The organism is Aeromonas sp. ASNIH5 (genome assembly GCF_002902865.1).
Lineage (GTDB): Bacteria > Pseudomonadota > Gammaproteobacteria > Enterobacterales > Aeromonadaceae > Aeromonas > Aeromonas caviae.
In genome coordinates this window covers 2,057,017-2,112,353 of the sequence record NZ_CP026122.1, presented here as the reverse complement: position 1 = coordinate 2,112,353, position 55,337 = coordinate 2,057,017, and the positions used below count along the sequence as shown (strand labels likewise).

General features: G+C 64.1%; 53 protein-coding genes and 4 tRNA genes (2 of these 57 only partly in view). 21 read left to right on the top strand and 36 right to left on the bottom strand.

The window, feature by feature from the left end; all coding sequences use genetic code 11:
• Nucleotides 1–952, bottom strand: partial view of an ATP-binding cassette domain-containing protein gene (locus tag C2U30_RS09735; RefSeq protein WP_103243653.1) — the beginning only. 2,609 nt of this gene lie to the left of the window's left edge; the window shows 952 of its 3,561 coding nt (coding positions 1–952); it begins with the start codon at nt 950–952; the stop codon falls past the left edge of the window.
• 97 nt (nt 953–1,049) lie between these two features.
• Nucleotides 1,050–2,327 carry an alpha/beta fold hydrolase gene (locus C2U30_RS09730; RefSeq protein ID WP_103243652.1) on the bottom strand — a complete coding sequence of 426 codons (1,278 nt, stop codon included), beginning with the start codon at nt 2,325–2,327 and terminating at the stop codon, nt 1,050–1,052.
• 236 nt (nt 2,328–2,563) lie between these two features.
• Between C2U30_RS09730 and C2U30_RS23035 the strand changes: the two genes are divergently transcribed.
• Nucleotides 2,564–2,698 carry a hypothetical protein gene (locus C2U30_RS23035; protein ID WP_081000980.1) on the top strand — a complete coding sequence of 45 codons (135 nt, stop codon included), beginning with the start codon at nt 2,564–2,566 and terminating at the stop codon, nt 2,696–2,698.
• Between the two features lie 155 nt (nt 2,699–2,853).
• Nucleotides 2,854–3,075 carry a hypothetical protein gene (locus tag C2U30_RS09725; RefSeq protein WP_010675494.1) on the top strand — a complete coding sequence of 74 codons (222 nt, stop codon included), beginning with the start codon at nt 2,854–2,856 and terminating at the stop codon, nt 3,073–3,075.
• Between the two features lie 64 nt (nt 3,076–3,139).
• On the opposite strand, the gene C2U30_RS09720 is transcribed toward C2U30_RS09725, so the two are convergent.
• Nucleotides 3,140–3,215: transfer RNA gene (locus tag C2U30_RS09720), tRNA-Asn, on the bottom strand.
• A gap of 5 nt (nt 3,216–3,220) precedes the next feature.
• Nucleotides 3,221–3,296 (bottom strand) — tRNA-Phe (locus tag C2U30_RS09715).
• 377 nt (nt 3,297–3,673) lie between these two features.
• On the opposite strand from C2U30_RS09715, the gene rraB reads away from it, so the two are divergent.
• Together rraB and C2U30_RS09705 are read left to right on the top strand one after the other, a co-directional pair.
• The gene (rraB, locus tag C2U30_RS09710; RefSeq protein WP_041212444.1) at nt 3,674–4,009 is read left to right on the top strand and encodes a ribonuclease E inhibitor RraB; all 336 of its coding nucleotides are present in this window, start codon (nt 3,674–3,676) and stop codon (nt 4,007–4,009) included.
• A gap of 134 nt (nt 4,010–4,143) precedes the next feature.
• Entirely contained in the window at nt 4,144–5,481 is a 1,338-nt protein-coding gene (locus C2U30_RS09705; protein ID WP_041205253.1) for an IS4-like element ISAeme15 family transposase, read from the top strand.
• A 38-nt stretch (nt 5,482–5,519) separates the two neighbouring features.
• On the opposite strand, the gene C2U30_RS09700 is transcribed toward C2U30_RS09705, so the two are convergent.
• Nucleotides 5,520–7,493 (bottom strand): putative bifunctional diguanylate cyclase/phosphodiesterase, encoded by a 1,974-nt coding sequence (locus C2U30_RS09700; protein WP_043154326.1) that lies wholly within the window; start codon nt 7,491–7,493, stop codon nt 5,520–5,522.
• A gap of 166 nt (nt 7,494–7,659) precedes the next feature.
• On the opposite strand from C2U30_RS09700, the gene C2U30_RS09695 reads away from it, so the two are divergent.
• On the top strand, nt 7,660–8,154 hold the full coding sequence (locus tag C2U30_RS09695) for a hypothetical protein (RefSeq protein ID WP_029314787.1): 495 nt from the start codon (nt 7,660–7,662) through the stop codon (nt 8,152–8,154).
• Nucleotides 8,155–8,249: 95 nt separating this feature from the next.
• Here C2U30_RS09695 and C2U30_RS09690 read toward each other — a convergent pair whose 3' ends face one another.
• The 5 genes from C2U30_RS09690 to rsgA are packed head-to-tail and all read right to left on the bottom strand — an operon-like array spanning nt 8,250 to nt 11,091.
• Nucleotides 8,250–8,651, bottom strand: a complete 402-nt coding sequence (locus C2U30_RS09690; RefSeq protein ID WP_042014295.1) for a hypothetical protein — start codon at nt 8,649–8,651, stop codon at nt 8,250–8,252.
• Nucleotides 8,652–8,653: 2 nt separating this feature from the next.
• A complete protein-coding gene (locus C2U30_RS09685; RefSeq protein ID WP_010675489.1) occupies nt 8,654–8,905 on the bottom strand; it encodes a DUF2960 domain-containing protein in 252 nt (83 codons plus the stop codon).
• A gap of 4 nt (nt 8,906–8,909) precedes the next feature.
• Complete coding sequence (locus C2U30_RS09680) at nt 8,910–9,158, bottom strand: VF530 family DNA-binding protein (RefSeq protein ID WP_010675488.1); 249 nt, start codon at nt 9,156–9,158, stop codon at nt 8,910–8,912.
• Nucleotides 9,155–10,027, bottom strand: coding sequence for an archaetidylserine decarboxylase (asd, locus tag C2U30_RS09675; RefSeq protein WP_103244675.1), 873 nt, complete (start codon nt 10,025–10,027; stop codon nt 9,155–9,157). The genes C2U30_RS09680 and asd overlap by 4 nt, the downstream gene beginning before the upstream one ends.
• Nucleotides 10,028–10,056: 29 nt before the next feature.
• Entirely contained in the window at nt 10,057–11,091 is a 1,035-nt protein-coding gene (gene rsgA, locus C2U30_RS09670) for a small ribosomal subunit biogenesis GTPase RsgA (RefSeq protein WP_199767358.1), read from the bottom strand.
• A 91-nt stretch (nt 11,092–11,182) separates the two neighbouring features.
• Here rsgA and orn point away from each other — a divergent pair, with 91 nt between their 5' ends.
• From orn to C2U30_RS09650, 4 genes are all read left to right on the top strand, one after another.
• Nucleotides 11,183–11,728: an oligoribonuclease gene (gene orn, locus C2U30_RS09665; protein WP_042014296.1), complete on the top strand. Its 546-nt coding sequence runs from the start codon at nt 11,183–11,185 to the stop codon at nt 11,726–11,728.
• A 177-nt stretch (nt 11,729–11,905) separates the two neighbouring features.
• Nucleotides 11,906–11,981: transfer RNA gene (locus C2U30_RS09660), tRNA-Gly, on the top strand.
• A gap of 25 nt (nt 11,982–12,006) precedes the next feature.
• Nucleotides 12,007–12,082, top strand: a tRNA-Gly gene (locus C2U30_RS09655).
• Between the two features lie 225 nt (nt 12,083–12,307).
• Nucleotides 12,308–14,245 carry a tyrosine-type recombinase/integrase gene (locus C2U30_RS09650; RefSeq protein WP_034137587.1) on the top strand — a complete coding sequence of 646 codons (1,938 nt, stop codon included), beginning with the start codon at nt 12,308–12,310 and terminating at the stop codon, nt 14,243–14,245.
• Between the two features lie 62 nt (nt 14,246–14,307).
• Here the strand turns inward: C2U30_RS09650 and C2U30_RS09645 are convergent, their stop codons facing one another.
• Nucleotides 14,308–14,901, bottom strand: coding sequence for a cysteine hydrolase family protein (locus C2U30_RS09645; protein WP_034137588.1), 594 nt, complete (start codon nt 14,899–14,901; stop codon nt 14,308–14,310).
• 146 nt (nt 14,902–15,047) lie between these two features.
• Between C2U30_RS09645 and C2U30_RS09640 the strand changes: the two genes are divergently transcribed.
• Nucleotides 15,048–16,037 carry a GlxA family transcriptional regulator gene (locus C2U30_RS09640; protein WP_034137589.1) on the top strand — a complete coding sequence of 330 codons (990 nt, stop codon included), beginning with the start codon at nt 15,048–15,050 and terminating at the stop codon, nt 16,035–16,037.
• 24 nt (nt 16,038–16,061) lie between these two features.
• On the opposite strand, the gene C2U30_RS09635 is transcribed toward C2U30_RS09640, so the two are convergent.
• The gene (locus tag C2U30_RS09635) at nt 16,062–16,700 is read right to left on the bottom strand and encodes a substrate-binding domain-containing protein (protein WP_103244674.1); all 639 of its coding nucleotides are present in this window, start codon (nt 16,698–16,700) and stop codon (nt 16,062–16,064) included.
• A gap of 119 nt (nt 16,701–16,819) precedes the next feature.
• Between C2U30_RS09635 and C2U30_RS09630 the strand changes: the two genes are divergently transcribed.
• On the top strand, nt 16,820–17,113 hold the full coding sequence (locus C2U30_RS09630) for a helix-turn-helix domain-containing protein (protein WP_034137591.1): 294 nt from the start codon (nt 16,820–16,822) through the stop codon (nt 17,111–17,113).
• Nucleotides 17,114–17,138: 25 nt separating this feature from the next.
• Here the strand turns inward: C2U30_RS09630 and C2U30_RS09625 are convergent, their stop codons facing one another.
• From C2U30_RS09625 to C2U30_RS09590, 8 genes are all read right to left on the bottom strand, one after another.
• Nucleotides 17,139–18,029 (bottom strand): LysR family transcriptional regulator, encoded by an 891-nt coding sequence (locus C2U30_RS09625; RefSeq protein ID WP_034137592.1) that lies wholly within the window; start codon nt 18,027–18,029, stop codon nt 17,139–17,141.
• A 90-nt stretch (nt 18,030–18,119) separates the two neighbouring features.
• Entirely contained in the window at nt 18,120–19,031 is a 912-nt protein-coding gene (gene copD, locus C2U30_RS09620; protein WP_438826939.1) for a copper homeostasis membrane protein CopD, read from the bottom strand.
• Between the two features lie 19 nt (nt 19,032–19,050).
• Complete coding sequence (gene copC / locus C2U30_RS09615) at nt 19,051–19,437, bottom strand: copper homeostasis periplasmic binding protein CopC (protein WP_008063308.1); 387 nt, start codon at nt 19,435–19,437, stop codon at nt 19,051–19,053.
• Between the two features lie 140 nt (nt 19,438–19,577).
• Entirely contained in the window at nt 19,578–21,884 is a 2,307-nt protein-coding gene (locus C2U30_RS09610) for a heavy metal translocating P-type ATPase (protein ID WP_199767357.1), read from the bottom strand.
• A gap of 287 nt (nt 21,885–22,171) precedes the next feature.
• Nucleotides 22,172–22,444: a DUF2933 domain-containing protein gene (locus C2U30_RS09605; protein WP_006226242.1), complete on the bottom strand. Its 273-nt coding sequence runs from the start codon at nt 22,442–22,444 to the stop codon at nt 22,172–22,174.
• Nucleotides 22,445–22,477: 33 nt separating this feature from the next.
• Entirely contained in the window at nt 22,478–22,963 is a 486-nt protein-coding gene (locus C2U30_RS09600; RefSeq protein ID WP_034137595.1) for a DUF411 domain-containing protein, read from the bottom strand.
• A gap of 37 nt (nt 22,964–23,000) precedes the next feature.
• Entirely contained in the window at nt 23,001–23,984 is a 984-nt protein-coding gene (locus C2U30_RS09595) for a copper resistance protein B (RefSeq protein ID WP_173668942.1), read from the bottom strand.
• 25 nt (nt 23,985–24,009) lie between these two features.
• Entirely contained in the window at nt 24,010–25,902 is a 1,893-nt protein-coding gene (locus C2U30_RS09590) for a copper resistance system multicopper oxidase (RefSeq protein ID WP_103243650.1), read from the bottom strand.
• 251 nt (nt 25,903–26,153) lie between these two features.
• On the opposite strand from C2U30_RS09590, the gene C2U30_RS09585 reads away from it, so the two are divergent.
• The 9 genes from C2U30_RS09585 to C2U30_RS09545 all read left to right on the top strand — a co-directional run bounded on the left by C2U30_RS09585 (nt 26,154) and on the right by C2U30_RS09545 (nt 37,214).
• Nucleotides 26,154–26,846 carry a heavy metal response regulator transcription factor gene (locus tag C2U30_RS09585; RefSeq protein WP_034137596.1) on the top strand — a complete coding sequence of 231 codons (693 nt, stop codon included), beginning with the start codon at nt 26,154–26,156 and terminating at the stop codon, nt 26,844–26,846.
• Nucleotides 26,818–28,254, top strand: a complete 1,437-nt coding sequence (locus tag C2U30_RS09580; protein ID WP_052198941.1) for a heavy metal sensor histidine kinase — start codon at nt 26,818–26,820, stop codon at nt 28,252–28,254. The genes C2U30_RS09585 and C2U30_RS09580 overlap by 29 nt, the downstream gene beginning before the upstream one ends.
• Nucleotides 28,255–28,891: 637 nt before the next feature.
• Nucleotides 28,892–29,218 (top strand): DUF2933 domain-containing protein, encoded by a 327-nt coding sequence (locus C2U30_RS09575; RefSeq protein WP_034137597.1) that lies wholly within the window; start codon nt 28,892–28,894, stop codon nt 29,216–29,218.
• Nucleotides 29,219–29,236: 18 nt separating this feature from the next.
• Nucleotides 29,237–29,536, top strand: a complete 300-nt coding sequence (locus tag C2U30_RS09570) for a heavy-metal-associated domain-containing protein (RefSeq protein ID WP_034137598.1) — start codon at nt 29,237–29,239, stop codon at nt 29,534–29,536.
• An 8-nt stretch (nt 29,537–29,544) separates the two neighbouring features.
• Nucleotides 29,545–31,212, top strand: a complete 1,668-nt coding sequence (locus tag C2U30_RS09565; protein ID WP_034137599.1) for a DUF3141 domain-containing protein — start codon at nt 29,545–29,547, stop codon at nt 31,210–31,212.
• 83 nt (nt 31,213–31,295) lie between these two features.
• Nucleotides 31,296–32,525, top strand: coding sequence for an acetate/propionate family kinase (locus C2U30_RS09560; RefSeq protein ID WP_231980862.1), 1,230 nt, complete (start codon nt 31,296–31,298; stop codon nt 32,523–32,525).
• 217 nt (nt 32,526–32,742) lie between these two features.
• Complete coding sequence (locus C2U30_RS09555; protein WP_009516039.1) at nt 32,743–33,195, top strand: MerR family transcriptional regulator; 453 nt, start codon at nt 32,743–32,745, stop codon at nt 33,193–33,195.
• A gap of 154 nt (nt 33,196–33,349) precedes the next feature.
• A complete protein-coding gene (locus C2U30_RS09550; RefSeq protein ID WP_034137600.1) occupies nt 33,350–34,678 on the top strand; it encodes an SAM-dependent methyltransferase in 1,329 nt (442 codons plus the stop codon).
• Between the two features lie 106 nt (nt 34,679–34,784).
• Nucleotides 34,785–37,214 carry a xylulose 5-phosphate 3-epimerase gene (locus C2U30_RS09545; protein ID WP_034137601.1) on the top strand — a complete coding sequence of 810 codons (2,430 nt, stop codon included), beginning with the start codon at nt 34,785–34,787 and terminating at the stop codon, nt 37,212–37,214.
• 175 nt (nt 37,215–37,389) lie between these two features.
• Here C2U30_RS09545 and C2U30_RS09540 read toward each other — a convergent pair whose 3' ends face one another.
• On the bottom strand, nt 37,390–37,992 hold the full coding sequence (locus tag C2U30_RS09540; RefSeq protein ID WP_034137602.1) for a TetR family transcriptional regulator: 603 nt from the start codon (nt 37,990–37,992) through the stop codon (nt 37,390–37,392).
• Between the two features lie 105 nt (nt 37,993–38,097).
• Between C2U30_RS09540 and C2U30_RS09535 the strand changes: the two genes are divergently transcribed.
• On the top strand, nt 38,098–38,928 hold the full coding sequence (locus tag C2U30_RS09535) for an SDR family oxidoreductase (RefSeq protein WP_003090276.1): 831 nt from the start codon (nt 38,098–38,100) through the stop codon (nt 38,926–38,928).
• An 8-nt stretch (nt 38,929–38,936) separates the two neighbouring features.
• Here C2U30_RS09535 and C2U30_RS09530 read toward each other — a convergent pair whose 3' ends face one another.
• The 15 genes in view from C2U30_RS09530 to ppk2 are tightly spaced (at most 53 nt apart) and all read right to left on the bottom strand, a layout consistent with a single transcriptional unit that may run on beyond the window.
• The gene (locus C2U30_RS09530) at nt 38,937–40,199 is read right to left on the bottom strand and encodes an MgtC/SapB family protein (protein ID WP_023098523.1); all 1,263 of its coding nucleotides are present in this window, start codon (nt 40,197–40,199) and stop codon (nt 38,937–38,939) included.
• Entirely contained in the window at nt 40,196–41,251 is a 1,056-nt protein-coding gene (locus C2U30_RS09525) for a type II glyceraldehyde-3-phosphate dehydrogenase (RefSeq protein ID WP_023098524.1), read from the bottom strand. The genes C2U30_RS09530 and C2U30_RS09525 overlap by 4 nt, the downstream gene beginning before the upstream one ends.
• Before the next feature lie 27 nt (nt 41,252–41,278).
• The gene (locus tag C2U30_RS09520) at nt 41,279–42,901 is read right to left on the bottom strand and encodes an ABC1 kinase family protein (RefSeq protein WP_034137603.1); all 1,623 of its coding nucleotides are present in this window, start codon (nt 42,899–42,901) and stop codon (nt 41,279–41,281) included.
• Nucleotides 42,898–43,929 (bottom strand): hydroxyacid dehydrogenase, encoded by a 1,032-nt coding sequence (locus tag C2U30_RS09515; protein ID WP_034137604.1) that lies wholly within the window; start codon nt 43,927–43,929, stop codon nt 42,898–42,900. Before C2U30_RS09515 ends, C2U30_RS09520 begins: the two co-directional genes overlap by 4 nt.
• Nucleotides 43,926–44,180 carry a hypothetical protein gene (locus tag C2U30_RS09510; RefSeq protein WP_009516033.1) on the bottom strand — a complete coding sequence of 85 codons (255 nt, stop codon included), beginning with the start codon at nt 44,178–44,180 and terminating at the stop codon, nt 43,926–43,928. Before C2U30_RS09510 ends, C2U30_RS09515 begins: the two co-directional genes overlap by 4 nt.
• Entirely contained in the window at nt 44,177–44,821 is a 645-nt protein-coding gene (locus C2U30_RS09505; protein ID WP_034137605.1) for a DUF6629 family protein, read from the bottom strand. The genes C2U30_RS09510 and C2U30_RS09505 overlap by 4 nt, the downstream gene beginning before the upstream one ends.
• Nucleotides 44,822–44,874: 53 nt before the next feature.
• A complete protein-coding gene (locus C2U30_RS09500; RefSeq protein ID WP_003090267.1) occupies nt 44,875–45,774 on the bottom strand; it encodes a ribose-phosphate pyrophosphokinase in 900 nt (299 codons plus the stop codon).
• Complete coding sequence (locus C2U30_RS09495; RefSeq protein WP_034137607.1) at nt 45,771–47,312, bottom strand: thymidine phosphorylase family protein; 1,542 nt, start codon at nt 47,310–47,312, stop codon at nt 45,771–45,773. The genes C2U30_RS09500 and C2U30_RS09495 overlap by 4 nt, the downstream gene beginning before the upstream one ends.
• Nucleotides 47,309–48,670: an MBL fold metallo-hydrolase gene (locus C2U30_RS09490; RefSeq protein ID WP_034137608.1), complete on the bottom strand. Its 1,362-nt coding sequence runs from the start codon at nt 48,668–48,670 to the stop codon at nt 47,309–47,311. Before C2U30_RS09490 ends, C2U30_RS09495 begins: the two co-directional genes overlap by 4 nt.
• A 25-nt stretch (nt 48,671–48,695) precedes the next feature.
• The gene (locus tag C2U30_RS09485; RefSeq protein ID WP_034137662.1) at nt 48,696–49,193 is read right to left on the bottom strand and encodes a TPM domain-containing protein; all 498 of its coding nucleotides are present in this window, start codon (nt 49,191–49,193) and stop codon (nt 48,696–48,698) included.
• A gap of 1 nt (nt 49,194) precedes the next feature.
• Nucleotides 49,195–50,100, bottom strand: coding sequence for a TPM domain-containing protein (locus C2U30_RS09480; RefSeq protein WP_034137609.1), 906 nt, complete (start codon nt 50,098–50,100; stop codon nt 49,195–49,197).
• A gap of 1 nt (nt 50,101) precedes the next feature.
• Nucleotides 50,102–50,713 carry a LemA family protein gene (locus C2U30_RS09475; protein ID WP_023087277.1) on the bottom strand — a complete coding sequence of 204 codons (612 nt, stop codon included), beginning with the start codon at nt 50,711–50,713 and terminating at the stop codon, nt 50,102–50,104.
• Nucleotides 50,710–52,017, bottom strand: coding sequence for an MFS transporter (locus C2U30_RS09470; protein ID WP_080761414.1), 1,308 nt, complete (start codon nt 52,015–52,017; stop codon nt 50,710–50,712). Before C2U30_RS09470 ends, C2U30_RS09475 begins: the two co-directional genes overlap by 4 nt.
• A 31-nt stretch (nt 52,018–52,048) precedes the next feature.
• Nucleotides 52,049–54,514, bottom strand: a complete 2,466-nt coding sequence (locus C2U30_RS09465; protein ID WP_023098532.1) for a heavy metal translocating P-type ATPase — start codon at nt 54,512–54,514, stop codon at nt 52,049–52,051.
• Between the two features lie 32 nt (nt 54,515–54,546).
• Nucleotides 54,547–55,337: the 3' portion of a polyphosphate kinase 2 gene (ppk2, locus tag C2U30_RS09460; protein ID WP_003090242.1), read on the bottom strand. It continues 73 nt past the right edge of the window; the window shows 791 of its 864 coding nt (coding positions 74–864); the start codon falls outside the window, past its right edge — the gene reads right to left on this strand; its stop codon occupies nt 54,547–54,549.

The following is a 55,337-nucleotide window of genomic DNA, read 5'->3' as shown; positions in this document are numbered from 1 at the left end:
AGGTGGCCAGGGTCACCAGCAGGGGAGTGCTCAGCATCAGCCCTTCGTTGATGGCATCGAGCCTGAGCACCCGGCCCAGCACCCCCAACTCCTGCTGGCGCCTGGTGTTGGCCGCCCGGGTGAAGAAGGGGCCAAGCCCGTTCTGGCGCACCAGCCGCAGCTTCTTGATGTATTCCGCCAGGATGCCGTTGCGCTCGTCCTGTTGACGCTTGAGCTGCTGCTCCTGCTGGTTCATGCGCCGTACCACCCGGGTGGAGATGAGCAGCAGCAGGGCCAGCACCGCGAAGCCCACCAGACCGGCACTGCCCACCTGCCACACCAGCAGGGCGATGGTGCCGATGAGTTGCAGCGCCATGGTGACCGGCATGGCGGGGTCAGCCAGGATCCAAGTGATATCCCACACGTCCCGGTTGATGAGGTTCTGAACCCGGCCGCCGGCCCTGTCGTCGAAGCTCTTGCCACCCTGCTTCATCACCTTGGCGAGCAGGGATTCGGCCAGCAGACGGCGGATGGGCACGTGCATCTTGAGGGCCAGTTGCAGGGAGTGCTCCGCCAGCATGCCGGCGGCGAGCACGGAGGCGAACAGGGCCAGGGCCAGCAGCAGCTTGTGGCCGGTGGTGGCATCGGTGCCGAGCTGGGTCATGCTGTGGTTGAGCAGCCAGGGGCTGGTTAGGGTGGCGAGCATGCCGAGCAGTTGCAGCAGGGTGAGCAGGCCAATCCGTCCCTTGTAATGGCGCCAGATAAAGGCGGTCAAGGGCCAGGGGCGCACCGGCTGGCGGGCGGTGAGCGCGAGGAAGGCGTCGGCGCGGCCGTCGCGCCTGTCTTCCGGCAGCAGGGGATAGAGATCGTCGAGACTGACCTGGGGCTGGGTCAGCCCCTTGCGCAGCAGCGGGCCGGTCCAGCGATAGAAGAGGCGACTCAGCCAGCCGGCCGAGATTTCCGGATGATCCAATGGGTGTCCTTGTTGTTTTGTGTTGCTTCCATGGGCGGGGCGGCTCATGGGCCGCCCTCGAACTTGTTGTCTTGCTGCGGGCGTGCGCCCGGCGGGATCAGCGATCCCGGTTCATGCGGATGAGCCGATCCAGGATCCGCTCGCCATCGACCCGCAGGCCGTTGTGTTCGTACTCGTTGGTGATCCAGGCGCGGCTGTTGCCAAGCCCCTTCAGGGTGTCGCGGCTGTAGTCAAACTCCACGTACATGTCCTCGGCATAGACGGCGCAGGCCACCGGCACAGTGTTGTGGGCCAGCTGCGCCGGGTCGTAGAGGGGACCCCAGTCCGCTTTCTGGGCAAGCAGGTGGGCGGCCTCCTTCAGGGGAATGAGCTCGCGGAACTGCTCGAACATCCAGGGGAAGATCATCTCGCCGGTAAAGGCGAAATCTTTGCCTGGCGCCCAGGCCAGGGCAGGGAACTCCCTTCTCACCCGCTCGGCCGCCCAATTGCTGGCACTCCCTTCGCAATAGATGAGCTCGTGCAGGATGGCGAACACCGGGCTGGTGTTGAACGGCTGCATGGCCTGCACCTGATAGAGGAAGGCGGGGTTGAGGCGTTCGCCGATGAAGGCGTCTTCCAGCAGGTAGTAAAGTGCCTCGAAGGCGCCGCTGGCCCCCAGATCCAGCCCCTGCTGCTGCAACTGCTCCACCGTCAGGCGCTGGCCGTTGGGCAGGCGCACGTCGTAGTGGTGCAGGTGGTTGGCCAGCCGGTTGGCCAGGGCCTGTGCATGGGGGAAGCGGGTGAAGAAGGCGCGGTTCTTGTCCGCCACCCGCTGGTAGGTGGCGCGGTAGACCTCATCCGCACTGCGCCCGATGGGTGCCACGCCGCCGGTGAGGTAGACCTCGTGCAGGCTCCGCGGGAACAACGAGAGGTAGGTGAGGCTGCAAAAGCCGCCGAAACTCTGGCCGAGCAGGCTCCAGGGGCGCCCCGGGCTCAGCACCTCGCGAATGCATTCGGCGTCGCGCACTATGCTGTCGGCGCGAAAATGGCCGAGGTAGTCCGCCTGCTCACCGGGGGTCATCCCCGCCAGGGCGTCAGCACTGATGGGGGTGGAGTGGCCGGTGCCGCGCTGATCGAGCAGCAGCACCCGAAACTCCTGCAGGGCCCGCTTGATCCAGCCGCCATCGGCGGTCGGGCGAGGAGCGCCAAAGCCCGGGCCCCCCTGCAAATAGAGCAGCCAGGGCAGGTCATCATCCAGCTTGTCCTTGCGGCAGAGGGTGCGGCCAAACAGGGTGAGGGTCGCCTCCTCATCGGGATGCTGGTGGTCGAGGGGCACGGTAAAAAAGTGTGGCTCGCAATGGATGCCATCCAGCACATAGTGCAAGGGGCTGCTCATCTGGGGTCTCCCTGAGGGTAGGAAAATCGTCGGCCTCATCATAGCCCTGGCGCAGGGGCGGGTCACGCCGGTTTTCCAGATTGTTAACAGAGATGGAGCCTGAGGTCGGTGCCGTACAAGGTGTGGTTTCGCCGCTGTTGACGGCGGGCTGCAACTGGACAAAGATGAGCCGCCTGCCGGGACGGGCAGGGATAGGTCAGCACCCCGGGTGCAGGAAACTGGATGGAGTTGGCTCGATGAAGCCGAGATGGATACGTGTTCGCAAGAGACGCACACAGAGGGATCCGGAGGGGGTGCTGCAGGCGGGTTTGCTGGTGTTCAGCGCCACCTGTGGTGCCACTCTGTTGCTGGCGGCCTGCAACGGCGGTTAGCTGAGTGAAACAGACCCGCTTGTCATGAGCGGGTTTTTTCATGCCGGAGCAGAAGGTCGGGACCTGCCTGTAGCCCTTTGCTGGCGCGGGTTTGCGGTATGCAGAGCACGGCTGCTATGGTCAATTTACGACCGGATCCACAGAGGGAGGCGATCATGAACAGTCGTGAAAAAGTCCTGGCTCATTTGGCCACAGATCACCGGGTTGCAGGATTGACCGCTGGCGAGGCACTGGCTGGCATGAGCCACTCGATGAGTTCGCTCCTGCTGCAACAGGATCAGCACTTCTTCCGCCGCCATGCGGACGACCCCTGTCACGAAGTCGCCCGTGCCTGCTCGGCTGGACACGTATGGCATGGGGACGAAAACCACTACTAGCCCCGGCATGTGAGTAAATGACAGATGCAAAAAGGCCCGCTCATCTGAGCGGGCCTTTCGAATTTGGCTCCTCCTACTGGACTTGAACCAGTGACATACGGATTAACAGTCCGCCGTTCTACCGACTGAACTAAGGAGGAATAGTTGGTGCCCAGAGACGGAATCGAACCGCCGACACGGGGATTTTCAATCCCCTGCTCTACCGACTGAGCTATCTGGGCAACGGCGCGCATCAAACCCTTTCTGGATTGAGGTGTCAACCACAGGCCGCAGATTGATGTACCGTTCGCTCGATATCCGAGCAATCTTCCCGTGATTGGACCGGTTTCCCCGTTTTAACCATGAAAAGAGGGGCGCCTGTAGGGCAGGGGGGACGGCCAGCAGAACATCATGAAGGATGGCGGGCTGCCTGACGTGCCGAGGGCTGCCCGTTGGCGCCAAGCCGGGAGAGGCGCCAGTTATCTTGGCCCATCGATTGAGCCTGCCGTGCTCTGCGGGTATGCTTTGCCGCACTCATCCCCTGGCCATGGTCCGGGCCGACGCGGCTGGCAGGGGTGACATCCATCCAACATCGCCTGGGGTTTATATGAATACCAATATGCAAGAGTGGCGCGAAGAGACCGCCGCCATCGTCAACGAGCTGCTGGCCGATGGCAGCAACCCGGATCTGGATTACGAGATTGAGCACCACTTTGCCTGCCAGAAGTTCGATCTGCTGGAGAAGGCGGCGGTCGATCTGTTCAAGGCCGGTTTCGAAGTGACCGACGCCGAGGAGATGGAGCTGGACGACGGCGCCACCATCTTCTGTTTCGACGCCATGGTGGAGTGCAAGCTGGACATCGACACCATCGTCGCCGACATCGAGAAGATGCTGCCCATCCTCAAGAAATACGGGGTGGACTACGACGGCTGGGGCACCTACTTCCAGGAGTAAGTTCGCCAGATCACACACGCTTTGCAAAAACAACAAGGCCACCCTCGGGTGCAATGCTGATCAGTTAAGGATCCATTGACCGATCCTTCTGCTGTAGGACAATCCGGAACCAATCACTGGTTCCGGATTTTTTTATGTCTATTGCAAACGATCTGAACGATGTTGTTGAGGCATCTGGCGACATGCTGGCTCGGCTGGCCATTTTTGCCGACCATATTCCCGACGAATGGATTACTGCCGCTGCCGCCTTGTCTGAAAAGGCCACTATCCGCCGACGCCGCTTACCTTCTGATATGGTCTTGTGGCTCGTCGTGGGGATGGCCTTTTTCCGCAATGAGCCCATCTCCGAGGTCGCTCGGCGCCTCAACATCTGTGCAGAAGGGTTGGCCAATGATGCCTTGCTCGCGGACAGTGCCCTGTCTCAGGCCCGTCAGCGACTCGGCAAACAGCCGCTCGAGTGGCTGTTCAAACAGTGCGCCGATGTGTGGGGGCGGGAACGTTATCCTGAAGACCATTGGCACGGTTTACAGGTCTTTGCCATCGATGGGGCCCTGTTCCGAACCCAGGATATGCCTGAACTCAGAGCACATTTCGGCTCGGGTAACACCTCAACCAACCGGCAGACACCCTACCCGATGCTGCGGTTGGTCACGCTCATGAATGTCCGCTCGCATGTCATTGCCAACGCGGCCATCAGCCCGTACCGCAAAGGGGAAATCCCCCTGGCCAGCGAGTTCATTCACTCATTGCCGGACAAGTCAGTGACCCTGCTGGATAAAGGCTTCTTCGGTGCCGACCTGTTGCTGCGTATTCAGGCCGAAGACACCGACCGTCACTGGCTCATCCCGGAACGCAAGGGGCTGGTATACACGGAACTTGAGCGCTATGGCGACGGTGACCGTCTGTTGCAAATGACGGTCTCGCCTCAGGCTCGCAAGAAAAACCCGGCGTTGCCGACACACTGGCAAGTTCGCGCAGTGACCTATGAGGTGGCAGGCAAGGAGAAAACGGTCTTTACCTCCCTGCCCGTGGCGCGATTCAGTGCAGCTCAGGTGGCGACCCTGTACCACGAGCGCTGGGAAATCGAGCTGGGATACCGGGATATCAAAAGCGCGATGCAGCACAACGCCATCACGCTGAGAAGCAAGAAAGTGGACTTGGTCTATCAGGAGCTGTGGGGATTGCTGCTTGGATACAATCTGGTCAGGCGGGAGGCCAGCCAGGCCGCCGTAGCCCATCAGCGAGCGCCCAATGAGGTGAGCTTTAAGTTTGCCTGTCAGTTCATCGCGAACCAGATGGCAGTGATGGCGGGCGCGTTATCGCCAGCCCATACGCCACGGAGGTTGGCGGAGTTGCGGGGCTGCATAGGCGTCATGTTCATAGAAAAACGCCCCAGGCCATCGAGACCCAGGGCGGTGAAGATATCAAAGACCCGTTTTCCGGTAAATCGCAATGCGGCTCCGCTTAAGTGAACAGCATTGCACCCTCGGGTGGCCTTGTTGTTGCTGGCTTACTGCTCCGGTAGCTGGTAGCTGCGGGCAAAGTCGGCCGGTGGGAGGGGGCGGCTGAACAGATAGCCTTGCAGCCGATCGCAACCGACCTGCACCAGCCAGGCCTGCTGCTCCGGCGTCTCCACCCCTTCGGCGGTGATCTTGATGCCAAGTTCATGGCCCAACCCGATGACGGAACGCACGATGGCGGTGGTGGCCTGGTTGGTGGCCAGCCCCTGGGTGAAGCTCTTGTCGAGCTTGAGGGTCGCCACCTGCAGCCTGGGAAGGTAGGCGAGGGAGCAGTAGCCGGTGCCGAAGTCGTCGATGGCGAGCTGGAAGCCCGCCTCGATGAGGCTGGCCAGGTTGCTCTCAATCTCGTCGGCATTCTCCATCAGCACCCCTTCGGTGATCTCCAGCTCCAGTTGCCAGGGGGCGAGCCCGTGGCGCGCGATGCAGTCGAAGATCTGCGGGCAGAGCTCGGGATCGCGGAACTGCAGGGGCGAGAGGTTGATGGAGAGCACCAGATCCGGGGCCGCCACCTGCCAGCGGGCAAGCTGGGCACAGCCGAGCTCCAGCATCAGCTGGCCGAGCTGGCCGATGAGCCCCAGCTCCTCCGCCAGCGGAATGAACTCGTCGGGGGAGATCATGCCGAATTCGGGATGGGGCCAGCGGCAGAGCAGCTCAGCCCCGTGCAGCCGGTTGCTGTGGGTACAGATGATGGGCTGGTAGACGGCGGTCAGTTCGGCGGACTTGATGGCGAGTGGCAACTGGGCGGCGATGAGCTGGCGGCGTTTGAGCTTGGCATCGAGTGCGGGGTCGAACAGGGTACAGTGCTGCTGCTGGCGCTTGCCCTGGGCCAGGGCTGCCTCGGCGTGGCTCAGCAGACGCTCGGCATCCTTGGCCTTGCCATGGGCGATGCCGAGGAACACCGGGATCTGGATCCTGTGTTCTTCCACCTGATAGGGCGTCATCAGCTCCTGCTGTAGGTTGCGGCTCCACGCATCCAGAGAGAGGGGGAGCTCGGGCAGCAGCAGGGCGAAGTCATCCGCCGCGACCCGACAGAGCAGGGACTGGGGCGGCGCCAGTCGTTGCAGGCGGCGGGCCACTTGGCTCAGCAGGCGGTCGGCGACCCGTATGCCGAAGCGATCGTTGATCTCGCGAAAATGTTGCAGATCCACCAGCAGCAGGCTGGCCTTGCGGGCGCCCAGATGACGGCTGGTCTGGAGGAAGTGGGAGAGCTTGAGCAGACCGGTCAGGCTGTCGTAGTGCTGCTCCTGCTGCAACTGGGCCTGGGTGGTGCGCAGCCCGGTGATGTCGCGGCTAAGGGTGAGAATGCCGAGGGAGTTGCCCTCGTCATCCGGCACCTCGACCCGGGTGACCTCCAGATGGCGCCCTCTGCCCTGGGCATCCACCACGCAATATTCCCCCTGACCCAGGGTTTGTTCGACGGGCAGCCGGGGCGGGACGCGCCGACCCAGAGCCTCGCTTGCCACCAGCCCCATGAAGTCGAGAAAGGCCTGGTTGCAGTCGATGAGCACGCCCTGGTGATCCTCGAGACGGATGAGGTCGGGAATGGCATCCAGCAGGCGGCGTTGCAGCAACTGCTGCTGGCGGAAGGTTTGCTCCAGCTCCTTGCGCTGATCGATGGCGCTGACCATGGCAAACAGGGCGATGGGGTCGCCGTGCTCGTCATACAGGGGAACCTTGTTGATCTCCATCCAGCTGGCGCCTTCGCCGCTGTGGCAATGGAGCTGCTGGTGCAGCAGGGGTTTGCCGTCGGCCAGCAGGCGGTCATCTTCCTCCCGGAATACATCCCCCCAGGGCATCTCGGCATCGCTCTTGCCAATGAGTTCGCTCGGGTCTTGCAGGCCGGCTTCCCTGGCGAATGCCTTGTTGGCAAACAGGTACCGTCCGTGCGTGTCCCGGCAGAAGATATTCATGGGTAACTGGTCGATGATCTGCTGCAGCAGCGCCAGGGAGAGCGAAGAAGTCACGAGAGCACTCACGGGGGAGACTTCGAGCAAATCTATGATAACAGGTGGGTTTTGTAAAGCCTGGGTTAAGAGTACGCCATTTGTGCGGATCCCTGCTGACAGCCTGTGTCGCGATCGCCATAATAGCCGCCGGTTGGCCTATGGCCTTATGGATGAGAGAAGCAGCATGAAGAAGATAATGGGGGGCGCCCTGGCCCTGTTGATGGTGGGTTGTGCGAGCGACAACAACGGCGGCGAGCAGTATCGCTATACCCCGCCGGTTGCCAAGGCAACCAACAACACCCAGGAGATGGCGATCCCGGTGGATCTGGTGTGGGCCCGTGCCGAGAAGTGGTTCGGCGATCACGGCCTGAACATCGAGAACAGCCAGCGTGGTGCCGGTCTGATGACCGCCAACGTGGAAAACTCGGCCGATGGTCTGGAGTGGCTGGATTGCGGTACCATGGGATCCAAGGTGGCGCTGGGCAACCCCAACCTGCAGATCAACCTGATCATCACCCAGAGCGGCAACAACAGCGTCGCCACCGTGAACGTCAAGGGCAATACCCAGCTCTACTTCGTCGAGTCCTCCGGCGAGCGAGTGCTGGCTCCCTCCATCACCCCGGTGTGCGTCTCCCGCGGCAGCCTGGAACAGAGCCTGTTCTCCACCCTCGGCAACTGATCCTGCCGGGTATCATGAAAAACCCCGTTGCGTGCAACGGGTTTTTTTATGCCTGCTCTGCGCCCATCAGGGCGTGAGGGGAGGGATGACGAGGATCAGGGGGTCAGATCGCCGTGATAGAGCACATGGTCGCCGGACTTGAGCACATACCCCTTCCAGGGGAAGAGCTGATAGCCGCCGCCCTGCCAGGACCAGTTGCCCTCTTCGCCCTGGCGGATCAGCCGGATCGGCTCGCCCTCTGGCAGGGTCAGCTCGGCCTGACTCTGATCGGCATTGAACAGCACGAAAGCGCTGACGGTCTGACCGGCATCGGTCGGGTTGAGGCGAATGCCCTGCTCGAACAGACGCACGCACTGGCCTGCCAGCGCCGACCATTGATAGCCCGCGCTGCCGATGCAGCCATGTTCGTCGCGATCCGCGCCGACCAGGGGCTCCTTCGGTGTCGTGTTGCAGGCGGCCAGCAGCAGGGTGGCCGCCATCAGGGTCAGGGTGCGCATGGTTACTCCTTGGCGTCCCGTTCAATGACGATGTTGGAGAAGCCCAGTTCCTTGAAGTAGTTCTCCCGGTAATCCTTCACGCTCTTCTTGTCGCGGCGGCACACCTGGGCCAACTGCTCTTCCATGGCGTGGAAGCGGGTCAGATCGATCCCCTCGGCGGCGGCAACGGCATCATAGATGCTGTTGAACTTGTCGTTGGCATAGCCAATCTCCCTGGCCTGCTTCTTGTAGGTGTAGGTAATCTTGAACGCCATGGCGTCACTCCTTCTCTTTGGCCTGCTTGCGCTGGACGTACAGATAGAGGCTTTCGACCTTCTCTCTGGCCCAGGGGGTCTTGCGCAAGAACTTCAGGCTGGACTTGATGCTGGGATTATCGGTGAAGCAGCGGATATTGATCTGCTGCCCCAGCGCTTCCCAGCCATAGTGCGCGACCAGGGCGGTGACGATGGCCTCTAGGGTCAGCCCGTGCAGCGGGTTGTTCTTCTGGGAAGTGGGTTGATCGCTCATACCTGCGCCGCCAGGGTGGCAAAGGGCTGACCCATGCGGGTGGTGACCCCGTTGGCCAGGTGCGGCTCGAAACCGGCCAGCATGCCCGGGCCAAACAGGCAGACGACTGTGCTGCCCAGCTTGAACAGGCCCATCTCGGCCCCCTTTTGCAGGGTGATGGCTTCATCGCCGGTGTAGTCCCAGCGCACCACCTTCTTCTCTTTGGTCGGCGCTATGTTGCCGGCCCAGATGGTTTCGATGCTGGCCACGATAGTGGCACCGACCAGCACCAGGGCCATGGGGCCGTGGGGGGTTCGGAAGGTGGCCACCACCCGCTCGTTGCGGGCAAACAGGTTGGGCACGTTCTCGGCGGTGAGGGGGTTGACGGAGAAGAGATCCCCCGGCACGAACACCATGCTCTCCAGCACGCCGTCCAGCGGCATGTGGATGCGGTGGTAATCCTTGGGTGCCAGATAGATGGTAGCGAAGTCGCCATCCTTGAACGGGGCCACCAGATCCTCATAGCCCCCCAGCAGCTCGCGGGCGCTGTAGTCGTGGCCCTTGGCCTGGATGATGCGACCTTGGCTGATGGGCCCGAGCTGGCTGACGGTGCCATCCACCGGCAGGGCCAGGGTCATGGCGTCTTCCACCACGGGGCGAATGCCGGGTTTGAGCTCGCGGGTGAAGAATTCGTTGAAGCTCTTGTAGTGGGCCGGGCTCTCGTGCAGCGCCTCGCTCATGTCGACCTGGTACTGCTTGATAAAGGTCTCGATCACTTTGGTGGTGAGGTTACCCGCTTCGGCGGCGGCAAGTTTGCCCACCAGGCGGGAGAGGGCGTGTTTGGGCAGGCAGTATTGACCGGCAATTTTCAGGTTGTCAGTGATGCTCATGATCTTCATCTGGGAATGAGTTGAACGGGTCACAGCCGCGCCTGTTGGCGACCGTGGCGGGCTTCCTGCATGGTTTCCAGGATGCGGTGGTAGTTGTGGAAGCGATCGGCGCTGATGGCGCCCGCTTCGACCGCGGCGCGCAGGGCGCAGCCGGGATCATCCTTGTGGGTGCAGTCGCGGAACTTGCAGCCACCCAGGTAGTCGCGAAACTCGACGAAGCACCAGGTGATGCGGTCGGCTTCCAGGTGCCAGAGGGCGAACTCGCGGATCCCGGGGGAGTCGATGAGATCGCCGCCGCTCGGGAAGTGGTAGAGCCGCGCCGTGGTGGTGGTGTGCTGGCCGAGCCCCGAGTTCTCGGAGATCTCGCCGGTGAGCACGTCCAGCCCCGGCATCAGGGCGTTGGTGAGGGACGACTTGCCCACCCCGGACTGGCCCACGAAGATGCTGATCTTGTCGGTGAGCGCCGCCTTTAAGGCGCCGATGCCCTCACCGCTCTCGCAGCTCACCAGCAGCACCTCGTAACCGAGCTTGCGGTAGGTCTCGAGCTGGTGCTCGATACGGGCGCGGGCCGCGTCATCGAGCATGTCGACCTTGTTCAGCACGATGAGGGGCGCTATCTCCACATCTTCTGCCGCCACCAGGTAGCGGTCGACGATGTTGGTGGAGAACTCGGGCATCACCGCCGAGACGATGATGATCTGGTCGATGTTGGCGGCGATGGGTTTGACCCCGTCGTAGAAGTCCGGCCGGGTCAGCACCGAGTGGCGCGGGTGCACCGCCTCGATGACGCCGGCAGTCGCGGCATTGAGGCCGGGGCGCCACACCACCTTGTCGCCGCACACCAGGCTGCTGATGCTGCTGCGCCGCAGGTTGCTGCGGTGGATGGCACCATCGCTTGCCTCGACATCCGCGTGCTGGCCGAAACGGCTGATCACCACCCCTTCGATGGCGGGGCCGAACAGGGTGTCATCTACCACTGTGGTGTGCTCTTTTTGCAGCCGCCGCTCGCGGTTGGCCTGGACGCGCCTTTGTTGACCCAGATTGAGTTTTGCTTTCTTTGCCACGGGGTTTGCCAGTTTATGAACAGATTCAAAGCCAGTATGATACATGCAAATTGGCAAAATTCCGCCATTCCTCCCAATAGAGAGAGCAATCATGACAGTCAGCGCGCAGAACCTGGTATGGATCGACATGGAGATGACGGGTCTGGACCCCGAAGAGAACGTGGTACTGGAGATCGCCACCATCGTCACCGACAAGGACCTGAACGTGCTGGCCGAAGGGCCGGTCATCGCCATCCACCAGAGCGAGGAAGAGCTGGGCAAGATGGATGACTGGAACGTCAACACCCACACCAAGAGCGGGCTGGTGGCCCGGGTCAAGGCGAGTGAATACGACGAGGCCAAGGCCGTTGCCGAGACCCTCGCCTTCATTCGCCAGTGGGTGCCGGAGCGCACCAGCCCCCTGTGCGGCAACAGCATCGGCCAGGATCGCCGCTTCATGGTCAAGCACATGAGCGATCTGGAAGCCTTCTTTCATTACCGCAACGTGGACGTCAGCACCATCAAGGAGCTGGTCCGTCGTTGGCAGCCTGAACTGCTGGATCAGTTCAAGAAGAGCGGTTCCCACCAGGCGCTGGACGACATCCGCGAATCCATTGCCGAACTGCAGTTCTACCGCGCCCACGTCTTCAAAATCTGAGTGGCTGGCAAGGGTTTGCCGTCGTTCGGTTGCTAAAATCAGCAGTTCGGCCAGCTTTTGAGCGAACGGCTGCAACCAGACAAAAAAGCCCTTGCAATTGGAATGTCTGCTCTTATAATTCGGCTCCCGTACAGTAGCGCAAGCAACCAAATGCTGTACGGTCTGTTTTCAGGTTTTGCGGGAATAGCTCAGTTGGTAGAGCACGACCTTGCCAAGGTCGGGGTCGCGAGTTCGAGTCTCGTTTCCCGCTCCAAAATGTTTGCTGATGACGTTCCGATGCGGGAATAGCTCAGTTGGTAGAGCACGACCTTGCCAAGGTCGGGGTCGCGAGTTCGAGTCTCGTTTCCCGCTCCAATTTATGATCTACAGACTTCCACTGGCGTCTGTAAGTCGTTGAAAAGAGGAGCTTCGGCTCCTTTTTTCATTCCAGCAAAAGCCACGGAAATCCACCGACAGCCAGCGTTTTTGAGGCCAAAAACAAGGCCAAAGAATGCGGGTGGTGCCGGTTCCGGGTTGTTGCTGGGGTTGGATCGGGATGACCAGCAGCATTGAGCCTAAGTCTCACGACTTAGGAGTTTGATGATGGCACTCTCTGATCTGACCGTGCGGCAAGCCAAGGCCGCCAAGAAAACCTACAGCATCCCCGACACCGATGGCCTCGGCCTGGTGGTCGCCCCGACCGGCGGCAAGTCGTGGCACCTGCGCTACTACTGGCTCGGCAAGCAAAAACGCATCTCCTTGGGCAACTACCCCGAGATCGGCCTGCGCGAAGCCCGTACCCTGCGCGACGAAGCTCGGGCACTTCTGGCCCAAGGCATCAACCCTCACACCGATCGCAAGCAGAAGCGACACGCGGTCAAGCTGGCTTCGGACTACACGTTCAAGGCCGTCTTCGATGCCTGGGTCGAGCACCGCGCCAAGGAACTCAAGGAAGGCAGGAACAGCACGCTGTCGCAGATCAAGCGGATCTTCGGCAAAGACGTGCTGCCCAGCCTCAAGCAGATGTCGATCTACGACATTCGCAGGCCGCAGCTCCTCGGCGTCCTGGCGAGGATTGAAAAGCGCGAAGCCTTCACCACCGCCGAAAAGGTCCGTACCTGGCTGGGGCAGTTGTTCCGCTACGCGCTGGTTATCGTCGAGGGAATGGAGGCCAATCCGGCCACAGACCTGGACGTGGTGGCCGAGCCCAAGCCCGCGGTGACCCATAACCCCTACCTGCATCTGCCTGAGCTTCCCGAGTTCCTCCAAAAGCTCAGGCTCTACAACCCGCGCGGCTGGCAAACCCAGCTCGGTATCCGCCTGCTGTTCTTGACCGGCGTGCGCACCGGCGAACTGCGGCTGGCGACCCCGGATCAGTTCGACCTCGACCGCGGCCTGTGGATCATTCCTCCGCAGATCGTCAAGCAGCTTCAGGACGAAATGCGTAAGGCCGGCAAGCGCCCGCAGGACGTACCACCCTACATCGTGCCGCTGTCCCTTCAGGCCATCGAGATCGTGCGCTACCTGCTAGGGGTGATGCGGCCCGCCCAGTGCCACCTGCTGACGCACCGCAGCGAACTCAAGAAGCGCATCAGCGAGAACACCCTCAACGCCGCCTTGAAACGGATAGGCTACGAGGACCAACTGACCGGCCACGGTATTCGCGGAACCATCTCGACGGCGCTAAACGAGATCGGCTACCCGAAGATTTGGGTGGACGCCCAGCTTTCGCACTCCGATCCGAACAAGGTGAGTTCGGCCTACAACCACGCCAAGTACGTGGAGCCGCGCCGCCGAATGATGCAGGACTGGGCCGACCGTCTCGACCTGCTCGAACAGGGCCAAGTCGAAGCGGCCAGCGCACACCTCACTATCCACATCGGAGGCGTGCCGGCGATGGCGGAGGAGGACAAGTCTGACGCCATCGTTGCAGCTTCCTCTACGACACCCGTTCCGCCGGTGGTGGCTACCCCCATCGTCGTGACGCCGAACGACGGGGGCATCACCTTCCAACGGTTGTCGCAGGTGCCGCCACCTCCGACGCACGCGCCGGAGCCCGAAGTGTCCGCCATCCAGCGCGAGCGCGAGGAAATGCTGGCCATCTACGAGTCGCCGAGCAGCCTGCCGGTGCCCCTGTTCGGCAAGCTGGCCGGAAAGTCCAAGGACCAGATCAACCGCGAATTGAAGGCCGGCAAGCTGCTCTCCATCAGTCTGGGTAACCGGGGGCAGCGTGTCCCCGACTGGCAACTGGTGCCGCTCAAGCACAAGCTGGCCCAGGTGCTCATGAACCAACGTCCGCAGGCAGATTCGTGGGAGCTGTATCGCATGCTGACCCAGCCACACCCGGACCTGGGGGATCGCGCCGCCATCGACATCGTGACCCCGGGCAATCTGGGCATGGTCGTCCGCGTTATCGCAGGGGCCCGCCAGCAGACAGGTGTGCCGGAGGCTGGCCTGCCGCCGAGGCCCATCCCCGAGGAGGTGCAGCAGAGCGTTCGTCGGCTGGTGGACAGCGCTGCGGTGTTTGAGACGGTGTAATCCGAGGTTCGACGGTGCGGCGGCCAGCGGCATGCTCCCTGTCGCTGGCCGCTGCATTCGCCTTACTGCAACGACGCGCCCGAGCGCACCACGATCGCATAGAGGTCGGCAATTGTTGCCAGCGCGGCCTCGTGCAGCGTTTCGGCTGTCACATCCACTGCGTCCGTGCGGATCGGCCGCGTCGCGCAAGCATCGGCCACGACGGTCGGCTCATTGCCGCGCAGGAATGCACCCTCGGCGGTGAAGGTGACGCACATGTGGGTCATGAACCCGATGACGATGACCTGCTTGTTTCCGGCCGCATCCAGGCGTTCGCCCAAGTCGGTGTTGACGAAGGCATTGGGCGCCGTCTTAACGACAACGGGCTCATCCGCCAACGGTGCGACGGCGGGATGGATCTGCCCGATCTCGGTGGCGAGGTCGTAGGGTGAGCCCTTGCCGCCATCGTGGACGACGTGAATGATCTTGGCACCGGCTGCGCGCGCCCGGACGAGCAGGTCGGACGCTGTTGCCAGTGCTGCCAGCCAGCCGGCCAGTTCCATGACGCCGCGCGTGTAGGTGTTCTGGTAGTCCACCAGAATCAGGGTGGAATGAGCCAGCGTAGCGGGCTTGGCGTCCAGTCCGTTGAGCTGGCGCAGAGTGGTCGAGGGATTCATGACTGTGCTTCCTTGAAATGTGAATTGACCATTCCGGGCCATTGGAATGACCGTCTTCACATACTAGGAACGCCACGGAATGTCCGCAATGTCGTCTAACATGCAAATTCCGACATTGCCCTCCGCTATTTCCAAGGGAACCCCGCATGGCCACCATCAAGCGCCTCATCGTCATCGTGTTGTTCGAGCACGTCGATCTGCTGGACGTAACCGGCCCGGCGGAGGTGTTCTCGCTGCTTCAGCGCGAGATGGACGAGCCCACGGGCTACCAGGTGGTGCTGGCGGCCGAGACGCTCGCGCCGGTCACCACCTCGGCTGGCGTGCGCGTGTTGCCCGATGCGACGTTCGACGACTTAACCCGCCGCAGGATCGACACCCTCGTGGTCCCCGGCGCGGTCGAGGTCGATGCACAGCGCCGCGTGCGCGCCGTCGTGGCGCCATCGATCGCCGCGCGGGTGAAGGCCCTCGCGATCCACACCCTCCGCATTGCGTCCGTCTGCGTGGGTGCGCACGTGCTGGCCGCGGCCGGCCTGCTTGACGGCAGGCGAGCCACCACCCATTGGTCCACCGCGCAGCAGCTCGCCGAGGAGCACCCGGCGGTCAAGGTGGACGCCGACCCGATCTTCATCCGCGACCGCAACGTCTGGACCGGCGCCGGGCTGACAGCGTGCCTGGACCTGGCGCTCGCCTTGGTCGCCGACGACTTCGGCGAGCGGCTGGCGCTGCGCGTGGCGCGCCAGCTCGTCATGTTCCTCAAACGCCCCAGTGGACAAAGCCAGTTCAGCGCCTCGCTGGAGCCGACCTCGACAACTCGGCGCATGGATGCGCTACGCCACTACGTCATGCGCCACATCGGCGAGCCCGTCACCATCGCGCAACTAGCCGAGCAGGCGCACGTCAGCGACCGGCAACTGACCCGCATCTTCAAGACGGAACTGAACATGACACCGGCCGCTTACATCGAATCGGTGCGCGTGGAGATGGCACGCAACCGGCTGGAAACCACGGACGACCCGCTGGAGCGCATCGCCGCGGCCTGCGGCTTCAACACTACCGATACGCTCAATCGTGCGTTCCGCAGGAAGCTGGATACCACACCGGCCGAATACCGCAGCCGGTTCAGGACGGTGTGCTGATGGGATTTGCCTCGCCCGCCCTTGTCATGCGCCACTTCGGGCAACCTGCATCGCTCTGCGCTCGAACCGCTCGTAAACAGCATTGGATCGTCCGTTGGGCCGCTGCAGGTATGTCACGACCTCATAGGGCCCCTCGGCCAGCGGCCGCGCGGTGATCCCCCACGCATCAGCGCGCTCGATGCACGATTGCGCAGTGAGCCCGACACCATAGCCAGCGCCGACCCATAGCGCCAACATCTCGAAAGAGGTCACGTGCTGGATGCTCTGCTGGCTCAACGGCGGGAGGGATGAAAGCCGCTGATCCAGCAGTGAGCAGCTTTCTGCTGGCCAGCGAAACACGGGGTAGTCCAGAAGCTCGGCGATCGTGAGCTTCGTCTGGGCAAGCAAGGGGGACCGCAATGGCATGGCAACAGCGATATTCTCGATCCACAGCGGTTGGCTTTTCAGGGATGAAGCACTCACGTTCCGAAGCGACATCCCGGCGTCGTAGCGGCCATCATCAAGGCCCGTCACCAGGTCGTCACTTGATGTCTCAAAAAACGCGATGGTGATGTTCGGCTCTTCCGCGCGCTGCAGGGCGAGCAACGTGGAGAAGCATGAGGACGGCACGCCAGGTGCTATGGCGAGCTTGAGATGAGAAGACTGGCTGGTGGCATCATGCATGAGAGCCCCCAAAAAGGGTTCTGGCCAAGAAGGCGAACCTGCGTCGTAGTCAAGAGTGAAGTTTAACGCCGTTATCTTTAACGTGGTTAATTTTGGCGGATTGTTTGACGCTTCTGCTAATGCAGAAATCAACCATTCAGCCAGGCCGTCCTTCTGGCACAACAACGTATGAATCCGCGGCGGCAACAGCTTTCGGACAGGCCGTGCGCGCTGCGCGCGTTGCACAAGGAATCGCGCAAGACGAGTTCGCATCTCGGGCAAGCATTTCGCGCTCGCACATGGGCAAGATCGAGCGTGGTGAGCACGTGCCCACGCTTCCCCTCATACTGAAAATTGCTACGGCGCTCGGGATAGGTGCGGCTGAGCTGATGGCGGCGACCGAACGCAATCTGCGTGCCGAAACCGATCCTTGAGAGGATATCCGCCAGCGAGGCTTTGTCAGCCGCCCGCGGAGTCACGTAGGCGAACGATAAACCGCTCCAGCGAAGCCGACATATTGCTGTTGTCCGGCCGAAGGAGGTAGGTGGTGATGACGGCGGAATCCATTGCCAAGGGACGGATGACTACATCCGGCCGCTGAGAAACCGGAATCTTGGTCGCCGTCATGAAGCCGACGCCGTAGCCGGCACCAACCAAGGTGAGCATCATGTCCAGCGAGGACACTTCTTCCACGACGTTCAGCTTGTGCTCCACCACCTGCAGAAGGCGCCCAAGTTCGCGGCAATAGCCCTCGCATGCGTGTGGGTCGCACAAGACAAGCGGATGCCCGCCGAGTTCGTGAAGTGGAACCTCTTTGTGGGCGAGCAGTGCATGTCGGGCCGGCACAGCAATCACCAGCGGGTCTTGCCAGAGCGGTTCGGCAACGATGCCCTCACCGACATCGGCCGTGTGCGCGAACCCGATTGTGAAGTCGCCCGATCGCAGGCCGCGCAACTGCTCGGCCAAAGGAAGTTCGCAGAGGCGGATTTCGATCTCCGGTTCCTCTGCACGGCAACGGGCGAGAAACGCCGCTAGTCGAGGATCGATCGCTCCGTCAGATACCGCGATGCGAATGCTTCCTCGCAAGCCCGCCCCGACGGCCTTGGCATTCTCCCGTGCCTGTTCCAGCACGGTGAACAGCCTGCGAACGTCTTGCAAGAATGTGGCACCTGCGGCCGTCAGTTCTGTTCCTCGGCGGTTCCGGTCGAAAAGGACCACCCCAAGCTCGTCTTCAAGCTCTTTGATGGCCCGAGATAGCGGGGGTTGCTCGATATGCAAGCGCTCGGCGGCCCGCGTGAAATGCAGTTCCTCAGCGAGGACTACGAAGCAACGAAGATGTCGCAGTTCCATAGGCCGCCTCCTGGCTCAAGTCGTCCAAAACCATTTCATCTCCTCTTATCGAGAAGCGTGGCTGCGACCCCATCTGACGCCCATGAAAGACTAGGTCCTAGTGGGAGACAAGATGCCGAGCCACGCAACGCTCGCCAGAACCAAGACGGCCAAGGTCGCCTCCGTGAACAGACTCTGCCGAAGCTTGATGACTGCCTGCGCGCGATTGCCTGCCTTCAAAGCTGCCTCCAGGCTCGGACTCAACCGATACCGATTGGCAGCAGCCAACGCCAGCATGCCTGCGAAAAGCAAGAGCTTTACCATCAGCAGCCGGCCATACAGCGTCGAGATGAGCGGATCAAACGATGGTCCGGCGATCAACAGGTAATTGAGAATTCCACTCACGACGAGTGCGGCCACGATCGCTGTACCTATGCGAGCAAAGCCATTCGACGTCCGACTGAGGACCGCTACCGGGTCTTGCGCGACATCCCGCTTGTGGGATGCCAGCATCAAGAACGCCACCAATGCGCCCACCCAAGCGCCCGCTGCCCAGAGGTGCGTGATATCCGACGCAAGATGGATGTAGCCGCGAACGCCGTCGTCCATCGCACCGTGGCCTGCCCACGCAAGGGTCGCCAGCGCCACGCCGGTGGAGAGCGCCATCACTGCAAATCGCAAGGTAGCGTTCAATTTCAACATTGCGACGAGCACACACACCAACAGCGCCAGGATGCGAATGCACCAGGCGATGCCCATATGCGTGCCCGTAATGAGCATGTCGAAAACGTGCGTTGACAACTCCGCGTAGCTTTGGGCGCCGGACATGGCCTTGGCCATGACCGTCATGCCCCACATCGACAGGGCAATGCCGATGGCAGCGGATGCGCCAATGAGTACGCGATAGCGGCGCGAGATCGTCGAGGATCGCTCGTCGTTGCCCAAAGCATAGAGACCGAACATGGCGACGCCAAACGCCGCCGCCAGATCAAGATAAAGCGCCAGGCGCAGGACGATGGTCAACCAATCCCCGGCCATGGGCTTACTTCACCTTGAAGGTGACGTTACCCGTGATCGGATGCGTGTCCGAGGAGACGGCACGCCATTCGACGCGATAGTCGCCCGGCTGGAGCGCTTGTGCCGGTGTGATGACCATGGTCTTGCCGTCGCCGGCACCCGCGACGCTGGCGTTGATCTTCATCGGGCCATGGCTCGCCATTCCCGGCATGCCCGTCATGACAAGGCTCGCGGCGGAGAACTGCGGCACCAGCGTTTCGGAGAACTTCAGCTCGATGGTGGCTGGCGCGGAAACCTGCGACTTGTCGGCCGGCGTTGAAGACACCAGCGAAGGATGCGCGAATGCGGCGGTGGCGAACAGGCCAGCAGCGATCGGCGCGACGAGCTTGGCGATGAAATGTGAACGGGTCATAGAGATTCCTACCTTGATGTGTGAGGGTGGTTTAAGAACGAAATGCCGAGATAAGGCTTGCACCTTCGTAACGGCGTGGAACGAAAAATGCGGTTCGCTGGGCGATAGCAGGCTCCTGTAGGTTCAGAAAGAAGATCCGGTCACAGTCGGCTCGCTCTCAGGCGCAAGGCGTTGCCAACGACCGACGCCGAACTCAGGCTCATCGCCAATGCTGCGATCAGCGGCGACAGCAGCCAGCCCGTGAGGGGATAGAGAACCCCGGCGGCGATGGGGATGCCCAGCGCGTTGTAGAGGAAGGCGAACATGAGGTTCTGCTTCATGTTGCCCACGGTACTCACCGAGAGCGTGCGAGCGACAGCGATGCCACGCAGGTCGCCCTTGACCAGCGTGACTTGGGCGCTGTTCATCGCCACGTCGGTTCCGGTTCCCATGGCAATACCCACGTCTGCCTTCGCCAAGGCCGGCGCGTCGTTGATGCCGTCTCCGGCCATGGCGACGATGCGGCCTTCTTTCTGCAGCCGCTCGATCAACATGAGCTTGTCCGCCGGCTTGACCTCACCATGCACCTCGTCGATGCCTAGGCGCGCACCGACGGATTTGGCGGTGGTCTGCCCGTCCCCGGTGGCCATGATGACCCGCAGGCCCGCAGCCTTCAACGCGGCCAGGGCCTCGGGGGTGCTGCCCTTGACCGGATCGGATACGGCGAGCAAGCCCGCGAGCTGCCCGTCCACAGCCAAGTACATGACGCTGGCCCCTTCGCCGCGCAGAGCTTCGGCCTGGGGTACGAGCGGTTCCACCGACACGCCAGACTGTTCCATCAGCACTGTGTTGCCCAACGCCAGTTGCCGGTGCTCAACCTTCCCGCGCACGCCGATGCCGGTTCCCGATTCAAAGGTCTGAGGCTTCACGAGTTGGAGGCCCTGGGCACGCGCGGCCTGCACGATGGCGTCGGCCAGGGGGTGTTCACTACCCTGGTCCAGGCTGGCCGCAAGACGCAGCACCTCATCGTTCGTAAAGCCGGGTGCTGCGACGACCTGATCGAAAGCAGGTCGGCCCTCGGTCAGGGTTCCTGTCTTGTCGATGACGAGGGTATCGACCTTGCGAAGATTCTCGATCGCCGCGGCATCGCGGAAAAGCACCCCCTGTGTGGCGCCACGGCCCGTTGCGACCATGATCGACATCGGCGTGGCCAGACCCAGCGCGCACGGGCAGGCGATGATCAGGACGGCCACCGCATTAATCAGTCCATAGACCCAGGTGGGCTGCGGCCCGAAGAATCCCCATACAACGAGCGTCGTGACCGCAATGGCGACGACGGCCATCACGAAGTAGCCGGCCACGACATCGGCCATGCGTTGCATCGGCGCCTTGGAACGCTGCGCCTGGGCGACCATCTGGACGATTTGCGACAGAACGGTGTCCGAGCCGATCCGCTCCGAACGCATGACCAGCGCGCCGCTGGTGTTGAGTGTGGCCCCGATGACCTTGTCGCCCGCGCGCTTGCTGACGGGCAGCGGTTCGCCGGTCAGCATGGATTCGTCAATCGAGCTGCTGCCCTCGTGCACGATGCCATCCACCGGCACCTTCTCGCCGGGTCGGATGCGCAGCAGGTCGCCGACGTGCACATGGCTGAGCGGCACGTCTTCCTCGCTGCCGTCCGCATTGATGCGCCGTGCGGTCTTGGGCGCCAGCCCCAGCAGCGACTTGATGGCCGCCGAAGTCTGGGAGCGGGCTTTGAGTTCCAGCACCTGGCCGAGCAGTGTCAGCGAGATGATGACGGCGGCGGCCTCGAAATACACGCCGACCCGTCCCATGGACATGAAGGAAGCTGGAAACACTTCCGGCGCAACGGTTGCCACAACGCTGTAGATGAATGCCGCACCCGTTCCCAGGCCGATCAGTGTCCACATGTTCGGGCTGCGGTTGACCACGGACAGCCAGCCGCGGGAGAAGAAGGGCCAGCCGGCCCACAGCACGATCGGCAACGACAGCACCAACTCGACCCAGCTCTGTGTAGCCATGTCCATCAGGTGCAGCCGCTCGCCCAGCATCGCCAGCGCCAGGACCACGAGCGTCAGCGGCAAGGTCCACCAGAAGCGACGCGAGAAGTCACGCAACTCCGGGTTGTCGTCATCGAGGTCGGGCAGCAGAGGCTCAAGCGTCATCCCGCACTTGGGGCAGGTTCCCGGATGATCCTGGCGGATCTCCGGGTGCATCGGGCAGGTGTAGATGGTTCCGGGCGCGGTTGGCGATGCCGCCGGGGCCGGTGAAACTGCGGTGCTGGCATGGTGATGCGGTGCATGGCCGCTGCCTGTGCCTATGCCCGCGTCACCGCTGGCATATCGCGCCGGATCGGCGTCGAATTTGGCCTTGCATCCGGTGCTGCAAAACAAGTACGTGTTCCCCAAGTGCGTGGAGCGGTGCTCCGACGCCGCCGTGACCGCCATGCCACACACCGGATCTCGCGTCGCGGCATCGGGCTGCGTGTGGCTTGAGGACCCGCCCGCGTCGTCACTTCCAGCATGGCTGGCGTGATGGTGGTGGGTATGCGGGCCGGACGTTGTGGCACCCGCCGCCATGCCTGCGTGCTCATGTCCTGAAGACTTGCTGGGTGAATTCATAGTGACAAGTGCCCTCCGCCGTTAACTGTTGGTGTCTGGTGATCGCAGCAGGCCGCAGGCGCGCAAGGAGACAAGCGCGGCGTCGCGTGCTCGCACGGTGCGAGTGCCTCGACTCATTGCTTCTGCTCCTTGGAGGCTGCGGCACCTTCCTCACCCTGACGCGCGGCATGATCGTGTCCTCCGTGGCCGTGACCACGGTGCATGAACAGGTGCATCAGCGGACAAGCCGCCAGCAGCAGGAAGGGGAGATAGCCGGCAACATGTGCCGTGTGCTCCTTGAGCAGGAAATACGCGGCGACAGCGGCGATGATGAGGAACGCCACGCCGTAGCGCGATCGCCAGAACCGGGGACGATCGCTGGGGGTCTGTGTGTGCTGATGCTGCATGGCATATCTCCACGGAAAAGAGTTGATGGATGGTCAGAGATGCGACTGATAGACCGTGCTACTACCGTTTTTCCCGATCAGCAGCACGTCGTAGGCGTCCTTGCGTCCAACATAGGCCGGACCATCCATGCCGGGCGAACCGACCGGCATGCCTGGCGCCGCGAGGCCGATGGCCTGCGGGGCTTCGCGCAGCAAGCGTTGAATGTCCGAGGCAGGCACATGACCCTCGATGGCATAGCCGCCGATCTGCGCCGTGTGGCACGAACCGTACTTCTGCGGGATGCCCAGCCGCGTGCGCGCTGCCGTGTTCCCGGTGTCAAGAACCTGCACATCGAAGCCTGCGCCTTGCAGGTGTGAGACCCAGTCCTTGCAGCAACCGCATCTCGGGTCCTTCCACACCTTGGCGATCGGTCGGCTCTGCGCCAGGCTCGGTCCTGCGAGTGCCATCACCAACAAGCCAGCGATCAATGCTTGGCGTCTCGGCACTTTGCCCTGGCTTCTGTCGTAGTGCATGTTCATAGATTGCCTCTCATCAGATGATCAAACCCACAAGGTTCTAGAACCAGAATCGCACGCCAGCCACCCAGCGCGTCTGCTGCGCGCGGCCACCTTCGGCACGCACATAGTCCGCTGTGCGTCCGAAGCTGCCCGCCCGTTCCACGCCGATGTAGGGAGCGAACTGGCGACTGAATTCATAGCGCAGGCGCAAGCCAGCAGACGCTTCGGCCAAGCCCTTGCCGATACCGCGTTCCGGGTCGTCCTTGCCATAGAACTGCAATTCGGCACGAGGCTCCAGAATCAGTCGCTGGGTCAGCAGCAGCTCGTAGCTGCCTTCGACACGCAGCGCCGTACGTCCGCCACTTCCCACGTAGCCCGTCGCCTCCAGCTCGAACCAGTAGGGGGCGAGGCCCTGGATGCCGAAAGCCAACCATTGACGGCTCGGGCCTTCTCCGTTATCCACCCGAACGCCGAGCTGGGTGTCCCAGTACGGTGCGACGGCGTGCCCCCAGAGAAGCTCGGTACGCGATTCTTCGAGCTTTCCTTTGGCGATATCGCCTTCGGCCTTCACGACGGCCTTGTTGTAGGTCGTCCCATACCAAGCCTGGAGGTCGTAGGCCGTGGAATCGTCCCCTTTGCGCGTGAAGCGGCGTTCCAGGGTTTCGCCGCGCAACGAGAAGAACCTGTGTTCGTCGGCCAGCATCAGCCGCGGCACACCGGGTACGGCGTAGTCGCCCGATCCCAATGTCAGGCCATTGGAGTAGCCATGCGGATCGCGGGCGTCAGGAGGCGCCGACCCGCCCTGCATCTGCATGTTGCCGTGATCCATGGCCGGGGCCGCAGCCGTGTCGCTCGCCGGCGCCGTGTGACCCGCGTGCGGGTCGGCAGCGGCAGGAGGTGCGGACCGAGTGGATGGCACGGCTGTCTGGGTGTCGGCCTGGCCGTGCGCTGCATGGTCGTTCTGTGCTTGTGCCTGGGCGGCGACGCTTACCAGCGCCAGGAGCGTCGTGGCCAGTGCGCGAGTGGGGAGTGCTTTGGACATTCTTGGTCTTCCTTGTGCGCTGGGTTCAAGACACCACGACTTCGCGGAACATGCCGGCATCCATGTGGAACATCAGGTGGCAGTGCCAAGCCCAGCGGCCGAGCGCGTCGGCTGTCACAAGGAAGCTGATGCGTTGTGCCGGTTGTACCGGCAGGGTGTGGCGGCGCGCAAGGAAGCGACCGTCGGGGCTTTCCAGCTCGCTCCACATGCCGTGCAGGTGCATGGGATGGGTCATCATCGTGTCGTTGTGCAAAATGACCCGCAGCCGCTCGCCGTGTTTGAAGTGCACCGGCGTGGACTTTCCGAACTCCAGCCCGTCCAGGGACCATGCGTAGCGTTCCATGTTGCCCGTAAGGTGCAATTCGACCTCCCGGCCAGGGCCTCTCTTGTCCAGCGGCCCCGACGGGGTATGCAGATCCGCGAGGGTCAACACGCGCCGACCGTTGTTGCGCAGTCCAATGCCGGGGTCATCGAGGTTGGTGCGCGCCATGTCAACGCGCATGTCCGTGCTGGCGCCATACTCGGTGCGAGCGTGGCGAGCAGTAGTGCTGGGCACGGCCAGTCCCCCCGCAGCCGCGGCGTGTTGGCTGTGATCCATCGCCATGCCACCGTGGTTCATGGCGCCGTGGTTCATGCCAGCCATCGCCCCATGATCCATCCCGGACATCGAACCCGAGCCCATCCCAGTCATCCCCGTCATGCCCGTCATCCCGGTCATCTCCATGGCCTGGCCGGACCCGCCATGGTCCATGCCCCCCATCATGCCGCCCATCATGTCGTTCATGGTCAGCCATTCGACCGGATCGAGGGCAGGCACGGGAGCTTGAAGACCTTCACGCACGGCCAGCGTGGCCCGCGCGTAGCCTGTCCGGTCCATCGCCTGAGCGAAGATCGTGTAAGCGTCATCCCGTGGCTGGACGATCACGTCGACGGTTTCGCCCGGACCGAATCGGAACTCATCGACGGTCACCGGCTCCACGTCAACACCATCGACGTGCACCACCGTGAGTTTCAGTCCGGGAATGCGTACGTCGTAGAAGGTGTTGCCCGCACCGTTGACCATGCGCAGCCGCACGCGCTCACCCGGTCGGAACAGCGCCGTCCAATTCCCGGCGGGGGTGACGCCGTTTGCCAGATAGGTCAGCGTGGCGGCAGACAGATCGGCGAGATCCGTCGGGTTCATCCGCATCTCGTTCCACATCTTGCGCTTGTCGATCGCAGCGGCCATGCCGTCGCGCGAGGCGTCCCGGAAGAAGTCGAAGACGGTAGGTTGGTTGTAGTTGTAGTAGTCGCTTTGGGACTTGAGCTTGGTGAACACCCGCATCGGGTCTTCGTCGGTCCAATCCGAGAACAGCAGCACGTGGTCACGGTCGGCGCGGATGGTCTCGGCGCCAGCGGGGTCGATGATGATCGCCCCGTACATGCCCGTGAGTTCCTGGAAGCCGGAGTGCGAGTGGTACCAGTAGGAGCCGCTTTGCTGAACCTTGAAGCGGTACGTGAAGGTCTCGCCGGGAGCGATGCCATTGAAGCTGATGCCCGGCACTCCATCCATCTGATACGGCAGGATGATCCCGTGCCAGTGGATGGATGTGGATTCACGCAGCTTGTTGGTCACGCGGATGGTGACGGTGTCGCCCTCGCGCCAACGCAATGTCGGTGCCGGCAGCGAGCCGTTGATGGTCGTAGCCACGCCTGGCTTGCCCGTGAAGTTCACGGGCGATTCGGCGATCACCAAGTCGAACTCGGTGCCCTTCAGCACCGGAGCGGCACCGCGCGTAGCGGAGCCCTGCTGGGCGAATGCCCTGAGCGCTGGCGTGGACAGGCCGGCCAGGACGCCGCCAGCGGCCAGCCCCTGAACAAAACGCCGGCGAGACAGGCCCAGGGGGTGGGCGATATGAAAGGGCGAACGAGGCGACATGGCCTGAAATCCTCCAAAGATGACTTGAAAGTCGTTCTCAGTGCCCCCGTCCTGGGCGGCACAGTTCGACGCAATGCAGGTTATGCTATGGGTTGGGCACTTTCCAGCGAATGACCCTTGAATTACATTTATGTAATGGTCGCGTCATGTTCGTGGAAGGTGGCGGCCGGTAAATTGCTGACCAGAATCAAATGGATGAATCATCGTGAGCGGACAAATTCCTTACGCCGCAGCGATTCATGGGGCATGCGATGAAGTTGCTGGTCGTCGAAGACGAGAACAAGACTGCGGATTACGTCCGCCAAGGTCTCATGGAGGCAGGGTTCGTGGTGGACCTGGCGCGCAACGGATTGGACGGACACCACCTGGCCATGGGCGAGACATACGATCTGGTGGTCTTGGATGTCATGCTGCCGGATGTCGATGGCTGGCGCATCGTGCGTGCCCTTCGAGATGCCGGTAAACAGGTCCCTGTGCTCTTTCTGACGGCGCGTGGCGGTGTAGACGACCGTGTCAAGGGATTGGAACTGGGAGCGGACGACTACCTCGTCAAGCCATTCGCGTTCTCTGAGTTGCTGGCGCGGGTGCGGACGCTGCTGCGACGCGGAAGCGCTCCGAGCCAGCCTGATCGCATCCAGGTTGCCGATTTGGTACTGGACTTGGCGCGCCGGCGCGCAACGCGCGCTGGCCAACGCATCAATCTCACCAGCAAGGAGTTCGCGTTGCTTGAGCTCCTGGCCCGTCGCCAGGGGGAGGTCCTTCCACGTTCTCTGATCGCGTCGCAGGTATGGGACATGAATTTCGACAGCGACAGCAACGTCATCGATGTAGCCATCCGCCGTCTACGCGCGAAGATCGACGATGCGTTCAATCCGAAGCTCATCCACACCGTGCGTGGAATGGGATACACGCTCGATGCGCCCGATGATGCCCCTTCGCCATAAGCCGCGGCAAAGCCGTCCAGCGTCGCTTGCATTAAGGGTCACGGCCCTGGTTGGTATTGCCACGACCTTGGTGTTTCTTGTGTTCAACTGGGTCATTCTCCGGTCGTTGGAGCACCACTTTGCTCAACAGGATGCCCACGAACTGGAGGCAGTGACAACCGCTTTGGCTCAGCCCTTGCACCAGCTTGCAAGTGACATCGCAAGCGACGAACTGAAGCAACACTTGGCCAACGCAGTCGCAGGGCATCATGGGATGACGTACGGCGTCTACGATGGGTCTGGCAATAGCATCTATGCCACGCCCGGCCCTGACCTGTCGAAACTTGCCAGTAGCAAAAAGTTGGTCAACCGCATCACCGCTGACGATTTGATCGTGTGGCAGGAGGATCAGAGGTCCTATCGAGGTGTGGTGGTACAACTGCCTGCTGACGATTCAGCGGCGTCCGGCTACCGCATCGTCGCCGCCATGGACATCGGCTTTCATCTCGACTTCCTGGCGGAGTTCAAGCGCATGCTCTGGTGGGCAACCGGCTTGGTCATGTGTCTGGCGCTCGGTGTGGCTTGGCTGGCGGTGCAGTGGGGCCACCTGCCGATTCGCAAGGTCAATGAAGAGATTCGGGCGATTCGCTCTTCAAAGCTGGATGTGAGGCTGGATCCTCGGGATGTGCCGATCGAACTGGCGGAACTGGTATTCGCCTTCAACGATATGTTGGCGAGAATCGAGGAAGGCTTCACCCGGCTATCACACTTTTCCGCAGACATCGCGCACGAGTTGCGCACGCCCGTCACCAACCTGGTCACGCAGACTCACGTGGCGCTTGGCCAGCCGCGCAGCAACGAGGAATACAGAGAAATCCTCTATTCAAATTTGGAAGAGTTTGATCGGATGGGACGCATGATTGGGGACATGCTGTTTCTTGCCCAAACGGAAAATGATCCCCGCAACTTGCGTCTGTCTACCATTGATCTGTCCGAATTGGTGCGGAGTCTGTTCGACTATTTCGAGGCGCTGGCAGAAGATAGCGGCATTACGCTTGGTGTTAAAGGGGCGATCGGCAGCATAGCGGCGGATCGGGAAATGCTCACCCGGGCGCTGAACAATCTTCTCTCGAATGCAATTCGACACACGCCTCGCGGCAAGAGCATCACGGTCTTGCTTTCGCAGGATGAGCAGTGGACAACGATCAGTGTGGTCAATCCGGGTGAGAGAATTCCTGAGCCCGATCTACCAAAGCTCTTCAACCGCTTCTACCGAGTTGATCCGGCACGGCAACGAAATACGGCGGGCGCCGGTCTTGGCCTTGCCATCGTGAAATCGATTGCGGAGGCACATGGTGGCTCCGTTGCCGTGACCTCCAGTGAGCTTGTCACCAGGTTTGACTTGGTATTGCCCCATCTGCGGCAGTAGTCCGAGGGCGCTGCGGTCCGTCCAGCCAACTGGCGTATCTCTTTGCCTGATTCTGGGATCTACCCGGCCGGCCACGTTGCTACGCGAGCGGGACATTTTTTCTCCGTGACTGCCACGTGCCCAGTCCTAGCGGCAAGCGCCGACATCATGCGCTTGTGTATCCCATCGCTACGTCCACACCGCACGCGAGGGCCTTTGCTCGGCCGCGATCCGGTCACAGTTCCGGACACCGTTCGTAGATAGCCTCCGATCGGTGCCGAACGTCTGCCTGCTCGGCACATCTGTCGCGCGCTCACTTGGCGGTGTGCGCTGAGCCCCTGAGGTGAGCTGGTCTGCTAGTTCGCTGCGCGGGGTATGTACCCCGTAGCTGGGTACAGAGAGTCTTTTTGATCAAGATCAAGGTACTGCCTTTACCTCAGCTCTATGCTGAGCTTAACAAGCCACATTTGGCACGGGTCGATCATGCTCAGAAACTATCGAGGACTTTCTAGCCCGGGGCCATGGAAATCTCCGGTGTTCAGCCCCATTCTTCTGGCATACCATGTCTCATGGATGGGCCTGATCTGCGCCCTGCACGGCACTCGAATGCGGGAATCTCGCCAATCGACAAGGGTCAACTTCACGAAGGAGCATCGCCATGAATATTCCGCCCGATCGAAGTAAGAGCACAGGAAACAGCCCGAACTGGTCTCGTATCAACCAGTGGCTGCTGTGGCTCGGCCTCGCCGCCGCCGTTGCCTGGATGTTCTACCGCCACAACGCCCATCTTCTGCAACTGCTTCCCTTCCTCTTCATCCTCGCCTGTCCGTTGATGCACATCTTCGGCCATGGCAGTCACGGCGCACATGGTGGTCATGACCATCAAGATCAGCCGCCTCGGGGCGATGAAGAGGGTTCGCCTGCGCGCCAATCAGACGACCGGAGCCGCCCGAAATCCGTCGGCCAGTCCGGGCACCACCACTGAAACCACCGGAGCATCATCATGGAAACCATCGAACTCAAGGTTGCCGGCATGACCTGCGCCTCCTGCGCGAACTCGGTCAGCAAGGCGCTCAAGCGCGTAGCTGGTGTGCAAGACGTGCATGTCGATCTCGCTCGCGGCACAGCGAGTGTCACCGGCGACCAGACGGCCCAGAAGACGCCTGAGCTGATCGCGGCCTTAGCTGCCGCGGGCTACGAGGCATCCGCTGATTCCTCGCCGGGCATTGCGGCGGGTGCCGGTGCCTCCCATGCGCCGGCCGCTGCCCGTTCAAAGGGGCATGGCGGCTGCTGCTGCCGCTGATCGACGCCATGGACGCACGCACGAACTCCCAGGGTATCGCCGCCGCACCGCTTGGGCTCTTTGCTGCCTACTGGGGCGACATGCTGTGGCGGACCGTCGCGTCCGGCGAAGCGCTGAGACAGCGCGCCAACAACATGACCGAACACGAAGCGGCGGGTATGCCGCCGCTGCTCCACTTCGAGTCAGAGCAGGTGGCTGACGGCCACGACTTGCAACCGGCGAGCAACTACCGGCTCCTGCGCGTCACTCGCTGTGGCACTGACGCCTTGGAGAAGCATGTGCGCAAAGGCGCCGCGCCGGTGCTGGTCGTCGATCCACGCGCCGGCCATGGCCCTGGCATTGGCGGCTTCAAACGCGATTCTGAAGTTGGCATGGCACTGCTCGAAGGCCATCCGGTGTACTTCGTGGTGTTCGATCCAGAGCCCGTCGAGGGACAGACGATGGGCGCGGTGGTGCAGACACTGGCTGCGTTCATCGACATCGTGGCCAAGCGCCACCGAGGAAAGGCCCCGATCGTCTATGGCAACTGCCAAGGCGGTTGGGCGATCACACTGGCACTGTCACATTGCGAGCACCGCGCCGCGTTGGCGGTGTTGAACGGCTCGCCGTTGTCGTACTGGGCAGGCGAGAGAGGCATCAACCCCATGCGACTGCTCGGTGGGTTCACGGGCGGCATCTGGCCAGCGCACTGGGTCTCGGACCTCGGTGCCGGGCGCTTCGATGGCGCCTGGCTGGTCCAGAACTTCGAGGCGTTGCGGCCCGAGGGCGTGTTCAATAAATACGACACGCTGTTCGCGCAACCGGAGATCGAGCGCGATCGCTTCCTGGAGTTCGAGCGCTGGTGGAATGGCTTCTACCAACTTGCCCGCGAGGAAATGCTGTCGATTGCAGGCGATCTTTTCGTCGGCAATCATCTGGAGCAGGGCGAGGTCGTCGTCGATGGCCACTGCCGCGCGGATCTGAGACGCGTTGGCGCGCCCCTGATGATCTTCTGCTCCAACGGGGACAACATCACGCCCCCCCATCAGGCGCTTGGCTGGCTCAAGGCAGTCTATCCAACGACCGCGGACCTGGTCGCTGCAGGCCAGCGCGTCGTCTACCTGATGCACCAGCACGTGGGCCACCTCGGGATATTCGTCTCCGCCGCAGTGGCGCGACGGGAGCATCGTGCCATCTTGCATCATGCCGATTCGATCCAGGCGCTCGATCCCGGTTTCTACGAGATGGTTCTGGATGACAGCACCTCTGCGGAGTCGGCCGCCGGCGCGCGGTTCGAGCCCCGGCGGCTGGAAGACCTGCCCTTCGACGCCATCCCCGCTGGGTTCGACAAGGTCGAGGCGCTTTCGGAGGCTACCGAGCGCTTCTATGCGCAGTGGGTGTCACCGTGGGTCCGCTTCGTCGTCACCCCCGAATCGGCCCGTGCTCTTCGTGCGCTGCATCCGATGCGCGTCAGCCGCAAGGTCTGGTCTGAACAGATGACGCCAGCTCTCGCGCTGCTACCTTGGATGCAGCGATGGCTTGAGCAGTGGGGGGCGCAGGATCCCCATCGGACGGTCAATCCCTGGTATCAGTTGGAACGCGCGGGTGCAGACGTGGTTGAACAGGCGATGCAGTCGTGGCGCCGGGTCCGCGATCTGTGGGCGGAGCTTGTGTTCGAGCAGACCTATGCGAATTGAACGATCGCGTTGCGTCGTTCTGACGCCTGCCCCGCCAGCGGCGGTGCCCCATCGCCAGGCCGATGGACTGGGCTGGTGGACCATTGTCCCGTTCTCGCTGGGTGCTGTCCTGCCTTTCCAGCGCACGCACGCAGCCAATGGTGGTGGCGTTGGCGCCGACTGCGCTGACCGGGGCTGACATGCGCGTCCTCGCCATCAATGCCGGTAGCGCGACGCTCAAGTTCGGGGTCTTCGTATCGGACTCCACTGTCTCCGTGATCGAGCCGGCGATCGATCATCCCGCAGTTGATGCTGCCGCGTTCGAGAAGATCGAGCGCCAGCTGCGCAGGGCTGGCGTGACATCGCTCGATGGTATCGGCCACCGTGTCGCACACGGTGGCCCCCTGTTGAGCGACGCAGCTCTTGTGGATGAGCAGGTCGAGCACGAGATTGGCCAGGCTGCGGTTCTGGCTCCGCAGCACAATCCCGTCGCACTGGCTGGCATACGGCTCGCGCGCGAGCGTTGGCCCGGCGTGCGCCACGTCGCGGTCTTCGACACCGCTTTCCATGACGACATGCCCGAATACGCCCATTCCTATGCTGTTCCGCCATCGTGGCGCGCGGCAGGGGTACGGAGATACGGCTTCCATGGCCTGTCCCACCAGGGTGTACTGGCCGCCGTCAGCACCGAGCTGAAACGGCCGCCGTCAGAACTTCGTATCGTGAGCTGCCACATTGGAAGCGGCGCCAGCGTCTGCGCGATCGATCGAGGAAGGTCGATCGATACATCGATGGGAATGACCGCGCTTGAAGGTCTTGTGATGGGCACGCGCTGTGGAGACCTCGACCCTGGCGTACCCGGCTTCGTCGCACGCGCACTGGGTTTGACGTTGGCGCAGATCGAGGCGGCGCTTTACAGCGACAGTGGACTCAAAGGATTGTCGGGTGAGAGTTCGGACCTGCGGATTGTGGAGAAGCGCGCGGGAGAAGGAGTCGCAGCCGCCCAACTGGCATTGCAGGTACACGCGTACCGCGTGCGCAAGTACATCGGCGCCTACGCCGCCGCGATAGGCGGTTGCGATGCTGTGGCCTTCACTGGCGGAGCTGGAGAAAATTCGGCCGCGTTGCGTCGGCGCATCGTTGATGGCCTGGAGTTCATCGGCCTGGAACTAGACGAAGAGCGCAATCGCGCCTACTCGCCCAACACTGAAGTCGCCCAGTTGCAGTCATCCCGATCCGCCGTCGCCGTGCTGGTGGTTCAAGCACGCGAGCAGTTAGCGATCGCGCGTGAGACGTTCCGAACGCTGAATGACCAGGCAAGTGGTTTGGTATAGGCAATGAACTGGGACAAGACCACGATAAGTCTTCCTCCGGGCCGGGAGCCACGCCCGTTGATGCTCGCGCCGAAGATGGTCCAGTTGCCCATCCAACCGCACGTTGAAGGAAGAAACGGAGCGGTTCAGACACCGGGCCCTTGACCCATGTGCAGCACCTGGGTTCAAACTCGCTCGAAAGTGAAGGGATTCAAGACAACCTTGCTGGAGGATGGTGATGCAACTCATTGAATGCGCCAAGGCGGCAGGCGTCACACCGGACACGTTGCGTCACTACCTTCGGGTGGGGCTTGTGGTGCCCGATGGCCGGGGCACGAACGGCTACCGCGCATTCTCGGATCGAAGCGTCGCCCGGGTGCGTTTCATACGCAATGCATTGGCCCTCGGCTTCACGCTCAAGGACGCTGCAGAGTTTGTCGAGATGAGCCAGCGGGGTGCATCGCCTTGTCCGCGCGCGCGGGCGCTGCTGAGCGAACGGCTTGACGAGCAGGCCCGGCGGCTGAAGGAGGCGACGGATTTGCATCGCCGCATGCAGCAGGCAGAGCGCGACTGGAAGCGGCTGCCGGACGGCGTCCCGGATGGCCATTCCGTCTGCGGCTTGATCGAAGGAGCGGATGCGGACGTTCAGCGCAATTCGGTGCGCGCGAAGTCCCGTCGTGTACGCGCATGAATCGCTCTGATCATCGTCGACATTCCCCGGCATCACGACGCTCTACGTACATGCGGTGCAGCGGTTGTGGTCGTGCCGATCACGCCAGCGCCAAGTGTGAGTCGTCTATCCACTTCGCAGCATCCGCTGCACACGAGCGAGCGAGGCGCCCCCGATGAGCCACCTCACGACACGGGATCGAACCGTATCGCCCGACGGATATGCCGCCGCGCTACGGATCTTGCGCCGGCTGCTGGCCGGCATCGAGCGCCCGCCGGCGTTGCGTCTGGGCGATATGCTCTTGCACGAGCTCGAATCGCACCCGGAATACACCCTGATCATCCGTGACCCGGGCCTGCTGCGTCGCTTGGTCCTGCGCCCGGATCCGCTGCTGCTGGCGGAAGCCTATTTCCGCGGCACCATCGACATTGAGGGAGACCTGTACACCGCGCTCGGGCTCAAGGCGCATTTCGAGAAGTTTTCGCTCTCTTGGCGCGACAAACTGGCCCTGTTGCGCGACGCACTGCTGCTGCGCGTGTCCGACCAGGACGGGTTGAAGCCCTCGCGGAGTCTGGCCTCGCGCGTCGCACGTCGCTTCTCCCATCGCCATTCGCGTCAAACCGATCAGGCCGCGATCTCCTTTCACTACGATGTGTCCAACGCGTTCTATGGCCTCTGGCTCGATGCCGAGAGGGTCTACTCATGTGGCTATTTCAAGGCGACGGATGACACGCTGGACCAGGCTCAGTGCAACAAGCTGGAGCACATCTGCCGCAAGCTGCGTCTGCAGCGAGGCGAACGCCTGCTCGACATCGGCTGCGGCTGGGGCGCGCTCGTATGCTGGGCGGCAAGAGAACATGGCGTCCGTGCGCACGGCATCACGCTCAGCCAACAGCAACTCGAATACGCGCGCGAGCGCATCCGCTCGGAGGGCCTGCAGGATCTCGTCACTGTTGAACTGCGCGACTACCGTGACCTCGAAGGCACGGCCGTTTTCGACAAGGTGTCAAGCATTGGCATGTTCGAGCACGTGGGACTCGCGAACCTAGCGGCCTACTACGCCGTGGTCCAGCGGGTTTTGCGGCCAGGAGGACTCTTCCTCAACCATGGGATCACCCATGACGAGGAGGGCTGGAACCGAACCGTCGCGACCGAGTTCATCAACCGCTACGTCTTCCCCGACGGCGAATTGGACTGCGTCAGCAATATCCAGCTAGGGATGGAGCGCTCCGGCTTCGAGATCCATGACGTCGAAGGTCTTCGACCCCACTACGCGCTGACCTTGCGTCATTGGGTCCAGCGGCTCGAAGCGCGCCGGGAGGAGGCCTTGCGGGAGGTCGATGAGGTGACCTTCCGCATCTGGCGCTTGTACATGGCGGCGTGTGCACTGGAATTCGAGGCCGGGGGAACTGGGATCTACCAGATCGTCGCGTCCAAACGCGACGGCGGAAGCTGGCCCGTGCCCTTGACCCGCTCTGATCTTTATGGAGAACACCAGCCATGAACGCTAGATGGCCGTGCCGCTGGCGCGCGAAAGACGATCGCAGACGCCAGCCTTCCCAATCTCGCCGTCGCGCTTACCTGCGTGCCGGCTCTCAAGGACTTTCCACATGAACCACGAGCTTCCCTGGGTCGCCGAGCGCGTCCGCGTGTTCCGCGAGTCTGATCCCGAGTTCGCCCGCTGGGCGCGCGGCCACGGCCCCATCACCCACAACGATCTCACGCAACTGCGAGTCCACGATCTCGCACAGGTGCTGGTTGCCGAAGGCAAGGCGAGCGACACAACCGCGGTGTATCGCACGCTGTGGGCGGCGGACCGCCTGGCCGTGGCAGGCATGTGGTTGACGGTTCACATGACCTATGCCGACCGGGTCTATCCCGATGGCCGGGGGATGAGAGCCGAGGATTTCAAGGAGACGCCGGAGGGGCATACCGGTGGGTCGCTGAACATCGTGCCGGCCTATGTCGGCTACCTGGCCGCGAACGCGCTCAGTGGGTTGACGCGTGGCTGGTTGATGGGCCAGGGCCATTGCGTCGCGGGCATCGATGCCTGCAACCTTCTGGTGGGCAACATGACGCCGCGCCACGCCGAGAGATACGACCGCAGCGAAAGCGGCCTCACGCGCTTTGCCCGGGATTTCTATAGCTACGCGATCGACGCACAGGGGCGTCCCGCCTCGCCGCTGGGCAGCCACGTCGGCCCGAATACGGCAGGCGGTCTGTCCGAGGGCGGCTATCTCGGCTTTGCCGAACTGCAGTACGTGCACATGCCCTTGCCCGGCGAGCGGCTGGTGGTGTTCCTCAGCGACGGCGCTTTCGAGGAGCAGCGTGGCAGTGACTGGGCGCCGCGCTGGTGGCGGGCAGAAGACAGCGGCTTCGTGGCTCCGTTCATGATCCTCAACGGTCGCCGCATCGAACAGCGCAGCACCATGCAGCAGCAGGGGGGCCGAGAATGGTTCCACCAGCATCTGCGGCTGAACGGCTTCGACCCGATGGAGATCGACGGCACCGACCCCGCCGCGTTCGCCTGGGCCGTTCACGCGATGGAGGAGCGGTTGTCGGCCTGCGCGGCTGGAGTTTCGCAGGGCACCGTTCAGTACCCGGTACCCCTCCACTACACCATCGCCGAAGCGCCCAAGGGATTCGGCTTCCCCGGTGCTGGAACCAATGCCGCGCACAACCTCCCGCTGGAGGGGAACCCCCGGGTCGACCAGATAGCGCTTCAGCAATTCAACGAGGGTGCTCGCGCTCTCTTCGTGCCGTCGCACGAACTCGACGAAGCGGTGGCACTACTGTGCCAGCACGAAGTGCAGCATCGTCCCCTGGAGCGGGACCATGCCCTGGCGCACCGCCAGGTGGCGGCCCCCAGACTTCCGGTTCCGCAGTGGCATGTTGCGGGCCAGGGCGAGGTCTCGCCAATGGCGGCACTCGACGGAGCCTTCGCGGCCCTCGTCCAAGCCAACCCACAGCTGCGTCCGCGGGTGGGCAATCCGGACGAGCTGCGCAGCAACCGCATGGGCCAGACATTGGACCTGCTCAAACACCGCGTCTTCACGCCCGAACCGGGCCTGGCGGAGGCCGTCGATGGCGCCGTGATCACGGCGCTCAACGAAGAAGCGGTGGTCAGCGCGGCGCTGGGCAACAAGGGCGGCATCAACTTGGTCGTCTCTTACGAGGCATTTGCCGTCAAGATGCTGGGCGCGCTGCGCCAGGAAATCCTGTTCGCGCGACATCAGGCGCAGGCAGGCACACCACCCGGATGGCTGTCGGTGGTCACGGTTGCGACGTCCCACACCTGGGAGAACGGCAAGAACGAGCAGTCGCACCAGGATCCGACGCTGGCCGAAGCGCTGTTGGGCGAAATGTCCGACACCTCGCGCGTGTTGTTCCCGGTCGATGCCAACAGTGCCGTTGCGGCGCTGCGCGCGGCCTACGCCTCGCATGGCCAGTTCTGGACGCTGGTCGTTCCCAAGCGGGCCGTCGCCAGCCAGTTGAGTGCCGAGCAGGCCGAACGCTTGGTCGATCAGGGTGGTTGGGTGGTGAAGCCCTGCGACGCCCCCGAGGTGTTGCTGGTTGCCATCGGCGCATACCAGCTACAGCAGGCCCTGCTTGCGGGGCGGCGCCTCGAAGCCGCTGGACATCGGACCGCAGTGACCTGCGTCATCGAGCCGGGCCGCTTCAGAGCACCCCGCGACGAACGCGAGCAGGACTTTGTGGCCGGCGACCAGGCCTTGCGCGCCCTGTTCCCGGAGACTGCCGCCGTGCGCGTCATCGTCTCGCACATGCGACCCGAGCCGACGCTGGGCCTGATGCGCCGGATCGATACAGGGGCGCGGCAGACCCGTGCCTTGGGCTACCAGGCGCGCGGCGGAACACTCGATGTGGCCGGCATGCTGTTCGCGAACCGTTGCACGTGGGCGCACGTCGCGGCGGAGGCCGCTCAAGGGCTCGGTGTCGATCCGCAGAGCTTGCTGAGCGCCGAGGAGTGGGCGGCCGTGCAGGGGCGTGGCGACCCGCGCGTCATCACGGTCTCGGCTTAACCCCCTTCCAGCACGACCCACGACCATGCGCTGATTGCGCCGACGCACTCTGCTCCTGCATGTGCGTTGCCAGGTCGCACTGGGTTCGGATGTCTGACGAATGGCTGTGGGACCGATGGCCACGTCGCGCCTGAATGTCGTCCTCCCGTGCCAAGTAGCACTTCCTTGTCCGGGTTCAGCGCGAGGCGTCAACCATTTTCCCGCGCTGGAGGGGGGATTCGCCAGGCGACAGCATCCGCGCAATCGCCAACTGAATCGCCCGTCTGCGCGCCTCGTGCTCCTGCGAATCCCTCGCCGCCGGTGCCATGCACCACGTTTGCACGACCGTCGCTACCAGTCGCACGATCTCATCAGGCGTGAAATCCGCGGTGATGCGTCCTTCCGCCTGGGCAGCGGTGATGGCCGCATGTTTGGCTTCCAGTACGCTGTGACCGGCGGGAAGCAGGAGCACTTCTTGGCCTCGCTCCAGGTGGAACCAGGTCATGAGCCGCCATAGGTGCGGCCGCTCGGTGAGCAAATCGTAGGTGCGCCCTGCATAGCCGGGAAGATCGTCCGCATCGAAGCGCTCGTCCTGCGCCGCGGCGAGGATTTCCCGGCTGAGCACGGCGTCGAAGAGAGCCTCCTTGTCCCCGAAATGGACATAAAGCATCGGCTTGCTGATGCCTGCAGCCGCCGCGATCCGGTCAATTCGTGCCCCCGCCAGCCCGTTCTCGGCAAATTCCCCCAGCGCAGCGTCCAGCAGCATTTGCTGGGTCTCGGCGGGACGTCTCTTGGCCATGGGCCGTTACTCCTCAACAACATTTCATCCGAGCACCCATCATCGCTTGACACGGGCGCCATTAACTTACAAACTAGTTGGTAAGTAAACCACAGGAGTGCATTTATGTCCAGACATTGGTTCCTCACCGGCGCATCCAGCGGCATCGGTCGCCATCTTGCTGAAATCATCCTGGCTTCGGGGGATGACCTCACGGCCACCGTCAGGCGTCCCGAGACGCTCGACGACCTGGCAGCACGCTACGGTGACCAGCTCGTTGTCGAACGGCTCGACGTGACCGTAAAGGGGGACATCGCACCCGTGGTCCAGCGCGCCGAGGCCCGCCGCCCGGTCGATGTCCTGGTCAACAACGCCGGCGGTGGCATCATCGGCGCCACCGAAGAGTTTTCCGACGCGGACATCGAAGGGCAGATCAGCCTCAACCTGCTGGCGCCGGTGCACGTCACGCGGGCTTTCATTCCCGCCATGCGCACACGGCGAGCCGGTCGGATCATCCAAATCTCCAGCGCCAGTGGCCAAGGCTCCCTGCCGACCAGCAGTCTTTACCACGCCGCAAAATGGGGTCTGGAAGGCTTCAGCGAATGCCTTCGCCAGGAACTGGAGGGGTTTGGGGTCTTCGTCACACTCATTGAACCGGGCGGCGCACGCACGAGCTTCAGCCGCAATTTGCAGTACGCGCTGGCGAACCCCGCCTATCAGGACACGCCTGCTGGACAGATTCGCGCGATGTTCGAGAACGCGGGTGACGAGTTGTACACGCTCGATCCGCAGAAGATCGCGCACCGGATCTTCGACACGGCCACGAGCGAGAAGCCACCGCTTCGGGTGGCGCTGGGCGGTGACGCCTTCGGCGTCATCCAGGCGGCGCTCAAGGGCAGGCTGTCTGCTCTTGAAGCGCAGGAGAGTCTGGCGCGATCGGTGGCCTTCGATAGCTGATCGCTGTTTCAGGTCAAGCCCAGGGCGACGGCAAAGCCAGCAGCAGCCATGGCCGCGTACGACGGCAGCACTCTCCATGCGAGCGCCCTACCGGCCAGCGACATCAACAGGACAAGTTTGGTGACCTGATTGACGGATGCGGCGATGAACAAGGCCAGGGTGGCCGAAGCGGCGGTGACGGCGCCCTCGGTCACCAGGCGGCCAATCGAGAGCGTGATCGCATCGACGTCCACCAGACCCGAGGCAGCGGCGGTCAGCATGACGCCGGCATCCCCGAAGCGATCGGCAAGAAAGCGGCCTGCCAGCATCACCGCGGCCAGGAAGGCTGCGAACTGGAGCGCGGAGCGCAGCTGCAATGGGTTGCCAAGCTGAAGTTCGGGCAAGTCGTCGGCGGGCGACCGCGCCGCCAGGAACGTCCCCAGAACACCGCCAGCCACGGCCATGGCCACGAAGATGACCACCGGGTCCCAGCCGATGCCGGGGGCTGCGATGGCGACGAGAGCCGCCATGCGCGCAAACATGGCTGCGCAGGCGAGCGCCGCCCCCGCCGCTGCCAGTGGACGCCAGCCTGGCGTCTGCCCGGCCCAGCGCGCCAACGTGGCCGTGGTGGCGGTGCTCGACACGATCCCGCCGAGCAGCGCTGTGAATACCAGCCCTCGTTTCCTGCCGAGCGAGCGCATCAGGACGAACCCAGCGAACGACAGCACTGCCAGCAGGACAACGGCCCACCAAAGGCGATAGGGATTCAACGCCTCATAGGGGCCAAAGCCACGATCAGGGAGTACGGGCAGTACGACCACGCTGATCAACAGCAACTGCGTGCCGCTGCTGATCTCCGCCTCGGACAGCTTGCCGACGCCGGCGTGCAAGAGCTGCTTGAAACGCAGCAGCGCCAGCACGACCACGGCGGCGACCGCCGAAACGCGCCAAGCGCCACTGGTCGCCAGCGCCCCGATGGCGAAAGTCGCAAGGGCGGCGACGGACGTGGTCAGTCCCATCACGGCATGCATATGCGCCGTCACCAGGTAGCCCACCACCAGATACACCCCGACGAGTACGAGCAGCGCGATGAGCATGCCGGCTCCCCAGCGCTGGGCCAGCAGCCCGCCAAGGCCGCCGAGCAGGCCGATCAGCGCAAAGGTGCGAACGCCCGCGACGCGATGTCCCTCGGGCCGCTCGCGTTGCTGCCATCCCCGTTCCAGGCCGATCAGAAGTCCCGAAGCGAGTGCCAGCCCGAGCCCGACCAGCGCGGGATCATCGAATTCACTCATCGTCGAACCTGGACGCGGTCGCGGATGAAATCACGCTGCAGTCCCAGCGAAGCATCGGTGCGCGCCATCGACACCTGGGGATCGGTCTCGATGCCGCTCAAGGCGCGAATGGCATCGATGGTTTCGGGAATCACGATCGCCTGGTTGAAGACCTGGTAGGTGTAGTACGCCTGATCGCCTTCGACCGAAAGCACGTCCTCCCACAACGCGACCTCCCACAGGTCGCCGCGCGGGCGGCCGAGATCGGCCATCAGTTCCACCGTGCTGTTGAGGGCCACGAGACCATCCGAGGATCGCACGAACGCGATCCGTGGCGCAGCGCGAAAGGCCGCCAGCACCTCGTCGCGCGTGGCCGGCCTCGTCAGTTCGACCCACCAGGTGTGCAGGTGGCTGCTGTTGTGCGGCGCCTTGACCGCGATCGTGACGACGTCCAGGTCCGGGATCACAGTGCGCGCGTCCGGTCCCTGATGGCTGGGGATCGTCTTCTCCGGCACGAGCGTGTTGATGATGCCCTCCGCATGCGCCTCCCACGGGTCGGAAGCCCGGCGGATCAGCGTCCCGCGGGCTCGCTTGAGCAGGCCCGCTGTCCGAAGCGCCCCGAGGGTGCGCACGATCGACGTCGTGTTGCAGGACACCACCCGGGTGGAGGTGCGGCCGATCGCGGTTGCGTAGTTCTCCTGCGCGACGAACGAATGACCGGTCAACGCGTGGGACTCGCCGCCATGGAAGATGGACTTCACACCGGCAGCGTCGTACGCCCTCTTGTTGACCGCGGCGACTTTCTTGGGTGTGCAATCGACCACGACGTCCGCGTTGGCGAGCAGGTCGGCCAGATCGCCCGCGACAGGAAGCCCCGCAGCACGCATCGATTGTGCGGCTTCAGCGGTCGCCGCGTAAATCGGGAAAGCGCGCTGCGCGGCCACCTGCAGGCGATAGTCGTGCACCACATCCGCGACGCCGGCTAGCGCCATGTCCTCCTGGAGTGCGACCGCATCCGCCACCCGCTTGCCGATCACACCGTATCCGTTCACCGCCACTCTGACCTTGTTCATGCCTGACTCCTTGCTTGATGAGGCGCCTCAGCCGCGGCTGCGCGCGATGGAAAACGTGAACCGGATCGCCAGCGCATAGCCCAGCAGCGCGAGTACCGGCATGTCGCCCCAGCGCGGGCCCACGCCGTGCTGCATCAACAAGCTCGATGCGATGTACAGGCCGAGCGTCACGAGCGCCAGCGCGACGCGACGGCCGAGGCGGTCGATCCCGCTCAGCATCCTGGCATCCGGCTTGATCGACAGTTGCAGCAGGTCACCCTGCCGCAAGACGCTGTGCAGACGCCGCGCCAGCAGGGAGGGCAGGGCGTGGGCCGCGTTCCCCAGTTCATAGGGCAGACGCTGCGATGCCGCAGACTTGGGCTCGTCGAAGACGCCCGTGGTCGTGTGGCGAGAGATGGCTTCGATGATGGAAAACTCGGGTGCCAGCAGGCGCACCGTCCCTTCGAGCAACAACAGGGTACGCGTGAGCACGAGGAGGTCCCTGGGCAGCCGGACTTCCTGGGTCCGGCCCGCCGCCACGAGCTGCGCGAGAGCACCTGAGAGCGACCAGTCCTTCAGCGGCCTCTGTGCGCAGTCTGCGACCAGGGCACGCACGACAGGCACGAACACGGCCCGATCGGTGCCGTCGCCGAGCAGGCCCAGGTCGAGCCAGGCATCGACCACCCATTCGGCATCCTGCTCGACGAAGGCCAGGGCGAACGCCACCAGCGCCCGCCGCATGTTGCCGTCGACCCGGCCCACGATGCCGAAGTCGTGCAGGCATATGCGGCCATCGTCCATCACGAAGACGTTGCCGGGATGGGGGTCGCCGTGGAAGAAGCCATCGCGGAAGATCTGGGCGACGTAGCTGTCCACGAGTTTGCCCGCGGCCGCCACCGCGGTGGACGAAGGCAGACCGTGCAGGTGAGCTCCGTGGCTGAACTGCTGGACCATGACGGTCGGCGTGCACAGGCCGTCCACCACGTCGGGGATCACGATGTCGGCAGAGCCGCGCCAGGCGTCGGCGAAACGTCGCACGGAAGCTGCCTCGCGCGACAAATCCATCTCGTAGCGGAAGTTGGCCGCAACCTCGTCCACGATGGCTGCCAGCCCCCAGCGACGCAGCGAGGGCACGAGCCCCTGCATGACCAGGACGATGCGGCGCAGGATGCGCATGTCGGTCTCGGCCTGCTCGGCCGCGCCAGGGCGGCGGATCTTCACCACCACTTCCGTCCCGTCCGGCAGGGCTGCACGATGAATCTGGGCGATCGAGGCCGCGGCGAGCGCGTGCATGTCGAAGCGTGCGAAGACCTGCTGCCATGGGCGGCCGAGCGCCGCCTCGACCTCCTGGACCGCCTGCTCGGGAGGAAACGGCGCCACATTGGCCTGCAGGCTGGCCAGAGCCTCTTGCGCATCGGGCGCCAGAATGTCGGCCCGCAGGCTGAGATGCTGGCCCAGCTTCACGAAGGTCGTGCCCAATCGCTGCAGCACTTCGGCGAAGCGGTCGGCCGCCCGGTGGGTATCGCAGCGCATCAGGCCCCGGTGCCAGGCCACCCAGAGCAGGAACCCGCTCAGGGCCATAGCGATCTGCGTGGCCCGGCGCAGCGCCGAGCGTTGCGTTGGGCGGCCCGCAAGACGCACGGTGGAAACGGGGCGGTTCGGTCGCGTCATGGCTCATCCAACCTGTTGCGCAGGCGGCCCGCATGCCAGGCTGCGATGTTCGAGATGGTCTCGTCGAGGATGCGCGCGATCGCCTCCGACGTGTTGAACCCGACATGCGGTGTCACGAGCACACGCGGATGCGTCAGCAGTGGGCTGGATGCCGACCAGCCGGTATCGCAACCCAGTCCGCCGCAGCCCGTGGGCACTTCGGGAGACAGATCCCCTTCCTGTTCCAGCACGTCCAGTCCTGCTGCGGCGACGGTACCTGCCTCCAGTGCGTGCAGCAGGGCGGCCTCGTCGATGAGCGCACCCCGTGCCGTGTTGATCAGTACCATGCCCGGTTTCATGCGCGCGAAGGCCTGGCCATCGAGAAGGTGGTGCGTGGCCTGCGTGGCCGGAACATGAAGGCTCAGAACATCGCTGCTTTGCAGCATCTGCTCCCACGTCACCACACGGACGCCGGCGATGGGTGCTGCCGTGATGTCGAGCGATGGGGCGAGGGCCGGGTCGTACGCGAGAACTTCCATGCCGAAGCCCAGGGCGATACGGGCCACGTGGCGCCCGATCCGGCCCAGCCCGACGATGCCCAGCGTCTTGCCTTCCAGCTCGAAGCCGGTGAGGCCGCGGTAAGCGAAAGAACCTTGGCGCGCCCGCTCGTGGGCTTGTGTCAGATGGCGAGCCACGCCCAGCAGCAGCGCGAAGGCATGTTCGGCGACGCTGGCAGACCCATAGTCCGGCACGTGGCACACGGCAATGCCGCGTCGGCGGCAAGCCTGCAGGTCGATGTGATCGAAGCCCGCGGAGCGCGTTGCCACGAGCCGCACGCGCGGCAGCAACCGGAGCACTGATTCGTCAACGCGCGTGCGCACGAAGACGCACAGCACCTCGGTGTCTTCATCGCCGACATCGGATACCACCAGGCGTTCGTTCTGGACGAAGTGCGCGTGCCAGTGGGTCGGAAGCCTTTGCTGCAGCGCGGCCTGGTCCGCCGGTGCGATGTCGGAGAACAGAACGGACAGACGGTTTTGTGCGGTCATGAGCCCTCCTCGATTACCCGGTGCAGGGACAGGATGCAGAACGCGGCGATGAAGTGCCCGGTCTTGGTGCCTTGCGCGAGTTCCGCTTGCGCGAATACCGTCGGCAGCCGGCCGGCGACCGCATCGCGCATGGTCTCGAATCCGTCGAGCAACTGAACCGTGAAGAACGCCGCGCGGCGCATCGGGCCCTGCGTGCGGCCGCAGTCCGCGTAGGCCAGTGCGGGCTTGAATCTGGCCGGAGGATTCGTCATGGCACGGCCAGCCTCGCTCGGGGCTCACGGAACTGCCACAGCACGATGAAGCTGAGCACAGCGGCAAAGAAGCACCACACCGAGATGAACCAGGTTGCATAGAACATGTAGGCGGCGATTGCGGAGACAAAGGCGGCCACCCCAAAAGCCGCCACGCGCCGGTGGCTAGAAACCATCAGGCTTGCGCAGGTGCCGATCAGATACAGGGCCATCGTGGTCATCACGTAGAAGTGCGGAGAGTCGTAGAGGATGTGCTGGCCGACCACGCGGGCCGTGATGGGCAGCTTCACCAGCATCGCCAGCAGGTACAGACCGACGAGCGCGCCCGCGACTGCAATGGCCACCAGAACCCGACGGCGCCAACGGACGCTCTCCAGCGCCAGCGCAGCCAGCGGGACGTAGATCGGCCACAGGACGTGCGAGAAGAACGAGTAGAGATGCGTTAGCGCCACGTTCAGCAAGGGCGCGCGGTCGGGGAACGTCAGCCACAGCATGCCTTCGAGCAGTTGCTGGACCCCGAACAGCAGCGGGATGGCGGCATACGGCAGTTCGCGCCGTGAGCGGGCCCGGCGCATGGTGACGGTCCCCAGGCCCAGCAGAACCGCTGCGGACGTGAAACTGGCGGGTGCGGAAAAGCACATGGGCAGTCATCTCCCCTCGATCGTGAGCGTCATGGCGAGCGCGGCGCAGCGGCTCATGGCGCGCCGGCTTCCATCAGTTCCTGCACCGCTGTCGCCAGCGGTGCCACCACGCTGATGCCGTTGGAGACATGCGGCACGGTGTCGCAGGTCACCACCCGCTGGGGTCCTGCCGCAAGAAGTGCGTGGTACGCGTCGGCGGCGAATAGGGCGTGCACCCCGATGCACACCGGTGGCGGCAATCCCACGCTGCGCACACTGGCGATTGCCTGGATCATCGTGCGCGCGCTGGACACGATGTCATCGATGAGCACGGGCTGGCGGTCTGCCAGGGCCGCGGTGTCGGGAAGGCTGACCTCCACGTCCTTGTCGCCCCGGCGGATCTTCTGCAACACCGTGAACGGCGCGCCAGCCAAGCGCGCGACTTCCTGGACCCATTGCTCGCTTTCCGCATCGGGTCCGATCAACACGGGACGGTCCACATGGGCTGCGACCCAGGCCGCGATGGCGGGCGCGGACTGGACCACACGGGTCGGCACCCGGTAGACCTCGCCGAGCGAGCGGTAGCGGTGCAGATGGGGATCGACGGTGACGATACCGTCGAACACCGTCGACACCAGCGCAGCGAACGTGCGGGACGTGATGGCTTCGCCCGTGTTGAAGCGCCGGTCCTGACGCAGGTACGCCAGGTACGGGGCAGCCAGCAACACGCGGGTGGCGCCGAGGTCGCGCGCTGCGTCCGCGGCGAACAACAAGGGCAGCGCCTTGGCGTCCGGCTGGGCCAGGCTGGCCACGATCACGACGGTGCGGCCGGTGACGTCGGCGTCCAGCCGCACCAGCGACTCGCCGTCCGGGAACCGGTGCAGTTGCAGGGCAGCCCGCTGCGCGCCCAACGCCCGGATCAGTCCATCGGCGAAGTCTTCGTCGCCCGGCAGGTGAAAAACGAGAGGTTTCATAGGTTCTCCGAAATCTGGAAGATCGGTGGGCGCGAGCGGACGAACTGCAGCGCATAGGCCAGTTCGCCCGGCGCCTGGGCGTGCAGCGTGAAGAGCGGCTGTCCCGCTTCGACCTGGTCGCCCAGGCGCGCATGCACGTCGATGCCGGCGGCAGCGGCGGTCGGTGCTCCGGCGAGCTTGGCCGCCCGCGCGAGCAGCCGGTTGTCGATTCGGGAGACCCGTCCCGTGGACGGCGATGCGACGGTGTGCCGATGCGTTGCCACCGGGATGCTGCGCAGGCCGCCCTGCTCAGCGCAGATCGCCTGGAACGTGGCCCAGGCGCGGCCGTCGGCCAGCACCTGCGCGGCGAGCGTCAGGCCGCCGCCGGCGGGCGCTGCACCGCCCATTTCGAGGATGTCCGCCGCCAGCCGCAACGCTCGCTCCCGCAGGTCGGCCGGGGCCTCGGGCGTCCCTTGTAGGACGGCCAGCACGTCGCGGGCCTCCAGTGCCGGGCCGATCCCGCGGCCGACCGGCTGCTCACCATCGGTGACGCGCAAGGCCACGTGCAGGCCGATGGCGCTGCCCACCTCCTGCAGGCGCCGACCGAGCGCCGCCGCGGCCTGCGCGCTGCGCACTTTGGCGGTGGCACCCACGGGCAGGTCGATCAGCACATGGGTCGAGCCCGCGGCGGCCTTCTTGGACAGGACCGAGGCGACGAGCTGGCCCTCGCTGTCGAGGTCCAGCGGCCGCTCGACGCGGATGAGGATGTCGTCGGCGGGGCTGAGCCGTACCGAGCCGCCCCAGACGATGCAGCCGCCCGTGCGTTCGACCACGCGCCGCATGCTCGGCACATCCAGGTTCACCGGCGCCAGCACCTCCATCGTGTCGGCCGTCCCGGCCGGCGAGGTGATGGCGCGCGAGGAGGTCTTGGGCATCGTGAGGCCGCAGGCGGCCACGATGGGCACCACGAGCAGGGTCGTGCGGTTGCCGGGCAGGCCGCCGACGCAATGCTTGTCCACCACCAGCGGGCGCCCCCAATCGATGCGGTCACCGACGCCAATCATGGCTTTCGTGAGCGAGACTGTCTCCGCGAGGTCCAGGCGATCGCCGGCGCAGGCGGTGATGAAGGTGGCCAGATGCAGGTCCGAGTAATGGCCCGCCGCGACGTCGGAGATGATGGCGCTGAACTCGGCATCGCCCAGGGCATTGCCGTAGACCTTGGCCCGGACATGGCTGAGCGAATCCAGCGGCGGTGCATGGGTCACCGTGACCAGCTGGCCCGGCTGCGCCCCCAGCGACGCCCATGCCGATTCGGACAGGCCAGCGACGTTCTCGGCCAGCCAATTCCCATCGACGACGCTGAGCGTCGCCACGATGCTGCGGCGGCCGGCCGTCAGCTGCACGCGCGCCTGGGTCGTGAAACCCTCCGACCGGCAGACAGGGCAGTCGCGCCGCATGTAGACCACCGGCTCCTGATGGGTGTCGATGCCGGTGCGCCACGCCTGCAGCGTGTTCACGCCATCCTCTCCGGTGCCGGTCTCGTGCAGGTGCGCCGTCATACCAGATCCACCGTCTGCAGGTACTCGGGCACGGCAACCGACCAGCCCAGTTCATGGTCGATCCGCGCGCGCAGCGCATCGGCCGCCTCCGGCTCGCCGTGGGTCACGAAGGTTCGGCGCGGTGTTTGCGTGAAGCCGCGCATCCACGCGAGGATCTCGTCGGCATCGGCGTGGGCGGAAAGGTTGTCGAGCGAGGCCACCTCGGCGCGGATCGGCACGTCCTGGCCATGGATGCGGACGGTGGACGCGCCGTGCACGATCGCGGCGCCACGGGTGCCGCCCGCCTGGTAGCCGGCGAACAGGATGGTGTTGCGATGGTCGGGCGCGAATGACTTGAGGTGGTGCACCACGCGTCCTCCCGTGGCCATGCCACTGGCGGAGATGATGACCATCGGTCCACGACCGGCGCTGAGCGCCTTGGAATCCTCGACCTTGTTGACGATCTTCGCGGCATGGCACATGCCCTCGCATTCCTCGGGCGAGAGCCGGTGCTCGTCGCGATGGGCGTGGTACAGCCGTGTGGCATCGATGGCCATCGGGCTGTCCAGGTACACGGGCAGGTGCTGGTGGATGCGCCCTTGCTTCTTGAGCTGGTAGATGCCGTACATCAGGCTCTGCGCTCGGCCGACAGCGAACGCGGGGATGACCACGACCCCTCCACGGGCGGCCGTCTTGTTGATGACAGTCTCCAGCTGCGCCAGTGCGTCGGACGCTTCATGCTTGCGGTTGCCGTAGGTGGATTCCACCAGCAGGTAGTCGGCGCCGGGGACCTGCACCGGCGAGCGCAGCACCGGGTCGTTAGGCCGGCCGATGTCGCCGGAGAAGAGCACGGATCGCCGGCCGTCGTTGAGGTGCACGAAGGCCGAGCCGAGCATGTGCCCGGAAGGCGTCAACCGCGCGGTGAGTCCGGGCAGCGCCTCGAAGTCCTGAGAGAACGGACGTGGCGCGAACAGCTTCAGGCAGCGCTCGGCGTCCTCACGGGTGTACAGCGGCAGCGCGGGCTGGTGTTTGGAGAAACCGTGCCGGTTGGCGAACTTCGCCTCTTCCTCCTGCAGATGGCCGCTGTCGGTGAGCAGGATCTTGCACAGCTCGTGCGTCGCGGACGTGCAGTAAACCCGGCCGCGAAAGCCTTGTCGCGCCAGCAGTGGCAGGTAGCCGCTGTGGTCGATGTGGGCGTGGGTGAGCACGACCGCGTCGACGGTCTTGGGCGCGACCGGCAGCGGCTCCCAGTTGCGCAGGCGCAGCTGCTTGAATCCCTGGAACAGACCGCAGTCCACCAGAATGGTCGCGTCGCCATGGCGCAGCAGGTATTTGGAACCGGTCACGGTGCCGGTGGCACCCAGAAACTGAAGTTGCATGGTAGGTCTCCAAGGATGTTGTCGTTCAAAGAAGGACCGGCCGATCCGGCAACTCGTTGCCGTGGTCCGCGCCCCGCGGAAAGTGCTGCACCAGCAGGTGGCTGACGGCCACGATGCCTTCCAGGGCTCCGGCCTCGAAGCGTCCCTGCGCAAACTGGGCTTCCATGCGCTGGCACACAGACGACCACCTTTCGGCACCGCAACAGGCATGGATGCCGCGATCGGCCACGATCTCCACGGCCCGGTCGGCCAGCAGCACGTAGATCAGGACACCGCTGTTGTGCGCCGTATCCCACACACCCAGGCGTGCGAACAGGTCCAGCGCCCGCTCGCCCGGCGATTGGTTGCGCCACAGTGGCGATCCGTCCAGCGCACCCTCGACCACGAAGCGCAGTTGGCCCCCATGCTGGAACTCTCCCGTGCGGATGGCCTGCTCGATCGCATCCAGGGCACGCGGGGGGAAGGCGCGGCGGACTGCGCGATCCGTGGTCGCAAGGTGGCGAAGAAGTCGTTGCATGTTCATCTCACCACCGTCCTGACGCGCCGCCGCCACCGAAGCCGCCGCCGCCGCCGCGGAATCCACCGCCACCACCGCCCAATCCTCCGCCCGGCCAGCCGCCTCCCCGGTGGCGCCCGTGCAGGCCGCCGTGGCCACCCATGCCGATGCCCAGCAGCGTGACGAGGAATCCCGCCAGTCCAGCCACCGCGGCCACCGCGAAGGTGCCCACCAACAGCCACGCAGCGGCACCCAGCACGCCAGCCGTGACCAGGGAGCCTGGAAGGCGACCGAGGGCGTTGCGCAGCACTCCGCCCAGCATCAGGGCCGCGACGAACAGGAAGGGCCAGGCCTGCCCGATGTCGTTGGTCTGCCCCTGGCGCCGTGGGTCCGCCGCAGGCAGGGCCTCGCCATCGATCACCCGCATGATCTGTTCGGCGCCTGCGGCGATGCCGCCGTCGAAATCGCCCTGGCGAAAGCGCGGCGTGATCACCTCGTCGATGATGCGCCGCGATACCACGTCGCTCAGCGCACCCTCGATGCCGTATCCGACTTCGATGCGCAGGGTGCGGTCGTCCTTGGCCACCAGGAGCAACGCGCCGTCGTCCACCTTGCGACGGCCGAGCTTCCATTGCTCTACCACCCGCAGGGCGTACTGCTCGACGGGTTCGGGCCGCGTCGAGCGGACCATCAGCACGGCGATCTGCACGCCCTTGCGTTGCTCGAAGGCCCGAAGCTGCGCATCCAGCGCGGCGACACGATCGGCGGCGAGCGTTCCCGTGAGATCGGTGACGCGCGCCTGCAGCGGGGGAACGGCGACCAACTCCTGCGCGGACGCGACCGAAAGGAACAGGCTCAGCAGCAGCCAGGCCAGAGCGTGGGCCAGCCGAAGAGGGGCCGCCGGAGAGAGCACCGCTGTTCTGGGCGTTCTCATGTCAGGGGCGCGCCGCCGGCGCCGAGGCGCCGAAATCGACCTGTGGCGGCGCCGCCATGGCCTTCTCGTCGGCGACCGAGAAATTGGGCTTGACGTCGTAGCTGAACAGCTTGGCCGTGATGTTGGTCGGGAAGCTGCGCGTGAGCACGTTGTAATCCTGCACCGCCTTCACGTAGCGCCCACGCGCCACGGTGATGCGGTTCTCCGTGCCCTCAAGTTGGGCACGCAGGTCTTGAAAAGCCTGGTTCGCCTTGAGTTGCGGGTAGTTCTCGCTCACCACCAGCAGCCGGCTCAGCGCGCCGGACAGTTCGCCCTGTGCCGCCTGGAACTTCTGGAACGCCTCGGGGTTGTTGACGAGTTCCGGCGTGGCCTGGATCGAGGTCGCCTTCGCGCGGGCCTCGACCACCCTGGTCAGCGTCTCCTGCTCGAAGTTGGTCTCGCCCTTGACGGTCGCGACGATGTTCGGGATCAGGTCGGCGCGCCGCTGGTACTGGTTCAGCACCTCGGACCAGGCGGACTTGGTCTGCTCGTCCAGCCGCTGGAAGTCGTTGTAGCCGCATCCGCTCAGCGACAGGGCAAGCGCTGCAAGCAGGGACATCAGGATCAGTCTCATGGTTCGGTTTCCGTGGAAGTGAGAAAAGTGCGGGACGGTGAAGCGCTCACCAGGACGGGGTTGGCTGGCCACCAATGCCGCGGAATGAGCAGCAGCGCGAGTGTGGCGGCCAGTGGAATCGACAGCCACGCAAAGGTGCTCTGCATCACAGCGCCGAAGAGCCATCCGGTGGCGGCCGATCCCAGTGTTTGTCCGAGGCCGGCTGCCGCGGCGAGCCCTCCCATCGCGATACCGAGCCGCCGCGCCGAGGTGCCGGCAGCGAGGTAGGCCAGGGTGGGGAGCACAAGACCCGTGCCCGCAGCCGTGAAACTCACGCCGACGTACAGCCACATCTCGCTGCCATGGCGGGCCAGCATCAGGAGCCCGGCGATGCCCAGGACCATGCCGCAGGCCAGTACGCGGCGTGGGTCGGCGCGCTCCAGCAGGCCGGTGAAGAACAGCACCGCGTTGACGCCCAGCATCACCAGACTGCACTCGGCGAACATCAACGACACCTCTCGGGAGGAGAGATCGGGGTGGCGCTGGCCCTGCAGCACGATGCCGAGTTCAAAGCCGGCAAGCACGAACATGACCACACCGTTGAGAATCCAGAGCGCCAGGGAGCGGCTCCGGGGTGCTCCGTCGTGATCGGCTGCGTCCGCCTCTCCAAGGGAGGAAGGTGCGGGAAGCGTTGCGGCCAGGCCCAGCATCATCAGCGCGCCGAGCGCGGCCGAGAGTGCGATCACGAGCGTGGTCGATGAGCCCTGTACCAGCACGCTCAAGAAGCCCAGGCCGACAAGCCGTTCTGCAGCGGCGTTCAGGCCGGGGCCGAACAGGAACCCGAGCAGCGACATCGCACCCAGCCATGCAAAGCGCCTGGCGCGAATCGATTCTGCGGTGTACTGCGCGACGAGCGCCGGCACCACCGGCACGACCGCGGCCACAAAAAAGCCCGTCGCGCCGCGCAGCGCATAGATGCCGATCACGCCCAGGGACTCGGGGCGCAGCAGCGGGAGCAGGCTGGCCACGTAGCCGATCAGGCCCACCAGCAACACGCGGGCACGCCCCAGCCTGTCCGCCAGCATGCCCCACAGGGGCGCACCCAGCAGTATGCCCGCCGTGTAGATGCCGCTGAGGTAGCCGACATGGCGCGCAAGCGTCGCAGGATCCGCGTCGCCCATCAAGGGCCGCAGCCAGTCGGGGATCAAGGGCATCAGTGCCCCATATCCGGCCGAGACGACGAATACGGCCGCAGCGAGCCAACCCAGCTGCGCGACGCCGAGGTCTTGCTGGCGGGTGGGCCCGGATTCGCGCGGTGATCGCATGGCGCGGCTCTCTACCATGGTGGCCCGCCGCTCAGGCTGACGCGGCCGCTGGGACACTGGCACGCGACGTCACGCGCTTGATCCCCGGCAGGCGCGTGCGCTTGAGCATCAGCGCATTGATCGCGACGATCGCGGAACTGCCCGACATGGACAATGCAGCGACCTCGGGCGACAAGGTGAACGGATACAGCACCCCGGCGGCCAGCGGGAAGGCGATCACGTTGTAGGCCACGGCCCACCAGAGGTTCTGGTGCATCTTGCGCAGCGTCGCCCGGGACAGTTCGATGGCCCCGACCACGTCGTAGGGGTCACTCTTCATCAACACCACCTGGGCGCTTTCCATCGCAACGTCCGTCCCCGCGCCAATCGCAAAGCCCACGTCGGCCTGCGTCAGCGCCGGAGCGTCGTTGATGCCGTCGCCGACCATGCCGACCTTGTGACCCTGCTGCTGCAGTTCCTTGATCTTGGAAGCCTTCTGCCCGGGCAACACATCCGCAAGCACGATGTCGATACCCAGTTCCTTGCCGATGCGCTCGGCGGTCGCCTGGTTGTCCCCGGTCAGCATCGCGACCTTCACGCCGCGTGCCTGCAGCTTGGCGATCGTCTCGCGCGAGGTCGGCCGCACGGCATCGGCGATCGCGATGAGGCCGATCAGCCGGCCACCGCGCGCGACGTGGACCACAGTGCGCCCCCCGCCTTGCAGCCGCGCCGCCTCGCTGGCAAGGGGGGCCAGATCCACCTGTTCCGACTGCATCAGCAGCCGGTTGCCCAGGAGCACCGTCTCGCCCCCGATAGTGGCCCGTGCGCCTTGCCCATCGATGTTGGTGAAGTTCTCGGTGACCTCCGTCGGCATGTCTCCCGCACGCTTGAGCACTGCGAGCGCGAGGGGGTGCTCGGAGAACTTCTCCACTGCGGCGGCCGTCGCCAGAAGCCGCGTCTCCTCGACACCGGGCGCGGCCACCATCTCGACGACATCGGGCTGCCCCAGTGTCAAGGTGCCGGTCTTGTCGAACACCACGACCGTCAACTTGGTGGCGTTCTCCAATGCGGCCGCATTCTTGAAGAGAATGCCGTTCATTGCGCCCAGCCCGGTCCCGACCATGATGGCCATCGGGGTGGCCAGCCCCAGCGCATCAGGGCATGCGATCACGAACACGGTGATGGTCAGGGTGAGTGCGAACAGTAATGTCTGTCCCATCACCCAGTACCAGACGCTGAAGGTCAGCAGGCCAATCACGATCGCCGCCAGCACCAGCCACTGGGATGCGTGGTCGGCCAGCAGCTGGCCGGGGGCCTTCGAGTTCTGGGCCTCCTGGACCAGCTTGACAATCTGCGCCAAGGCCGTGTCCGCGCCGACCTTCGTGGCCTTGTAGCGAAAGCTCCCGCTCTTGTTGATGCTGGCGCCTACGACGGTGCTGCCCACGCCCTTCTTGACCGGCATGGACTCGCCCGTCAGCATCGACTCGTCCACTTGCGACGCGCCCTCGACGATCTCGCCATCCACCGGGATCTTGTCGCCGGGCTTGATCACGACCAGTTCCCCGGCTGCAACCTCGGCGGTCGGTACCTTGGTCTCCACCCCGTTGCGCACGACCGTGGCCATGGGTGGGGCGAGATCCATCAACGCGCGAATCGCGTCGGATGCGCCCGCGCGGGCGCGCATCTCCAGCCAGTGCCCCAGCAGGATGAAGACCAGCAGCACCGATGCCGCTTCATAGAACACCTCACCCTCGTAGAAGAAGGTCGCGCCGATGCTGAACAGGTAGCCGGTGCCCACCGACAGCACGACCAACGTGGCCATGTTGGCGACGCCGTTGCGCAGCGCGCGCCACGCCGCCACGTAGAAAGGCCAACCTGGATAGATGATCGCGGCACTTGCGAGGAAGAAAAGAAAGAGCTTGTCGTCCAGCCCGAACGGCGTCTGGAAGTCGCCGAACATCTTCCCCATCGGGGAATAGAAGAACACGGGAATGGCGAAGACCAGGGCCACGAAGAAGCGATTGCGCATGTCCCGAGCCATGTCCTGCATCGAGCCCGACCCGTGGCCCATGTCGTGCATCATGTCGGCCATCGCAGGGTCGCCTGCGTGGGCCTGGTGCGCAGCATGGGCGGCGGGCGTCGTGGCCGCAGCCTTCGCGCGTGCGGCCGTGGCGGGGGCATGCGCGTGGTGCCCCTCATGCCCCATCTCTTGCGCCTGACGTGCGGGTGCGCCGTGATGGCCGTGCACCGCATGGCTGGGGTCGGCAGAGACGCCAGCGGCGGGCGCGCACACGTGCTTGGGCGTCTGCTCGCCACGGCAGTGATAGCCGCATTCGGCGATGCGCTGGCGCAGATCCTCGACACTGAGTTGTCCCTCATCGAGATGGACCGTTGCGCTTCCCGCAACATAGTTGACATCTGCATGATGGACGCCGGGAAGCTGCAGCAGCTTGCGGCGTACTCCCTCCGCGCTCAGGCTCGATACGAGCCCTCCGACTTCAACGTTGATCGACTTCATGGCTGTTCTTCCTGTTCGCTGTGTTCGTGGTCTCAACGAGCGAGTCGGCCCGAGTCCAGGCAGTCCTGCGAGAACTCGAAGACGATCTCCCGGTCGGGAGCGATGACCTTGTGCTTCTTGCCGGCGTAGTGCAGCCGGGAGAGGATGTCTCTGATCAGGTTGAGCCTCGCCAACCGTTTGTTGTCGGCGTGCACGACAGACCAGGGCGCCGCGGCCGTATGGGTGCGCATGAACATCTCGTCGCGCGCCCGTGTATAGCCGTCCCAGTGCTTCAGCGCGACGGCATCCACCGGGCTCGACTTCCACTGTTTGAGGGGATCACGGCGGCGTTCCCCGAGCCGGCGGCTCTGCTCCTTCTTGCCGATGTCGAGGTAATACTTCAGCAGCTTGATGCCGGAGTTGACCAGCATCTCCTCGAACTTGGGCACTGAGTTCATGAATTCCTCGTGCTCCTCGGCGGTACAGAAGCCCATCACCGGTTCCACGCCCGCACGGTTGTACCAACTGCGGTTGAACACCACGAGCTCTTCGCCAACTGGCAGGTGCGGGACGTAGCGCTGGAAGTACCAGCCCGTGCGATCCCGGTCGGAGGGCTTTCCTAGCGCGACGACCCGTGTTTCCCGAGGACTCAGGTGTTCGACCAGCCGCTTGATGCTGCCGTCCTTGCCTGCGCCGTCCCTTCCCTCCAAGAGGATCAGGATACGGTCGTTGCATTTGATGAAATGCCGCTGCAGTTTCACCAGTTCGATCTGCAGCATGTGCAACTGTGCTTCGTAGTCCTCGCGGCCGATCGAGCGTGTCGCTGTCTCGTCGCGCGCTGAGC

What these genes read in the sequence shown, in the direction of transcription:
- C2U30_RS09730 (WP_103243652.1), bottom strand. Translation starts at nt 2,327, where the DNA reads ATGAGCAGCCCCTTGCACTATGTGCTGGATGGCATCCATTGCGAGCCA.
- C2U30_RS23035 (WP_081000980.1), top strand. Translation starts at nt 2,564, where the DNA reads ATGAAGCCGAGATGGATACGTGTTCGCAAGAGACGCACACAGAGGGAT.
- C2U30_RS09725 (WP_010675494.1), top strand. Translation starts at nt 2,854, where the DNA reads ATGAACAGTCGTGAAAAAGTCCTGGCTCATTTGGCCACAGATCACCGG.
- rraB (WP_041212444.1), top strand. Translation starts at nt 3,674, where the DNA reads ATGCAAGAGTGGCGCGAAGAGACCGCCGCCATCGTCAACGAGCTGCTG.
- C2U30_RS09705 (WP_041205253.1), top strand. Translation starts at nt 4,144, where the DNA reads ATGTCTATTGCAAACGATCTGAACGATGTTGTTGAGGCATCTGGCGAC.
- C2U30_RS09695 (WP_029314787.1), top strand. Translation starts at nt 7,660, where the DNA reads ATGAAGAAGATAATGGGGGGCGCCCTGGCCCTGTTGATGGTGGGTTGT.
- C2U30_RS09690 (WP_042014295.1), bottom strand. Translation starts at nt 8,651, where the DNA reads ATGCGCACCCTGACCCTGATGGCGGCCACCCTGCTGCTGGCCGCCTGC.
- C2U30_RS09685 (WP_010675489.1), bottom strand. Translation starts at nt 8,905, where the DNA reads ATGGCGTTCAAGATTACCTACACCTACAAGAAGCAGGCCAGGGAGATT.
- C2U30_RS09680 (WP_010675488.1), bottom strand. Translation starts at nt 9,158, where the DNA reads ATGAGCGATCAACCCACTTCCCAGAAGAACAACCCGCTGCACGGGCTG.
- asd (WP_103244675.1), bottom strand. Translation starts at nt 10,027, where the DNA reads ATGAGCATCACTGACAACCTGAAAATTGCCGGTCAATACTGCCTGCCC.
- orn (WP_042014296.1), top strand. Translation starts at nt 11,183, where the DNA reads ATGACAGTCAGCGCGCAGAACCTGGTATGGATCGACATGGAGATGACG.
- C2U30_RS09650 (WP_034137587.1), top strand. Translation starts at nt 12,308, where the DNA reads ATGATGGCACTCTCTGATCTGACCGTGCGGCAAGCCAAGGCCGCCAAG.
- C2U30_RS09645 (WP_034137588.1), bottom strand. Translation starts at nt 14,901, where the DNA reads ATGAATCCCTCGACCACTCTGCGCCAGCTCAACGGACTGGACGCCAAG.
- C2U30_RS09640 (WP_034137589.1), top strand. Translation starts at nt 15,048, where the DNA reads ATGGCCACCATCAAGCGCCTCATCGTCATCGTGTTGTTCGAGCACGTC.
- C2U30_RS09635 (WP_103244674.1), bottom strand. Translation starts at nt 16,700, where the DNA reads ATGCATGATGCCACCAGCCAGTCTTCTCATCTCAAGCTCGCCATAGCA.
- C2U30_RS09630 (WP_034137591.1), top strand. Translation starts at nt 16,820, where the DNA reads ATGCAGAAATCAACCATTCAGCCAGGCCGTCCTTCTGGCACAACAACG.
- C2U30_RS09625 (WP_034137592.1), bottom strand. Translation starts at nt 18,029, where the DNA reads ATGGAACTGCGACATCTTCGTTGCTTCGTAGTCCTCGCTGAGGAACTG.
- copC (WP_008063308.1), bottom strand. Translation starts at nt 19,437, where the DNA reads ATGACCCGTTCACATTTCATCGCCAAGCTCGTCGCGCCGATCGCTGCT.
- C2U30_RS09610 (WP_199767357.1), bottom strand. Translation starts at nt 21,884, where the DNA reads ATGGCGGTCACGGCGGCGTCGGAGCACCGCTCCACGCACTTGGGGAAC.
- C2U30_RS09605 (WP_006226242.1), bottom strand. Translation starts at nt 22,444, where the DNA reads ATGCAGCATCAGCACACACAGACCCCCAGCGATCGTCCCCGGTTCTGG.
- C2U30_RS09600 (WP_034137595.1), bottom strand. Translation starts at nt 22,963, where the DNA reads ATGAACATGCACTACGACAGAAGCCAGGGCAAAGTGCCGAGACGCCAA.
- C2U30_RS09595 (WP_173668942.1), bottom strand. Translation starts at nt 23,984, where the DNA reads ATGTCCAAAGCACTCCCCACTCGCGCACTGGCCACGACGCTCCTGGCG.
- C2U30_RS09590 (WP_103243650.1), bottom strand. Translation starts at nt 25,902, where the DNA reads ATGTCGCCTCGTTCGCCCTTTCATATCGCCCACCCCCTGGGCCTGTCT.
- C2U30_RS09585 (WP_034137596.1), top strand. Translation starts at nt 26,154, where the DNA reads ATGAAGTTGCTGGTCGTCGAAGACGAGAACAAGACTGCGGATTACGTC.
- C2U30_RS09580 (WP_052198941.1), top strand. Translation starts at nt 26,818, where the DNA reads ATGCGCCCGATGATGCCCCTTCGCCATAAGCCGCGGCAAAGCCGTCCA.
- C2U30_RS09575 (WP_034137597.1), top strand. Translation starts at nt 28,892, where the DNA reads ATGAATATTCCGCCCGATCGAAGTAAGAGCACAGGAAACAGCCCGAAC.
- C2U30_RS09570 (WP_034137598.1), top strand. Translation starts at nt 29,237, where the DNA reads ATGGAAACCATCGAACTCAAGGTTGCCGGCATGACCTGCGCCTCCTGC.
- C2U30_RS09565 (WP_034137599.1), top strand. Translation starts at nt 29,545, where the DNA reads ATGGACGCACGCACGAACTCCCAGGGTATCGCCGCCGCACCGCTTGGG.
- C2U30_RS09555 (WP_009516039.1), top strand. Translation starts at nt 32,743, where the DNA reads ATGCAACTCATTGAATGCGCCAAGGCGGCAGGCGTCACACCGGACACG.
- C2U30_RS09550 (WP_034137600.1), top strand. Translation starts at nt 33,350, where the DNA reads ATGAGCCACCTCACGACACGGGATCGAACCGTATCGCCCGACGGATAT.
- C2U30_RS09545 (WP_034137601.1), top strand. Translation starts at nt 34,785, where the DNA reads ATGAACCACGAGCTTCCCTGGGTCGCCGAGCGCGTCCGCGTGTTCCGC.
- C2U30_RS09540 (WP_034137602.1), bottom strand. Translation starts at nt 37,992, where the DNA reads ATGGCCAAGAGACGTCCCGCCGAGACCCAGCAAATGCTGCTGGACGCT.
- C2U30_RS09535 (WP_003090276.1), top strand. Translation starts at nt 38,098, where the DNA reads ATGTCCAGACATTGGTTCCTCACCGGCGCATCCAGCGGCATCGGTCGC.
- C2U30_RS09530 (WP_023098523.1), bottom strand. Translation starts at nt 40,199, where the DNA reads ATGAGTGAATTCGATGATCCCGCGCTGGTCGGGCTCGGGCTGGCACTC.
- C2U30_RS09525 (WP_023098524.1), bottom strand. Translation starts at nt 41,251, where the DNA reads ATGAACAAGGTCAGAGTGGCGGTGAACGGATACGGTGTGATCGGCAAG.
- C2U30_RS09520 (WP_034137603.1), bottom strand. Translation starts at nt 42,901, where the DNA reads ATGACGCGACCGAACCGCCCCGTTTCCACCGTGCGTCTTGCGGGCCGC.
- C2U30_RS09515 (WP_034137604.1), bottom strand. Translation starts at nt 43,929, where the DNA reads ATGACCGCACAAAACCGTCTGTCCGTTCTGTTCTCCGACATCGCACCG.
- C2U30_RS09510 (WP_009516033.1), bottom strand. Translation starts at nt 44,180, where the DNA reads ATGACGAATCCTCCGGCCAGATTCAAGCCCGCACTGGCCTACGCGGAC.
- C2U30_RS09505 (WP_034137605.1), bottom strand. Translation starts at nt 44,821, where the DNA reads ATGTGCTTTTCCGCACCCGCCAGTTTCACGTCCGCAGCGGTTCTGCTG.
- C2U30_RS09500 (WP_003090267.1), bottom strand. Translation starts at nt 45,774, where the DNA reads ATGAAACCTCTCGTTTTTCACCTGCCGGGCGACGAAGACTTCGCCGAT.
- C2U30_RS09495 (WP_034137607.1), bottom strand. Translation starts at nt 47,312, where the DNA reads ATGACGGCGCACCTGCACGAGACCGGCACCGGAGAGGATGGCGTGAAC.
- C2U30_RS09490 (WP_034137608.1), bottom strand. Translation starts at nt 48,670, where the DNA reads ATGCAACTTCAGTTTCTGGGTGCCACCGGCACCGTGACCGGTTCCAAA.
- C2U30_RS09485 (WP_034137662.1), bottom strand. Translation starts at nt 49,193, where the DNA reads ATGAACATGCAACGACTTCTTCGCCACCTTGCGACCACGGATCGCGCA.
- C2U30_RS09480 (WP_034137609.1), bottom strand. Translation starts at nt 50,100, where the DNA reads ATGAGAACGCCCAGAACAGCGGTGCTCTCTCCGGCGGCCCCTCTTCGG.
- C2U30_RS09475 (WP_023087277.1), bottom strand. Translation starts at nt 50,713, where the DNA reads ATGAGACTGATCCTGATGTCCCTGCTTGCAGCGCTTGCCCTGTCGCTG.
- C2U30_RS09470 (WP_080761414.1), bottom strand. Translation starts at nt 52,017, where the DNA reads ATGCGATCACCGCGCGAATCCGGGCCCACCCGCCAGCAAGACCTCGGC.
- C2U30_RS09465 (WP_023098532.1), bottom strand. Translation starts at nt 54,514, where the DNA reads ATGAAGTCGATCAACGTTGAAGTCGGAGGGCTCGTATCGAGCCTGAGC.